The following is a 57,435-nucleotide window of genomic DNA, read 5'->3' as shown; positions in this document are numbered from 1 at the left end:
ATAGCGCACCCATGCCGCGAGATGGGGCCGGCCGCCCCGGGTAGTCAGTCGCACAGTAACCACCGTAGCGCCTACTTCCGGCGCCGCCGACAGCCAGAGTGCGTCCAGCGTCTCAGTGTCGATGTCGGACGGCGTCACCCAGAAACTGGTCACAAAGCCGTTGAAGTGTTTTAGGTGCCGCCATCCCGGCCGGCTCCAGGTGGGTTCCAGGTCGGCCAAGACCGCGCTGTCCACTTCGGCCAGTTCATCGGCGGTCAGCGGGCGCGCTGCGCAACTCTGTCCGTCCAGGTCCTGCACCAGTCGCTCGGTGGCCGCGACCAGGGTTGCCGCCAGGGAATCGCGGCATACCACGGCAGCCACGTTGCGCTGCGGGTTCATCCGCAACACCAGCCAGGTGCGCCGTCGGTCGGCGCCGCGCCGCTCGGTCCCCGCCTCGTTCGAGCCCCACCCGTCCGGGCCCCACTCCTCCAGGGAGGCCGACGCGCGGGCAGCTTCGGCGCCGCCCCGCACCTCCACCGAGACGATGTCGATGCCGTCCAGATGAATATCGAACTGGCGCAAGCCATTTGCGACCGCCGCCACCGGCAGGACGGGCGAGCCCGCAGTCGCGCGGTGATGATGAAGGCCCGGGTGATTGCCGCCGTCGGCATCGATCTCGAGCACACTGACCAACTGGCCCCGGTACTCGCGCACGCCCACCGTGTCACGGCCGAAGCGGCGCTTGAAATCGGTCGCCGGGGTGCAGCCCGCCCCCAGGGCGGCGCCGGGGTCGGCGGACCAGTCCCACAGCCAGTTCGCCACACCCGAGGTCACGGTGATGCCGTGGTAGGTGACGATCGACAGCAGCGTCACGATCACCGCGAGGCCGACGCCCACCCACCACGCCACCCGGCTGTCGCCCTGCCACGACTGCGGCGCGTGACTGGCGAGCACCAAGATGAGCACGACGGCCAGGAACACTGCGGTCAACCGCGGCCAGGTCAACGACAGCCCGAATTTGCGCTGCGCCTTCATCGTTGTTTCCGCGATCGTCGCATCAATGTCGCTGTACCGAACACTGCTCCGCCTATCAGTAGTGCCGCAGCCAAGCCTCCGCTGGCCACCCACACCGGCGCCATGTTGCGCGGCGGGGGGGCTTTCGGCAGCGATAGCGGCGCCGAAAGTTGTTTGGGTGCCTGCGGCGGTCCTTGAGGAACATCCCATGTCAATGCCGCGACCGGGTCGACGACACCGTAGCCGACCTGGTTGTCCACCCCCCGGGCGGGCGGACGGGCCGTGTGGATCAGGCGTTGCATCACCTGGTAAGCCGACAACTCCGGGTATTTGGCGCGCACCAGGGCGGCCACCCCCGACACGATCGCGGTCGCGAAGCTGGTGCCCGCCGGCGTCAGCAAAGTGTTGTCCGGACCGTCGATCGCGTTGATCAGACCGTCGTCGCGGGGTGAAAGCCCCATCACGTCGGTACCCGGCGCGGAGATCGACACCCACGGTCCGGCGATGCTCATCTGCGACAACGGCTGACCACTCGTGTCGACCGCGCCGACGGTGAGGACGAAGTCGCTGAACCAGGACGGCGTCACGACCGTGGTGACGGAGTTCCAGGCACGCGGGTCGTTGGGCGACAACGGGTCGAAGATGGTGTTCTGCTTACAGTCCTTCTTGCTGCTGTCTCCGGCCGCGGCGATGATCAGCGCGTTCTTGTCGACCGCGGCGTAGTGCACCGCGGCCCCCAGCGCCCGCTGGTCGATGACGTTGCGGGCGCTCATGCAGGTCACATCGGAGATGTTGATGATCTGAGCACCCATGTTCGCAGCATGGACGATCGCGCGGGCCATCGTCTGAACGTTGTCGATCTTCGCCGCGGTCTGCGGGTCCTCGTCGCCGGTGTAGGCGTCCTTGAGACCGAATGCCTGGCTGGACTGGCGGATCGAGATGATCTCGACCTCCGGCGCGATTCCGCTGAACGCGTCCGGCGGAGGTCCGGTCGGCGACGGGGGCGGTGGAGCGGCCGTCGGCGTGGGTGACCCCGGCGCGGAGGTCGGCGGTGCCGTCGAGGTGGAAGCGGACGACGACGACGAGGTAGACGAGGTAGTAGTGGGCGACGTCGACGGCGACGACGAGGTCGTCGTCGGTGCCAGCGGCCGCGGGTGATCGACGGGACGGATCTTTGCACCGCCGCCGTACCCCGGGATGGTCACCGTGCCGCCGCCCCGGTTGGCTGACGGCGCCTGGCCCGGTCCCGGCGGTGCCCCCGGTGGCGCCCCTTCGGACGGCGGGGGCGCTGGAGCGGGGATCATGGTGATGGTCGGCGCCGGCAGCGGCGACAAGGTCACGGTCTGCGGTGGCGGCGGTTTTTCCTGGGTGGGAATGGTGATGGGCCGCCGTGGCGAGGCCGGTGGTGGCGAGGCGCCGTTGGCGGGGGCGCCGCCGATCATCGAGGCCACCAGGGTGCCGTGGGCGTCACAGTCGGATAAGCCGTCACCGCCGGCCATTACGTAGTCGCCACCCGGAATCAGCCGCGGCAACCGGGGATGCGGGGTCACGCCGGTGTCGATGACGGCGACCTTGATGCCTTCACCACGCCCGAAACGCCACGCCTCGGTGAGATTCAGCATGTCCATGTACTTCGGCTGCACCTTGAAGTCGGTGCCGGGCAGCACCCCTACCTCGGTGCAGTAGGAATTCTGCTTCGTCGCGGCGATCGGCCCGGGCGGGCTGTCCGGTGGCAGCGCACCCGGGTCGATCTGCGGCGGAGTGATTGCGTACGCGGGCGGCATGCCGGCCAGCGCACCACCGGTGAGCAGCATCGCGGCCAGGGTCGCGCTGCTCGCACGACCCCGCCACGACCACGTGCTACCGGTAGCGGATCGCTGCATAGACGTTCATCAACCACAATGCCAGCGGGAAGATCGGCATCAGGCAGAGGTATTCGATCCATTCCACGAACTTGCGGAACAGCGGACTGTAGACGGTGTTGGGCACCACCGCGGCAGCGGTGAGGCCCGCGGTCGGCAGGGCCACCAGCACCGCGGCCGCGATCGACACCGACAGCGGCGACGAGAGCACCAGGGCGTAGCGCACCGCCACCACGGCGATGATCAGCACACCGGTGGCGGCCAGCGTAATGGCCTGCCAGCGGTCGACGTACGAGCGGCCACGCAGCACCAGGAACCCGGCGGTGAATCCCGCGAGGATCAGCGGCAGCCACCGCTCGTGGGTGTGCGGGTTGCACAGCGCGGAGAGAGTGACGACCACCAGGACGCCCAGCCCGATCAGCAGACCGCTCAGGAACGACCGAGCCCGCTCGGCCTGCAGCAACACATCGCGTACCGAGGCCGGTCCTTCCAGGGTGGGCGGGCCGCCCTCCGAGCGCACCACGGTCGTGGGCAGGTCGGGCCGGGCCTCGAACACCCACCGGCTGGTCGCCGACGGGAACACCGGCAGCCGAATGCCGGCCAGTCGCCGGGACAGTGCCGGGGCGGCGTGGTACAGCAGGACGCTGGCCAGCAGCAGGCAGGCCAGCAGGGTGACCGCGCTGGTGTTGGCGACCATCCGGGACAGGCTGGCCAGGGTGGCGAGCGCGCTGATGGTCACGATCGCGGTGTAGATCGCCAGCCGGCGACCGGTGAACCGCAATGCCAGCGCCGCACCGACGGCGAGGACGCCGAAGCCCAGCACGGCGTGCGGCGAACCGACCGGTCCGGGTGGTGCCGCGGCAGCCGCCACCGTGACCGGGACCAGTCCGCTCATCAGCAGGATGTCCGCGACGCGGCGGTCGGCGTCGGTCTTGGCGCGCATCAGCAGCATGCCGGCCACTACCAGCACCAGGACGCCGACGATTGCGGCGAAGATCGTGGTCAGCCAGCTGTTGTGGTGCCACCGCCACCAGCCCAGCACGCCGGAGGCCAGCACCACGCCGGTGGCCACCATGGACGCGCCGACCTGAAGGGCCATCACCGGGTCGATCGCGGCGAAGCGCTTGCTGAGGTTGGACGAGACCGCGGTGGAGATGTGCTCGATGACCTGCGAGCGGTGTTCGGTGTCCGCGACGAACCGGATCCACAACCGGTCGCCGTCGAAGACGTCCTGCTCGGTCAGCGACTGGGTGGCGCGCAGTGGCGTGCCGTCCACCAGGCACAGCGCCCAGCGGCCGCGTCCGGTCGCCTCCAGCGGGGTCTCCCCGAGTTCACGCAGGCGACTGTTGACCACCTTGAGCAGCGGGTCGGTCATCACCGAGACCGGCGCGTTGGCGTCCAGCAACACCCCGATCTGCACCCCCTCGCCAGCCATGATGCCGACGACGACGGCCCTGGGCGACGAAATACCCTCGATGTCAGTCTGTGGCGCGTCAGCTACTGCGGTCATCGTCCTGCACCTCCCGCCGTGGCGAATGAGTTAACTTCTGGTTTTTGCTGCGTGGTGGGCTTGCTCGGTGTGGTCACCGAGGCGCCGGTGGCTCCGCTGCTCCCGTGGAGCTGCGGCTGGACTGACTCCAAGTTCATGTGCCTCGCCTCGCGCTGATAGTTGTGGTGACGTGCTGCTTTTCCTGGTGCAACCCGTCCAGAGCAGTATGCCGTGTTGACATCCCGCTCGCATTTTATGTTGAAAAATGTTGTCTGACTGCGTGTTTCGTAACGGCGTTGTTAAACCCTGCTGTGCGATTTCCATTCGCCGTACGGCAGCGTGTCCAGCACGGTCTTGACTCCCACCTGCACCAACTGTGGGGTGGCCGGGCAGATAGCCAGCCATGCCTCGCCGGAGCCGGCCGTCCTGGCCTGTTGGTAGAGGGCGATGCGGCCGCCCGAACCGTCCTTCAAAGACAGCACCGACGAGCTCGGTCCTTTGGCGTCGTCCCGGTACTGGCGCGCATACACAGCGACCTCAGCAGCGGGATCGGACAGCGCCTGACCTAGCGCGGCGACGGTGGAGGCGCTGATACCCATGCGCCGCAGATCACCGCCGGAGAACACGTTGAAGCCCGACTCCTGCCACGACTTGGTGGCTTCGAGCATCTCCTCGAGGGGCACGTTGACGGCATTGATCGCCGCCGGGTCGGCGTGGTGGATGGATTCGAGCCCGTCCAGCACCAGCGCGGCAATCGAGGCGCTGTCAGAGACGACGACGTCATCGACGGTGATGTCGTTGCCCACCCGCACCGCGGACACCCAGTGTTGGGCGCGGCGAGCCAGTACCACCCGGAATTCGTTGTCGGGGATCTCACGCGAGCCCGGGGGCTGATTCTCGTCGTCGACGACGCCGTAGAGCAACTTGCCCCGCGACAGCAGCGCAACGACCTCGAGGTCGGGCGCGGCAAGCACCTTCATGCGCGCGGCCACCTGTTCGTTGACGGTGTCGCCCACCACGATGCCCTGCTCGCGCATGACCGCCATGCCCGGATGTTCGTTGAGCCAATCGTTGTTGTCGGTGGAGACATACGGCCGGCACCGCAACTCCGGTGCTACGTGCCGGATGTCCAGCAGTGCCTGCAGCATCCAGAAACCGTCGACATTGACAGTGATGTCCGTGCGGGTGCTCTGTTGATCCATCCCCTACCTCGTTGACTCTGTGTGATGACTACAGGACACGGCAGCACACCGACTTACCTGGTGTGCTGCCGCGTCCGCAGTTTTGGTTATCAGGCCCAGCTGGAGCCGACGGCGCTGTCAGTCTGCGCCATGTTGTTGCCGGCGGACTGAACCTTCTGGCCGTGGGTGTTGGCCTGCTCGTAGATCACCTGGAAGTTGCGGCCCAACTGGGCGATGAACTCCTGGCAAGCCACCGAACCGGCGCCGCCCCAGAAGTCACCGGCAGCCAACACATCGCGAACGATGGCCTGGTGCTCGGCCTCCAGGTTGGCGGCCTGGGCGCGAATGAGCGCGCCGTGGGCGTCGACGTCGCCGAACTGGTAATTGATGGTCATATCTGTGTTCCTTCTGTGTCGGGTCGGTCGGGCTAGCTGCTGAGGATCTGCTGGGAGGCCTGCTCTTGCTGCTCGTAGTTGTTCGCGTCGCGAACCAACCCGTCGCGCACCCCGTGCAGCATGTTCACGATGTTGCGGAAAGCGGTGTTCATCTGACCCATGGTGTCCAGCGAGGTGGCCGAGGCCAGACCGCTCCAGCCCGCACCCGCGATGTTCTGCGAGGACGCGTACATGCGACGGGCCTCGTCCTCGACGGTCTGGGCGTGGGTCTCGAAACGGCCAGCCATGGCCCGCATTGCGTGCGGGTCGGTCATGAAGCGAGTTGCCACTTGATGTCTCCTTGTTAGTGAATGATCTGGATTTACAACGCGATGGCCGATCAGCGCTACAGGCGTAACCGCCGACCGGGAAAAACTACGGAGAACCCCCTCTTCCGTCAGCCGGCGGCCACCGGGCTGCGTCACGGCCGGAAAGGTGTCGAACCCGAACCACGCTGTTCGAGTCGACGGCGAATGCAGGTGATCCGAAGTGACGGCCTCCGACCAAGCCGCTCAACCCCGAAATCACCGCCTGTCTGCCAGTTCGATCAGCCTGCGGCGGCTGCGTTGGCGGCCTCGGTGGCCGCATACGAACCCGAACTGGTGGCCAGAGTGTTCACGAACATCTCGTGAATCGCTGCGGCCTGGGCGCTCACGGCTTGGTACATCTGCGCGTGCGCGGCGAACTGGGCGGCGGTCAACGCCGATACCTCGTCGGCGGCCGCCGGAACCACCCCGGTGGTCGGGGCGGCCGCTGCCGCGTTCTGCGCGCTCATCGCGGTACCGATACCCTGCAGGTTTCCGGCCGCCGAGGTCAGCGCCTCCGGCTGTGTGGTCACGAAAGACATGCTTTTTCCTCTCAAATCTTCTCAGTAACCGCTCTCTGCAAGAGAGTAGATGACTGCGTCGGCCACCGGTCGCCTCAAAAGCTACCCGTTGGCAGTTGTTCACTGGACGGTAAACCTTATTCACCTGGTGTAACGACACAGTAACAGCGGTTAACCCGATTTGGCTTGACCTCGCACCAGTCCATGGCAACCTCCCAGCTTCGGACCGCCGGGTTGTGCCGGGCTGCTCCGCCGCGACGACTACGACACCGGCAACTCGGCCTTGTGCCGAGGGCAGTATGCGTCGATGCTCGCCCCGACGAAGAAGCCGGCATGAAAAGCCGGCATGCTGCTGCTGTTCAGCACGTCGCTGGCCACCTCATTGGGCGACATGCCGCTGTCGAGCCTGTCGCAGACGAAGTGTGCGGCCTCGATCGCATGTGAGTTGGAAATGTGGTCGGTGATGCCTTCGGACCGCAACTCGGCGAGGAATTTGTCGTCGACGGTGTCAGCGTGTGCGGGCGCGCCCGCGCCGAGCAACGCCAGCAGCGCCACCGCGATAAGCCGCCGATACATTCTGATGCTCCTGCAGATCAAGTGGTTGAGCCGGACCGCGAACCATGCCGGCTCCGGCATCCTGGGGTCGATTCTCGCGAGCTCGTCGCGAAGGCTGCGGCTATCCGGCGGGCATCGGGCGCGCCATCACGGTGGGTTTGAACCCGTAACGGGGCCCCGCGCCCGCCCCGCGCGTGCTGCCGCCCCCGCCGACGGGCATGCCGCTGAGCACGTTGCCGCTCTGCGCGCTTTCGCCCGCGATGATCGGCTCGCTGATCATCTGTACGGCCGGACGCACGGTGGGGGCGGCTGATGCGCCGGGCCACGAGGACGGAACCGCCAGGTGCCCGATGTGGGCGCCCTGTCCCAACCCGGCGGCCACCTGGCCGCCGGCCGTTCCCAACGCCCCGCTGATCGGCGGCGCCGCGACAGCTGGTGCGGCCGCGGCCGCGGCGGGGGGGTTCAGCCAACCCGCTGATTTGGCGATCTGGACGCCGAAGTTGCCCATACCCACGCTGAAGTACGGCAGACCCTCGGTGTTGTAGAAGAAGCTCGCGTAATTGGAATAACCCTGCATGAAGGTGCCCAGGTTGTTGGGCAGCGTGGTCTGCCCGGTCAGCAGGAACCAGATTTCGGTGAGGATCGGATAGTCGGTCGCGGCCGCCTGGGCCAGTTGTGACGCTCCACTGGGCGTGGACAGCAACCCCAACCGGCTGGTGATCTGATGGAAGAAGCTCTGCAGCGACTCCTGGATCGAGGCCACCGGTGTTGCCTGTGCGGCGGCGACCGCGGCCACCTGAGAGTTGGTTCCGATCGGGTCGGCGATGGCGGGAGCCGCGTCGAACCGCGACAGGTCGCTGGCCGCCGCCGCGGATCCGGCGTAGGTGTACATGGTCGAAGCGTTCTGGGCCCACATCTGTGCGTAGCCGGCCTCCAACTGTGCGATGACGCCGCTGTTGATGCCGAAGATGTTGGTCTGCAGTGCCTGCGCAAGCTCGGCGCGGTTGGCCGCAACCAGCGGCGGTGGCACGATCGCGGCGAACGCGGCTTCGAAGGCTGCCGCCACCGCCTGCGATTGGACGGCGGCATGCTCGGCTCGGGCGGCGGTAGCCGTCGTCCAATCCACAAAGGGTTGTACGGCTTGCACCATGGTCGCCGAGGCCGGTCCCAGCCACTCTTCGCCGGCAAGCAGGGCCAGCACGGCCTCATAGCCCTGGGCCGTCGACGCCAACTCGGCGGCCAGGGCGTTCCAGGCCGAGGCGGCGGCCAACCAGGAGGCCGCGCCCGGCCCGGAGTACATCATCGCCGAGGTGATCTCGGGCGGCAGGGCAGCCAAATCCGTTGTCATGTACTGACTCCTCACTTGTCCGTGTGGCGTTGACCGGTGTCACCCGGCCGAGGGTGGGCGGGTCAACACGGTGTGCCGCAACCCGTACCGGACACCGAGGTGGCCTGCGCGTTCGCCGTTGCGCGCACCCGGCGGAACACCGCGCAGCGCGGCGTTCATCACGTTGTCGGGGCTTACCTGGGCCGCCGGGGTGGCAAAGTGTGCGCTCGTCAGCTTCGGCACGGTCTGCTGCGCACTCCCGGTCGCGGCGCCCCAGCTCGCCGGCACCGACAGTCCGCCCACGTGCGCGGCGGACGCGGTGCCCGCCGTGACGCCTATGCCGCTGTGAAAATGCCACCCGCCGGCGCCCAGGGCGGCGAATTGCGGTGTCGGATACCAGGCGCCCCCGGCTCCGGCGGTGGTGCCCAGGCCCGGGAACAGTTGTTGCCCGATAGACCAACCGAAGTTCCCCAACCCCACCCCGAAGTACGCCTGCAGTGTTTGCCGCAGCACGTTGTACATGCCGGGATAGAGCCCCGCCCAGTTGTTGTCGGGCGTGGGCAGCCACCCCAGCATCGGTGCCCACCCGATCGGTGTGTCGACGATGTGCACGATGTCCGAGGGAGAGGCGCCCGCCGGTGCCACCGCGAGATCCCGGACTGCGGCGCGGGACAGCAACTGCGGAATCGTGTGCGCCGCCTCGGGGGCGGTGTCGCCGTCGTGCGCATCGGTGGTGTGGGGAGGCGCGGCGAACCGGCTCAATTCGGTGGCAAGCGCTGCGGAGGCCGCATATCCGTACATTGCCGTGGCGTCCTGAGCCCACATTTCCAGATAATCGGCTTCGGCGGCCGCGATGGCGGGGAAATTCTGTCCGAATACATTGGTGGCGACCAGCGTCATCAATAGGACCCGGTTAGCCGCGATTACCGGCGGCGGCACCGTCATCGAGAATGCGGTTTCGTAGGCGGCCGCGGCGGCGCGGGCATGGTTGGCGGCTTCCTCGGCCCGGACGGCTGACGCACTCAGCCAACTCACGTACGGTCCCACTGCCGCAACCATCGACTCCGCGGCCGGTCCGATCCACAGCGAGGTGGTCAGTTCGGCCACCACAGATGTGTAACCCGTTGCAGTCAAACTCAATTCGACGGCCAGACTGTCCCACGCGGAGGCCGCGGCGAGCAGGGGTCCTGACCCTGGACCGGTGTAGATCCGGCCCGAGTTGATCTCAGGCGGCAACGCCGCGAAGTCGAACACCACCCTCCTAGCCAGCACACAATGGGGGTCGTTTCTGCACAGTCGCGGCCACGCTGCGGCAACCCTCTGAAAACATAGAGGCAACCACCGCGGCACCCGGTTCAGTCCACCAGATATTCATTTTCGCGAATTAGTTGTTAAACCGCAGTTCAGGAAAATGGCGAAAGGGGTAGCGAGCGTTTCAGTCCGACTCGAGCACAAGTGCCATTTCCGGGCAGGAGTCGACACCTTCCCTGGCGAGTTGCTCGTCTCGTGCGGCGACCTGGTGCTCCTGCAGGATCGAGTAGCCGGCCTCGTCGATCGGGAACAGCTCGGGGTCCACCGCGTAGCACTGTGCGTGCCCGGCACATTTCGACTGTTCGAGACGAATCCTCATCGGAAGTCAGCCTAGCCATCGGCTCGCCGGACGCCCCCGCACGCGACCACGTTGGTAGGTTTCCCGGCGTGAGCCCCCCGGACGCCTACCACGCCGGTGATTTCCACCTGCCCAGGCTGGAATACTCGTCACTGCCACTGGCCGCGGATCGCGGGGTGGGCTGGCGGGTCCTGCGGGGGGCGGGCCCGGTGGTCTTCATGAACGGCCACTATTACCTGACTCGACGCGAGGATGTGCTGGCCGCGCTACGCAATCCCGAGGTCTTTTCGTCGCGGGTGCTGCAGCCGCCGACCAATCCCCTCCCGGTACTCCCGCTCGCGTTCGACCCGCCGCAACACACCCACTACCGCAAGATCCTGCAGCCCTATTTCAGCCCGCACGCGCTGGGCAAATCCTTACCCGTGCTGGCCCGCCATGCAGCCGACATGATCGGCGCGCTCGCCGACCGCGGTGGCTGCGACGCGATGGCCGAGCTGGCACGTCTCTACCCATTCCAGGTGTTTCTCGACCTCTATGGGCTGCCCCTCGAGGACCGGGACCGGCTGATCAACTGGAAAGACGCCATCACCGGCGACCAGGCCTACCTGTCCCTGGCCGAGATGGAAAAGGGGCAGATCAACCTGTTCGGCTATCTCAGCGACGCGATTCAACAGCGCCGGCAACATCCTGGCTCCGACATGTTGTCCCACATCATGACCGACCCGGCCGGCCTCACCGACCTCGAACTGCTGGGCATGAGTCACCTGCTGATCCTCGCCGGTCTGGACACAGTGACGGCGGCCATTGGTTTCGCTCTGCTCGAACTCGCCCGCAGGCCGCTGTTGCGTGCCCAGATCCGTGACGATCCGCGGCAGACCCGACATTTCGTCGAGGAGATCGTCCGGCTCGAGCCTGCGGCACCGGTGGCGCCCCGGATCACCACCACATTCGTCCACGTCGGTGGCATGACCCTGCCACCAGGTGCGCAGGTCCGGCTGTGTATGGCCGCGGTCAACCGCGACGGCAGCGATGTGACGTCCACCGACGAGCTGGTCATGGACGGCAAGCTGCACCGGCACTGGGGTTTCGGCGGCGGACCACATCGCTGTCTGGGCTCCCACCTCGCGCGGATGGAACTGACGGTCGTCGTCGCAGAGTGGCTCAGGAGGATCCCGGACTTCGGCCTACCGGCTGATTATTCGCCGCAGATCGCATTTCCATCGAAGACGTTCGCGCTCATGTCGCTGCCGTTGCAGTGGGACTGAGCGGGGTGGTTATCCCGGTATCCGGCGCTCCCCCAGCACGCTCCTTTCTATGAGGGTTCATAGAAATGCTGGAGAGAAGCCTGAAACATAGCGAATACATAGATTGCGCACCGATCCTCGGATCATCGGGCGCGCCTTGCCCCTGCTTAGTATTTGCCCAGTTCACAGACCGGCATGGGCAACCGCGGGTTGAACGCACGCTGAACATAACTCGGCACCTAATGAACAGTCGGCGTCTTCGGTTCCTGCAGAGCAGCTGCCAATCTAATGTGGTTCATGTGAGTCAACTGAGATAGCTACCAGATCTTCAGATGACCTGATATGATCCGCGACTTTTGTGAAAGCGGTGGGACGCCGACCGAGGCAGTCGCAGCACATCGGGGTGTTGCGCTCAATCCGAAAATCAAGCCACGCCGGAGGAATCTGATGTCTTTTGTTCGTACCTATCCCGAGCACCTGGTCGCTGCAGCCAGCAATTTGCAGTCGCTGGGAGCGGCGTTCAATGCCGGGACTGCGGCGGCTGCCGGGCCCATCACGACGGTGTTGCCCGCTGCAATCGACGAGGTGTCGGTGCTGACGGCAGCGCAGTTCGCCACGCACGGTCAGCGGTTTGCGGAGTTGAGTGCACAGGCATCGCGGATTCAGGCGCAGTTGGCGGCGACGCTGGCCACCAATGGGGTGTCGTACGCGGACACCGAGGCGGCCAACGTCGCAGCGGGGCTGTAGACGGGTATCAGAGACCAGGAGCAGGGGCATCGTGGTGGATTATGGATTGTTGCCGCCGGAGATCAATTCGGCGCGAATTTTTGCAGGTCCGGGTCCGGCTTCGCTGATTGCCGCGGCGACGGCGTGGCAGGGTTTGGCGGCGGACTTGGCGGCGGCGGCGACGGGTCATCGATCGGTGATCGAGACGTTGACCAGTGGTCCGTGGACCGGTCCAGCCTCAGCACAGGTGGCGGCGGCGGTTTCGCCGTTCATCATGTGGTTGACCAACAGTGCCGAGCAGGCGGGACAGACGGCAGGTCAGGCCGGTGCGGCGGCTAACGCCTACGAGACGGCATTGACGGCGTCGGTGCCGCCACCCATGATCGCGGCGAACCGGGCGTTGGTGCAGGCGTTGACCGCGACGAACATTTTCGGGCAGAACAGCGCCGCTATTGCGCAGTTGGAGGCCCAGTACGGCGAGTTCTGGGCCCAGGACGCCGGGGCGATGTACACCTATGCCGGCAGCACCGCGGCGGCTACCCAGCTCGCCGAACCGGTGGCGCCGGCAGAGGTGACTGATCCGCTGACCGGGCCCGTCGATCAGGCGATCGCCGCGGTCAAGGCCCAGGGTTCGGCCATCCAGACCCAGCTCAACAATGTGGGTGCTTACGTGAATCCCCGGGTCGGCGATGTGCTCAAGACGTTGTCGTCGCCGCTCAACGGCAACGGCCCGGCCATCGATGCCTGGCTGATGGCCAACACGCCGCTGGATGACATTGTGCCGCTGTACCAGAAGTACCTGTCGCCGTACATCAACTCGGTAGCGGCTTCGATTCAGGTGGTCCAATCCGTCGGCCAGAACAGCAGTGGTCTTTCGGGCCTCCTCAGTTTCGGCAACACCCTCAGCAAGGACGCCGCCTCCGCGGCTAGCAAGGCTGCCGAGGCTGCGACCGGCGCGGGGCAGGCTGCGGCAGGTGCTGGACAGGCTGCGGCCGGTGCTGCGGGCAAGCTGGGCGGGGTGGCTGCGGGCCTGGGCAAGGCGGTGCCGCTGGGCGGGTTGTCGGCGCCGGCGAGTTGGACGCCGTGGCATGCCACGCTGAATCCGGGGGTGGCCTCGGCAGTTCCGGCGGGTGCTCAGGGCGCCAACAGCTTCCCGATGGCTCCGCCGTTCGGGCAGTTCGTCAACGGTGGCTACGGGCGCAATCAGCCGACATATGGGTTCAAGCCCTCGGTGATGGCCAAGCCCCCGGCCGCCGGCTAGCGGTCATCGGGCATCAGGGGGAACAGACACCGATGTTCGACTTCGGCTTGTTGCCGCCCGAGATCAATTCCGGGCGGATGTATACCGGGGCCGGTTCGGGGCCCATGCTGGCCGCCGCGGCAGCGTGGAGCGTCCTGGCAGCTGAGATGGCCTCCGTCGCGCACGGCCACCGGTCGGTGATCGTGGAACTGACCGGTGGGCCGTGGGTCGGGCCGGCCGCGGAATCGCTGGTCGCGGCGGTGACACCGTTCATCGCCTGGCTGGACAGCGGCGCGGCGGAAGCCGAGCAGGCCGCCGGTCAGGCATTCACCGCTGCGGCGGCCTACGAAGCGGCGTTCACCGCCACGATCCCGCCGCCGGTCATAGCGGCCAACCGGGCGTTGCTGGGGGCGTTGGTGGCCACCAACTTCCTGGGGATCAATACTCCGGCCATCATGGCCACCGAGGCGGCGTACGCGGAGTTCTGGGCCCAGGACGCCGGGGCGATGTACAGCTATGCGGGGAGTTCCGCGGCCGCCACCGAGTTGACCGAGTTGCCCCAGCCCGCCGAGGTCACCGATCCCACCGGACTGGCCGACCAGGCCGTTGCGGCCCTCAAGAGCGCGGGCCAGGCGGTGGAAAGCCAACTCAACAACCTGGGATCGCACATAGCGCCGCGTCTCGGCGATGTGCTGCAGACACTGTCGTCCCCACTCAACGGCCAGGGCGCCGCGATCGACAGCTGGATCGCCGCCAACACTCCCCTCGACGACATCGTCCCGCTCTACACGAAATACCTGTCGCCCTACATCAATTCGTGGGCATTGTTGAACCAGAGCACGCTGTGGTTCGGAGACGACGCAGCGGGCTTCGCGAAGGTCGCCACTGTTGCGAATACGCTGTCTGCCGACGCCGCCAAGGAAGCCGCAAAAGCTACCCAGGCCGCCGGAGCGGCCGCGCGCAGCGGCGTCGGCGGCGTGGCCGCGAGTCTGGGTAAAGCGGTCCCGATCGGCAAGTTGTCGGCCCCGGCCGGCTGGACCACGGCAACCGCACCGAGCACCGCCGGCGCGACAGCGATCAGCAAGGCCACCGCGATTCCCGCTGCGGCCGAAGGCAGTGCCGGCAACGTGCCCGGGACCGGCCCCGTCGGCCAGTTCGTCAACGCCGGCAACGGCCGTAAGACCCCCGCCTACGGACACCGACTCAAATTCATGACCAGACCACCGGCAGCCGGCTAGTTAACCTGGTTGTCGACGTCACGCCACGTTGTCCCCAACGTGGCGTGACCTTTTCGCGAAGACCTCTGCGGCAGTTCGCCGTTCGCTGCACAGTTTCGCAGTAGCCGTGACCATCCCGGTGCTCGACGAGCTGTGTGCAGCGCGCTCGTCGCTCTTCGCATTCAACAGATGACAGGGCCAGAAAGGACAATGCCGCTGCGTGGCGCCGGCCGTCAACCGGCGCCACCGCAGCGGCAGGGCCCGTGTTACTTGCGCACCTCGGTGGCTGCGACCTGCACGAAGGTGCCGGTGTCCTCGGCCATCAGCAGGCCTCGACCGCGGGGCAACGGACCACCCTTCATCTTGCCCCGGATGAAGCCTTCGTCCGGGTCGGCGTCCATCACCAGCAGCGGCGCATTGGCCTGATGCAGACCTCGGAGCATCGGGTCGCTGCCTGCCGACGACCAACCGCCGAAGGTGCGGGTGACGATCACGTGCAGACCGACGTCGGCGGCCCGGTTCACGAACGGCACCACCTTGTGCAGCGGCGAGTCGAAGCCGGGGGGCAGCTGCTGGATGTCGTCGACGATCAGGAAAATCTCCGGACCGCTCCACCATGACCGCGACAGCAGCTCCTCGGCGGACAGACCCGGCGGTGGTTCCCGCCCCGCCAATGCCGCCGACAGCTCACCCATCATCGCGACCACGCCGTCGAGGTTGTAGGCGAATTTCTCCACGTAGTCCGAGCCCAGCGTGGTCAGCAGTTGCCGGCGCGGGTCGATCAACCACACCTGCGCGGATTTGCGTCCGGGCGGCGGGGGCGGTGCGCTGGTGGCACCGGGCGCGTACAACCGGCCGATTTCGGACATGATGGTGGCCAGCGTCGTGGTCCGCCCACATTCGCGTCGACCGGTCACCATGAGGTGCGAGTTCTCGGCGAAGTTGAGGTAGACCGGCTGCAGGTCCAATTCGGAAATGGCCCAGGCGATTCCGCCGGCACCGACGCCCTGACGGGTGTCCCGCGCCGCAAGCTCGCGGACCTGTTCCACACCGAACCGCGCCGGCAGTCGCCGTACCGGGGGTGCCACCGCCGTGGTGAGCCGGCTGACCGCGGCGACCACACTGTCGCTCTCGAACACATTGTCGGCGGTGCTGGACAACGACGGGCGGGCCACCAGGGTGTGCAGGCCGGCCTGCGGGTCGCTGTCGAGTCGCACGTAGTTGACCGCAACCATGCCGCGCCCCGGCTTGACCGGGACGTCCTTGGCGAACCGGGAACGCACCAGCTTGGCGTCCTCGACGGCGGCCAACCGCAGTTCGACACGCGAGCCGAAACCACTGCGCACCGGGGGCCGCAGCTCCGATTCGCGGTCGGCGGTGACGATCACGTGCACACCGAACGAGGGACCCTGGTTGATGATCACGTTGACCTGGTCGATCAACACCTCGTTTTCCTCGGCCAGGGCACGGTAGTTGTCGATGACCAGGTAGACGTCACCGAACCCGTCGTTGGGCACCGGACCGGCTTCCCCGCCGAACTTGCGGCGCCGGAACATCTCCATCGACGCGATGCCGTACTCCAGGAAGCTGCGCTTGCGTTCGCGCACCAACGCCAACAGCTCAGCGACCGTACGGCGGACACCGTAGGGATCGGTAGGACCGGCGACCTCGCCCACGTGCGGCAGCTGGGCCACCGTGGTCAACGCGGTGCTGCTGTAGGCCAGGCAGTAGAACTGCACCTGCTCGGGTGTGTGGGTCAGCGCCGCCGAGCAGATCAACGTCTGCAACGCGGTGGTCTTGCCGGAACCGCCGGCGCCCAGGATCAGGACGTTGGAGCCCGGCCCGGAGGTGTCGACCGTCCACGGCGGCTGGTCGTGCTTGAACGGCCGGTCGATGATCCCGATCGGGAACACCAAATTCCTGGCCGAGCCGTAGTCCTTGTTCCACGGGTGCCCGAGGAAGCGGTTCACCAGTTCGTCGATGGCGATCGGCTGGGTCAGCGGCGGCTGCCACAACCGGTACGGCTCGAACTTGATCTTGCGCAGCTGATCGATGATCACCGTGCCGACCTTCGGCGTACGGATCGCCTCTTCCTCCTCCTCGACGACCTCACCGTTGGTCAGGGCGGGCAGGTCAGGCTCGACGGTCGGACCGCCGACGCTGACTTCCATCGGCGTGAACGAGTTGGTGAACAGTTGCGGGCGCACGTAGTCGATGCTGTGCACCAGCACCGGAGCTTCCTCGCCGTCGACGCTGGAGATGCGGAAGTAGTCGCGCCACAGGAACTCGGCCTGGAACCGGATGATGTCTTCCAGGCTCTTACGGAAGTAGCCCAGCCCGGCCTGCGCCGGCAGGTTCACCGCGTTGGGCACACCTGCCGCCTGCGCGGCGCCGGCGGTACGGGCTTTCAGCACCAGCCGGTAGCCCATGTTCTCCATCAGCTTCTCGGCGCGGCTCTCGATCGTCTGGGACGCCATCATCAGGTGGATCCAGTAGGCGCGGCCCTGCCGGCCGATCGAGTCGAGCACGTCGACGGCGGTCGGCATGATCCGGAACCACTCGTAGAACTCGTCGATGACGACCACCAGCATCGGCAGCGGCGCCATGTCCTGGCCGCGTGCCCGCATCCTGGTCCGCACGGAGTTGTATTCCTTGGCGTCGTCCACTCCGGCGCTGTCACAGATCGCCTTTCGACGCGCGATCTCGCCCCACAGCGCGTCCAGGAAGCGCTCCATCAGCGCCTGGTCTTCTTCCAGGTCGGTGATGATGCGCGACACGTGCGGCACCCCGGCGAACGGCTTCACGGCCGATCCACCCTTGAGGTCGGCCAGCACGAACTGCAGTTCCTCCGGCGGGTGACCGAGCATCAGCGACTCGATCACCGTGCGCACCAGCGTCGACTTACCCGAACCCGTCGTACCCGACATGACGCCGTGCGGGCCGTCACCGCCTTCGTCCAGCGACTTCATGTCCAGGAACAGCAGCTCGCCGTTGTCGGAGCGGTTGCCGAACGGCGCCCGCAACCTGGAGCGGCCCATCGTGTCCGTGCGGCTGCCCCACAGATCCTCGAAGTCGATCGCGGAAGGATCGTTGATGCCGTAGTAGGACAAGATGTCCCGGGCGCCGATGTGGGCGACCCGCTGGCCGATCTCCTCGTAGGCCTCGGCGAGTCGCCACTGGGCCAGCTTCTGACTGAACTCTTCGGCTTCGGCGGTGCTGATCTGGTCGGTCAGCGCGAAGAACCACGGCTTGTCGTCGATCACCATCCAGGTGTCACGGTCGCGGGGCAGCGCCTCGATCACGCCGATTTCGTCGAACTGCAGCTTGCGCTCAGGAACCCCGGTCCACATCGACGAGCCGGTCAGGTCGAAGAACGTCACGCCGTCGACACCCTCGGCGCTGATCACGTACTCCCACTGCGGGTCGTCGACGTCGGCGATGATCACGTGGTGCGGGGTCGGCGTCTGCGCCGAGGAACTGGCGTGCCGAGGTGTGAAAGACCCACGCCCGGCGAACAATTCGGCCTGCTCGGCGGCGAACTCGCGCACCGAGCTGTACACCATCCGGGCGTTGCCGGCGGCGTCGTGGCGCCGGGAGTCGCCGAAGTGCGGCAGCCACTTGACCCAGTCCCACTCCTCGAGGTCCGAGCTGACCACGATGAACTGCATGTGGTCGGGGCCGTGCGAGAAGGTCAGTTGACAGATGATCGAGCGCATCAGCCCGAGCACCTGCTCGCGGTCCCCGACCAACGCATACCAGGGTTCCACCAGCACCGAGATCATCTTCGGCAGGTTGTAGACCACGCTCTGGTAGCGCCCGAACTCCTGCAGCGCCTTACCGGTCACCGGCTCCAGCTCGATGTCGGTGGGCATGTTCTGCGGCTCACCCCAGGTGACCTCGGGTCGCGTCATACCGACGCCGACGCGGACCACCCCGAAGTTGAGGTCTTTACCGTCCGGCTTGCGCTCCCACATGCGCGACGTCCCCACCGCGGCGGACAACGTGTTGGGTGCCGGGTGGAACCAGCGGTAGTTGGCGTCCATGCTGTCCGCCGACTCCTGCGCGGTCTCCCGCAGCATGTCCAGCATCAGCATGAACTGGGCGCGCATCGCGTCCAGTTTCGGCCGGCTCATCTGCTGCTGGCCGCCGAACCGGCCGCCGAACATCATCATCATCATTCCGCCGACCATGAAGATCGGGAAGATCGAGCCGACACCGCCGAACACGTGTGAGCCGCTGGCGAAAGTCATGGCGACCATGCCGCCGAGCAGACCGATCACCACCACGCCGACCACGATCAGCCACCAGGGCTTGCCCTCGGGCGGCGGAATGCTCAGCGGGGTCGGCAGAACAATGTTCTCCGGCTTGATGACCGGCGGTCTCTCCGGTGTCGGTCGGGCAAAACCACGTTTCACTTCGGTACCACCAACTCTGCAGGGGTCATGTCCATCGGTAGCGTGTCGTGCTCCACCAGAGCATCCGCGCGCGACAATGTCGGGCCTTGCGGCATCAGCCGCAGCGCCACCCACGGCGCCAGGCTCGGCTGCAGGGTCAGACCCAGCGCTTCGCGCGCTTCCTTGGTGTCGTCCACCCCGAAGCGCGCACCCGCGTTGGTCAGCCACCACAACGACTCGGTGGTCTGGGCGCCGGGATTGTTGCCGGTGACCGCAACGAAGTTCGCGTAGTTGGGTCCGAAATAGACCTGGTCGGCCACGCGTCCGGTCATGTCCGCCTTCACCAGGTTGACCACCCGGTTCATCTCGCTGGGCTTGATCGGCAGCGTCGGCCCCGAGACCACCTGGACCCGCGCACGGTTCTCACCGGTGGTCCGTTCCCACCACCAGCAGGTGGACGGGTTCTCCCGGATGTCCTGCACGTTCAGCGGATCGTTCGGGTAGGAGGACAGGTCCAACCGGTTCACCACCGGCATCTTGGCCAGCGCGGACGGTTCGACCGTCACCGGCTTGGTGTTGCCCGGCCGCTCGGCGTTCTGCAGGATCTGGGCCACCAGCGGCGGCAGGGTTTGCACCCCGTCGGTCAGCACCAGCGAATACTGTTGTGGCCCACTGATTTGCGGGGTGACGAGGATCGTTCCGACCGGACCGGGCGCACCGGGGAAGGTCGGCTGGGCGCCCGCGTTGGGCACCTCGGGGACCAGCAGTTCCGGTCCGACCGGCAGCGCGTCGTAGAGCGCGTGGCTCATCGGCCGCGCCTGCGTCACCTGTTCCGGGGTCAGTCCGAGTGGCAGCAGCACCGACCGGTCGGTGGCGTCGATCTTGGACCGGCGGCCTTCCCGGATCACCCAGGTACTGCCGCCATAGCTGAGCACCACCGCGTCCGATCCGCTGAGAATGCGACGGTGGCCGCTCATGTCCGGCGTTCCGTCGATCACCGTCACGGTCACCCCGCCCGGCGAAGCCATCCCACCCGACGTGCCGCCCACGGTGTCGCACACCAACCACGACGACGCGGGAGGGTTCTTCGGCGCGAACTCGGTGGGAGCGCCGGGAATACCGACCAGCGGTCCGTGCGGCATGCTGGCGATCTGGCTGCTGCGGACCAGGTGCGGGTTGTCCGGGCGCCCGGTGATCAGTCGTGCCGACGCCAGGTTCAGCGCCGGGTAGAGCCGGTCCCCCACTTTGACGTACAGCGCCCCGGAGTCCCGGTCGGCGATGATCGGGGCATCGTTGATCTGGCCCGCCGGGCTGATGAAGGAGTACAGCAGGGCGCCCAGGCAGATGACCAGTGCCGCCGAGACCGACGCGACGACGGCCAGGGTCTGACGCCGACCGGGCTCGATCTCCATGCGCACCCGCCACCGGGTCAACGCCATGGCGGTGCGGCGCGCCAGGAATTGGTAGCCCGTTACCTGGGTCCGCGTCGACAATCCGAGACCGTATCCCGATCCCCGCTGTCCGCGGCTATGTTCAGCCACGTTCGATCACCTTCCGGTTGTCAAAATCCCTGGATATGAGCCCTTGCGGTCAAGTACATCGATAACCGTAGGGCACCCGTAGAGACCTCGCCAGGCGGCAGGAGCCGTCGGCGGCCGCGCTGGATCCCCCACGGTTTCATCGTGTCTTCTCTGGGCATGGTAGCCGCGAATGGCCCAGTCGGCGCGCTAAGTCACACACCGCCGGATTCCCCGGTCCGAGCTGCGGGTAGCAAGATTGCCGGCATGACCGAGCTTGCGCCGTCTCTCGTCGAACTCGCCCGGCGGTACGGCATCGCCACGAGTTATCAGGATTGGACCGGCCGGCAGGTGCTGGTCTCCGAGACCACAGTGGTGTCCGTTCTTGCCGCGCTCGGCGTCGCGGCCGGGACCGAGCAGCAGCGCAACCAGTCCCTGATCTCCGAACGTCGGGCGTACTGGCAACGGCCGCTGCCGCCGACGGTGGTGTCCCGCGCCGGGGCGCAGACGCGATTCTGGGCGCATGTGACCCATGGCGCGCCCGCCGACGTGTGGTTGAAGCTCGAGGACGGCACCCGACGCACCGGTGCGGACAGCGGCATCGTGCAGATCGACAACTTCACGCCGCCGTTCGAGCTGGACGGCCGCTGGGTCGGTGAGGCCAGTTTCCTGCTGCCGGGCGACATTCCGCTGGGCTACCACCGGTTGCAGCTGCGTTCCGGCGACGAATCGGCCGACACCGCCCTGATCGTGACACCGGACTGGGTGGGGCTGCCCGACGCCCTCGGCGGCCGGCGGGCCTGGGGGCTGGCCGTTCAGCTGTACAGCGTGCGGTCCGGACGGTCGTGGGGTGTGGGCGACCTCACCGACCTGGCCGACCTGGCGCTCTGGTCGGCTACCGTGCACGGCGCCGACTACGTGCTGGTCAACCCCATGCACGCGGCGGCGCCGCCACGATCCGCCGCCGAACCCATGGAGCCCTCCCCCTACCTGCCCACGTCGCGGCGCTTCGTCAACCCGCTCTATCTGCGCGTCGAAGCCGTCCCGGAGTTCGTCGACCTGCCCAAGCGCCGCCGGGTGCGCCAATTGCGCGACCGCGTGCTGCAGCGCGCCGATCAGCTCGACCGCATCGACCGCGACACGGCGTGGGCCGCCAAGTGTGAGGTGCTGCGACTGCTGCATGCGGTGCCGAGGTCGGCGGGCCGCGAGTTGTCCTACGCGGCGTTTCGCGCCCGGGAAGGCCAGGCCCTGGACGACTTCGCGACCTGGTGTGCGCTGGCGGAGGTGCACGGCGGGGACTGGCGTCGGTGGCCGAAGTCGCTGCAGCATCCCGACGCCGGCGGTGTTGCCAAGTTCGTCAGGAAGAACCAGCGAGCGGTCGACTTCCACCGGTGGCTGCAGTGGCAATTGGACGAGCAACTCGCGGCCGCCCAGTCGCAGGCCGTGCGTGCGGGGATGGCGCTGGGCGTCATGCACGACCTGGCGGTCGGCGTGCACCCCACCGGTGCCGACGCCTGGGCTCTGCAGGATGTGCTGGCGCTGGGCGTCACCGCGGGCGCGCCGCCGGATGAGTTCAATCAACTCGGCCAGGACTGGTCGCAGCCGCCGTGGCGCCCCGACCGGCTCGAGCAGGCTGAGTACCGGCCGTTCCGTGCGCTGATCCGGGCGGTGTTGCGGCACGCCGGTGGCGTCCGGATCGACCACATCATCGGGCTGTTCCGGTTGTGGTGGATCCCCGACGGTGCGCTGCCCACCGGCGGGACCTACGTGCGATACGACCACGAGGCGATGATCGGCATCGTCGCGCTGGAAGCTGTCCGGGCCGGCGCGGTCGTGGTCGGCGAGGATCTGGGCACCGTCGAGCCCTGGGTGCGCGACTACTTATTACTGCGCGGCCTGCTGGGCACCTCGATCCTGTGGTTCGAGCAGGACTTCGAGCAGGGAAATGCTTCCGGCGGCCCGCTGCCCGCCGAACGCTGGCGGGAATACTGTCTGTCCGCGGTCACCACCCATGACCTGCCGCCGACCGCCGGTTACCTGGCCGGTGACCACGTGCGGCTGCGGGAGGACCTGGGATTGCTGACCCGGCCGGTGGCGGCCGAGTTGGAGCACGCGGCGACGGAGCGGGCGGCCTGGCTGGCCGAACTGCGCCGCGTCGGTGTCCTCGCCGACGCTGAGGATCGGCCCGAGCAGTTGATCCTGGCCCTGTACCGCTACCTGTGCCGCACTCCGTCACGGCTGCTCGGGGTGGCCCTGACCGACGCGGTCGGTGACCGGCGTACGCAGAACCAGCCGGGCACCACCGACGAGTACCCGAACTGGCGGATTCCGTTGACCGGCCCGGACGGCCGGCCGATGCTGTTGGAGGACGTCTTCACCGACGAACGCGCCGCGGCACTGCTCGATGCGGTGCGCGCCGAGATCGGGCCGTGAGTGCTGTGTCCACCGACCGCGCGGCCCTCAGCGACCTGGTGCACCGCTATGCAGCCTATGTCGACGATCGTGAATTCGATTCTGTGACAATGCTTTTCACCGAGAATGCCGAACTGACGGTGCCGGACCCGCCGGGCAATCTGCGGCCGGTCCGCTCGCATCGGGGCCACAGCGCGATCGCGGACGCGGTGGCTGCCGTTGCGCACGTGGCCCGCACCGAGCACGCCATCGTCGGTGAGGTCTACGACCCGGGCCCACGCAGCGGAGCCGCGCGTGGCCGGATCGCGTGCGTGGCGCACCACTGGAGCCGGCGGGCTGAGGAGGTGATCGACGCCGTATGGCATCTGCGCTACGACGACGAATACGAACTCACTGACACCGGTTGGCGGATCAGTAGTCGAGCTCTGACGATCAACGCCATCGAGACCCGCCCGGTACGCCGGTTACTGCCCCGACGGTAGGCCGAACCGTTTGTGCCAGCGGCATTCCGGGTAAATTCCCGACGGGCTCCAACTCGGTCGATCGGGACGACCGCTGCAAGTTGCTGCAGAGGAGATGCTCATGGACGACGCCGCACGCTACGCCGTGGGCGGGCAACCGCACGACTCGATGCGGGCGCTGGATGACTTCGAAGACAACGTGGAACGCGCACCCGGACTGGTGGTGATGACCGGCGCGGTTCTGGCGTTCGTGGGGTCGGTGGCGGCGTTCGCGCTGGGCAAGATCGGTATCGGAATCGGCGCCGCCAGCAGCGGAATGCTGATCCTGAGCGCTGGGTTGTCCTGGCTCAGTATGGAACGGCGGCGGGTACGCGCCGCGGAACGCGAGATGCGGTTCGACGAAGCTCCGCGGCGGGCGGGTTAACGCAGGTCGGCGAGGTTCTGCACCGACTTGCGCACATCGGAGCGCAGCACTCGCGCCACGACTTTGCCGACCGGCCCGCTGAGTACGCCGCCGCTGAGGTCGGCGGTGAGGTCGAAGGTCGAACCCGGATCCTGCGGGGTCACCTTCATCGCGACGGTGATGCGGATCCCGCCGCGGCCGCGGCCTTGCAGTTCAATGGATTTCGGCTCGTCATACTCGGTGACTTCCCAGTGGATGACATTGCGGAAGCCCTTGACCTTGACACACGACGAGACACAGGTGCCCTTCTCGATGTTGTCGGGCACCTTGCCGCGCCAGCCGGCGAAAATCGTCATCCACTCGTCGAAGCGCTGCAGATCGGAAGCGAGCTTCCAGGCTGCCTCGGGGTCCACGTCCGAAGTCGTCGAGACATCTACCTTGGCCACCTGGTTGTGCTCCTCCCGCTGTGAACAGTCCCGCGGTTACATACCCGAGCGCGGCAGGGAGAAAACACCGGCGTCTTCGTCGGCATGAACGGGCTTGCCGGACAACGGGATTGGTCAGATACCGGTCCAGGCGGTGGCCACCTGGGTGGCGACATCGATGATCTGGGCGGCCTGGGACTCCGGCTTGTCGATCTCTTCTTTGACGTACTGGGCGATGAAGCGCCGGATCTCGCCGTCCACACCGGCCAGAATGCGCAGCACTTCGCCGCGGAATGAATTCGATGACACGTTGACGGTGATGTCGGAGGGCCGCGGTTTGGACACGTCGACGATGAGCAGCAGCGGTTCGGCCGCGCGCGCCGTGGCCCGCAGCGCGATATCGCCGGTGACCACGAAACGCTGCTTGTCCAGGCGCAAGTCCAGCAGCAGGTCGATGGTCAGCGGGATGTGGATGACGAACGTGATCAGGTCGCCGAGCTTGCGGGTGACCCGTGGCTCCTGGATCTTGACGTTCGCACTGACCTTGGCAATACCGCCGGGGCCCTGGGCGATCGGGTCCATGGCGAACTCACTGCCTGCAATTTCGGCGAAGGCGGCGGCCACCCGGTCGGGCGTGACCGCGACCTCGAAGAATCTGCGGCCGAACTCTTCGTAACTGAGGAAGTCGTGGTTTTGCATAGATTCCTACCGTCTCATGTCAGCTGCCCGGACAGACGTTGATCCGGTCGCGTCGCCCAATTTGTGTGATCTGGGCCACTTCTAGCGAATTTGTGAACAACGCCACAAGCGGGCTGTTCGATTCGGTGTGTCGACTGCGGGCCTGCCACCCTGGAGTGATTGGAGGTGTTGAGTCCCATGCGCGCGCACGAATCATCTGAGCAGCGCCCCGCCGTCACCCGGATCGAAGGACTGCTGACCTGGCTCGGCGGCGGCCACTGGCGAGAACTCGCCGAACGCCACGAACGATCAACCCACGCCGTAGCGGGCGCGGTGGTGGCACTGGGGGCGATCCTGGCCTGGCTGGTTGCGGCCCTGGCCATGCGGTCGTCGATCCAGGCCGCCCCTTGGTGGGCGATCGCCGCCGGCACACTCGCTTTCGGCCTGCTGGTGGGCGCCGTGAGCCGCGGTGTGGCCGGCGGCCCGTCCCGCGGCCGTAGTGGTGTTGCCGGTCGCGCGGCGGTCGCCGTGGCCCTCGGCGTGCTGGTCGGCGAATTGGCCGCGCTGGTGATTTTCTCGGCAGCGATCGACCGCCGGCTGGACGAACGTGCCCTGCGCACCGCGGACTCGACGCCGGCCGTCGCGCAAGCGACCGCGGCCTGGCAGCAGAGCCGGGCGGCACGGTCGGCGCTGGACGCGCCGGTGGAACAGGCGCGCGGCGATCTGGACCGGGCTCTGGTGGTGGCTCGTTGCGAATACCATCCCAGCCCGGGTTGCCCGCAGACCCGCATCACCGGCGACCCCGGCCAGGGACCGGAGACGCGGACCGCCAACGAACTGCTCGCGGATGCACAACGTGCGCTGGACACCGCGACGGCAACTCGGGATCGACGAGCACCCGACCTCGACGCTCGGCTGGCACGCGATGAGCAGGCGGTCTTGGCCGCGCGGCACGGTGTGGTGGCCGACGCGGGCCGCGGGCTGAGTGCGCGATGGGTGGCCATGAACGAGGTGACATTCGGACCGGAGGCCGGCGTCGGTGCGCCGGTGCTGCGGTTACTGGCGGTCGCGTTCTTCGTCCTGCTGTATCTGCTGCCGCTGATTCTGCGGCTGTGGCGCGGCGAGACAACCCACGACCGCCACACGACTGCGCGCGCGGAGCGTGAACGCGCCGAGCTGGACGCGGACACCGCAATCGCGATCAAGCGTGCCGAGGTGCGCCGTGCCGCCGAAATCATGTGGGCCGAGCACCAACTCACCCAGACGCGGCTGGCCATCGAAGCCCAGGCCGAGATCGACCGGGAGCACCAACGCCGTCGAGTCATCGAAGCGATCGAGGCCCCGGTGCACGCGTCGTCGGAACGTACCTTCGAGCCAGTGGAGGATGACATGTACTTGCCGATCGCCGCCGAAGCGGAGGCGGCCAGTCGGGCGGTGGCGCAGCTGCCAGCCGGCGATGCTGCGCCAACAGATGCCCACGTCGACGCGCCGCAGCAGCTGCCGGCCGTGCCCGAACCCGTCCAGCACGTCGTCGAGCACTACGAAGAGCCGCAACCGACCGAACAGGAACGGGGAGCCCCGATGATTCCGTCCCTTCCGGACGCCACCCGAGCTGCTGCCCGTTGGATTCGCCCGCTGGTGCCGCCGTTCGTCGCCCGGGTCATCGACAACACCACCCAGCCGTTACGCAGCGCGCGTCAGGTGTTCGAAGAAGTCGAGGAGATCGCGTTCTCGCTGAAGCGCACCCGGAAGGTCACGGTCGATTCGCAGAGTTCCGACGGCGGCAGCCACCGCCCGGCGCACCAGGATCCCGGCCCCGGAGGTTCTCATGAGGACCCGGCCGGGTCCCACCGGATCGAATCCTCGCGGGGCAGCGCGGCCGGGCAGCATCGGGCCGCGGACTACCGCCAGGTCGGCGCGGACCCGCAGTACGCGTCCCTGACGCACCCACCCCGGCCCGACCTAGCGGGCCTGTCGGTCGGCGCCCGGGCCGGCGAGGACAGCCAGTACGAACTGGCCCAACGGCAAGGGCCGCGCGAGCTGCGCGCGCCCGAGGGTCCACGTCAGCTGCCGCCGGGCAAATAGCGGGCCGTAGTGCCTTCGGGTCGGATGGGTGCCGCAGCGGCGGCGTATCATCGGCCCGGACTCTGGTCGAGGGGGCGCGCCCGGACGCCATGGCAGGGCAGTCGCGAGACGGATTGGGAACATGACGTGGATCAGGCAGTGATCGCGGTGGCAACCGCAGGGTCGTACGGAATGTCGGCCACCGCATGAAGGTCAGTCTTTTCCTCGCCGATGCGGCCCAGGCCGACATCCAGTCCGGGAAGGTGCACACCCTCGGGCTGGGCTGGCGACAGTGTCAAACACCCACGCCGCCTTTCGCTTTAGTCATCTTCCTGGACATCGACTGGGACGAGACCAACAAACAGCACAGGCTGACCTGTCAGCTGCTGAATACCGACGGCCAACCGGTGGTGGTGCCGGGTCCACAAGGCCCGCAACGGATCCTGTTCGAGGCCGCCGCAGAAGCGGGTCGGCTGCCCGGGGCCATTCACGGCACCGCGGTCCGCATGCCGCTCACCCTGAACATCCCGGGCGGAATCCCGTTGGATCCGGGTATCTACGAGTGGCGGGTAGAGGTGGAAGGCTTCGAACGCGCTACGGCGATCGAAGCGCTGATCGTGTCTGCAGGGGCACTGCCCCCGCAGGGTTAGTGTCGCCCGGGTCACGAACGGCATTGTCGCACCGCTTCATTCACGGCCAGTTCCACGCCCCGAGAAGGACGTGCTGGTTCGCCCACGAAGACAGCAGTTGAGGGCCGCGGCACTTCCCCGTTGCCGCGGAGCGCTCAACCCGTCCCGGCAACGTCCGCCAGCGACCGCAGATGGTCGGCGGCGAACAACTCTCCCCACTCGTCCCGCGCGGCCGACTGCGCTTCGACGAAGCTGGGCGTCCGTTCGCCATCGCCGGCCAGATGCACCAGTGCCCACGCCATCGCGAACACCGGAACCCGGTGACGCTGTGCGGCGCTGTGCAATTCGTCGAATGCGCTGTCCGAACGGCACCGGCGCAAACCGATCAGGATGCCTTGCGCGGTGTCGAGAATGCGTCCCGAACTCGGGCTGTGCGAGCTCTGGGTGGGGGCACAGCTGGCCGTCATAGCTTGGTTCCTTCACGATTCACAACTGGCATACCGTGCAATGATTTGCGGGCCGTCGCTCATTGCGCCAGACGCACGTCGACATCGAGACCCTCCCGTGAGCGCGTTGATATCCGCTCGAAGCCGCCGGACTCAGGGGCCGAGCACGCGGCGGGTGTAGTCGTTGAGGAATACGCGGTCGGGGTCGAGGCGGTCGCGAACCGCGATGAACCGATCCCATTCGGGATAACGCCCGCGCAGCGCTGCAGCGGTTTGATAGTGCCGCTTGCCCCAGTGCGGTCGCCCCGCGTACTCGTCCATGATCTCTTCGACTGCGCGGAAATAGCTTTCGAACTCCATGCCGGTGAACTGGTGCACCGCTATGTAACAGGTGGCGCGGCCGTGCGCAGTCGACAGGAACGCATCGTCGGGCGCGCTGAAACGCACCTCGAGCGGGAACATGATCGGCAGCCGGCGCCGGCGCACGACGTCGATCACCCGCTCCACCGCCTCCTGTGCATGCATGCGCGGTATGGCGTACTCCATTTCGGTGAATTTGACGTTGCGTGCGCTGGCGTAGACCTTCCAACCGTGATCCTGGACTGTTGCCGGCGACATCAGGCCGGTCAGCAGCCGGTTCAGTTGCGGCGCCGCGCCTGGAAACCGACGTCCGGCGCGGCAGACCAGATTCAATCCGACGTTCTCGAACTCCTCCCCGAACCTCTTCTTCCACAACGGTTCTGGTCTCGGCTGTTGGTAGCTGCGCCGTGAGGTGCGTGTCAGAGCTGTGTCGGCGTGCGGAAAGACGAAGAATTCGAAATGGTCGTTGTCGTCCACGTACTCGTCGAGGTGCTCGAGTGTCGTGGCCAGGGGCCGCAACTCGTCCTCGCGATGCACGGTAAACAACGGCACCACCTTGAAGGTGACCTGCGAGATGACGCCCAGGGCTCCGAGCGACACGCGGGCGGCCAGATAGTCGTCTCCTTCGGACACCTGCAACACTTCCCCGCCGGCAGTGACCAGTCGCGCCGAGACGATCTGGGCCGATACGTTCTGGAACCGGGCTCCGGTGCCGTGCGTTGCGGTAGCCGTAGCGCCGGTGATCGACTGCTTGTCGATGTCGCCCTGGTTTTCGATGCCGAATCCGCGCGCGGCCAACTGCGCGAACAGCGAATGCAGTTGGGCGCCACCCTCGACGGTGGCCAGCCCGCGGGCCGCGTCGACGTCGAGAACGCGTTGCAGGCCCGTCATGTCGATCATCACGCCGTCGGTGCACGCGCAGTCGGTGAACGAATGCCCGGTGCCGACGGCCCGTACCCGCTGACTTTGTCGCGCTGCGCGGGTGACGATGTCGACCAGTTCACCTTCGGAGGTGGGTCGCCTGATCGCCACCGGCGCGCACACCTGGTCGCCGGCCCAGTTGGTCCACGTCGTCGTCATCAAAGCTCCTGCGCACGTTGTGTTGTCGTGGTCGAGCTCAGAGACCCGCTCGTCCCCGAGCTCAGAGAAATGTGCATCCCTCACCCCGATAGGTCGGGACGGTGTCGACGATCGCCGCACCGCGGACCAGATGCAGATGATCGAACCGCTCACACAGTTCGCCGGCCTTGGCATGCCGGAAATACACTCGGTCGCCGATCTTCAGCCGGCGCGCCGCGGCGCCGGTCAGTGGCGTCTGCACTTCGCCGGTACCTTCGGTCGAACTCAACTTCAGGCCAGTCGGCAGATAGGGAGTGGGCATGCGGTCCTTGGCGCCCACCCCGCTGGCCAGGTAACCGCCACCCAGTGCGGTCGCGGTGGTGTCGTCGGGCCGGCGCGACACCGGCAGTGCGAACATGGCCGCGGGTTGCAACGTAAACGCCGAATAGGAGTCGAACAGTGCCGGTGCGTAAAAGCCCGAGCCGGCGGTCGCTTCGGTCATCGCCGGCTCCCGGGCGACCAGTTGCAGGTCTCCGGTACCACCGGCATTGACGATCTCGAGGTCGGCGACCGCACGCACCAAATCAACTGCGCGGGCGCGGCGATCCCGCAACTCCGCGATGGAATGACGCTGTATCCAACCGACAATCGCGTTCTGCACCGGCTTGCCCGGTGCGCGGTCGCCGAGGCCGGCGATGTGCCCTTCGTACGACATCAGCGCGACGAGCCGCAGCTTCGGACGCCGGGCGATCTCCTCGGCCAGCGCGCGGGCTTGCTCGGGAGTGTGCAGCGGTGAGCGTTTGGGGCCGATCTTGACCCGCCCGCCCGCGCGCCAGAAGCCGGCGTCCAGGTCCAGGCACAACCGCACGGGACGATCGGTCACGCTCTCGATCAGGTCCAGATGTTCGACGCAATCGACCATCAGGATCGGCGCGCCCGCCGGATTCTCGGCGGAGAGTTCGCCGTACTCACGCAAGGCTGCCCGGTCGGTGGTCGGGTAGGCCAGCAACAGATTCTCGAAACCGTGTCCGGCCAGCCACAGCGTTTCGCGCAGCGTGAACGTCATCAGGCCGTCGAACCGGGCATGTGAATCGAGGATCTCGCGTTGTAACTGCCTGCACCGCAATGACTTCGAGGCGACTCGAATCGGCTTGTCGCCTGCCCGCCTCAGCAGCTGTCCGGCGTTGTCCCACATCGCGTCGAGGTCCACGAAGGCGAAGGGTGCGTCCAGACCGGCGAACGCCTGCTCGTAGCGCTGCAGGCGGCCGGCCGCGTCCAGTCTCGTCTGACCCACGCCGACACATTAGATGAAGCTGCAGCGAGCATTGGTCCAAATGCTTGACACGAACATCGTCATACTGAGTCTGTTGCGATCATCCGGGTCGTCGCGGTCCGACACCCACTCGGTGGCCGCATGTGACAACGCTTACAGAATTGCTTTGACGTCCTTCGCGCGGGCGATGTCGTCCCAGTCCAGCTCCAGCTCCAGCAGGATCTCTTCGGTGTGCTGGCCGTGTTCGGGCGCCCGCGAGGGATTCGGCGGGGTCTCGTTGAATTGCACTGGTGCGGCGACGGTTCGGTAAGGCTCGCCCCGGTCGTCGACATTGGTGATGACATATCCATTGGGTTCGACCTGCGGATCGTTGAGCGTTTCACGCGGGGTGGCCAGCGCTCCCCACACTCCCGGTTCGTCTTCGAGCACCCGCCGCCAGTGCGCAAGATCCTGGCGGGCAAACGCATTCGCGAAGATCTCGGTGGCTTCGGCTGCGTTGGCGATCAGGTTGCTCGACGGCACGAACCGCGGATCGTGGGCCAGTTCCGCCAATCCCATCCGCGTGCAGAAGCCGGCCCAGAACTTGTCCGGTTGCAGAAAGACCAGCTGAATCCACCTGTCGTCCTTGGTCTTGTACCGCGCCACCAGCGGATTGATCGCCAATCCCGGTGGTGCGCCGGGGATCCCGTCGATGTCGAACAGGTCGGCCACCGAAATCGACGGCGCGATGGCCCACATCGCCTGCGCGAGCAGCGAGGAGTCCACGATACTGGGCTCGCCTGTGCGTTCGCGGTGGAACAGCGCGGCACACACCCCGCCGGCCAACGTCGCGCCGCCCTGCAGGTCGCCGAACGCCGGACCCTGCACTGCCGGATTCTCGGTGCCGAACGGAGTGAGCGTATAGGCCACCCCGCCGCGCGCCAGATAGGTGGCGGCGTCGAACCCGCCCCGGTCGCGGTCCGGACCGCGCACCCCCAGCCCGGTGCCCCGGGCAATGATGATGTTCGGATTGAACGAGCGGATGTCTGCGACCGTGAGTCGGGCCCGCTCCAGGGCGCCGGGCAACCAGTTGGTGAGGAACACATCGGCCGTCGCCAGCAGGCGACCGAACAGATCTCTGCCCATGTCGGACTTGAGGTCGATTGCGATGCTGCGCTTGCCGCGATTGCTCAACTCCAGGATGAAGTCGGCGTCGGCGCCGGCTGCCTCGCGGGTGAAGCCGCCGACGACCAGCGCGCGGCCGGGGTCGCCGGACGCGACGCCCTCCACTTTGATCACGTCCGCGCCCCAGTCCGCCAATGCGACGCCGGCCGACGGCACGTACGTCCACGATGCCAACTCCACGACTCGAACGCCGCTGAGCACAGCCGCCATTGTCCACCCCCTGAGTGACGCACGTCATTTCTTGCTATTTTAGATATTCTAGCTACTGTAAGGCATATTGATAGCCCAACCGGCGACCGAGCGCATCGGTGCGTGGCCGTCGGCGGACCAGATGCGACGGAGCTGGACATGCACTGCGCCGAGATCGACTGGCGGGGGTCGAATGGCGTTGTGCCGCAGGCTATCTAGCTGGCTCGGACACACCGGGGTGAGGGGCGGATCATGGGCCAATTGACCGGCAGGGTGGCGCTGATCAGCGGCGCGGCGCGGGGCCAGGGCCGATCCCACGCCCGGGCGCTGGCGGCTGAGGGTGCCGACATCATCGCCGTGGACCTGTGTGAAGACATCGAGACCAACGAGTACCCGCTGGCCCGCCCCGAGGATCTCGAAGAAACCGTGCGACTGGTGGAAAAGGAAGGTCAGCGCGTGTTCTCGGCCATCGCCGATGTCCGCGACCGCGCGGCCCTGTTCGCCGCAATCGACGACGGCGTCACCGAACTGGGACGGCTGGACATCGTCGTCGCCAACGCCGGGATCTGCCCGCTGACCGCGGGTCTGCCGCCGCAGGCCTTCGCCGATGCGGTGGACGTCGATCTGGGTGGAGTGCTCAACCTGGTGCACGGCAGCCTGAAGTATCTGCAAGCCGGGGCGTCGGTCATCGTGATCGGATCCAACGCCGCCTTCATGTCGTCGATGAACACCACCGGCATCGACGGTGGACCTGGCGGGGCCGGCTACGCATTCGCGAAAATCGCTGCGGCGCATTACGTCAACGATTTCGCACGGGCGTTGGCGCCGTTCTCCATCCGGATGAACGCGGTCCACCCGACCAACGTCAACACCGAGATGCTGCACAGCGCGCCGATGTACCGCGCGTTTCGCCCCGACCTGCCCAACCCCACCCGAGCCGACGCCGAACCGATCTTCCCGCTGGTTCAGGCGATGCCGATCCCCTACGTGGAACCCGAGGACATCAGCGCCGCTGTGCTGTTCCTGGCCTCCGACGCTGCCCGCTACATCACCGGTCAGCAACTGCGGGTCGACGGTGGCGGCTTCCTCAAAGTCAAGCCCTGGTCGGGATCCTGACTCCGCGGATGCAATTGTCCTGCAATGAAGATGGAGAAGCCCGGTGAATGACCGCGACCCGGGGCCGGCGCCCGTGGCACGTCGCCTCTATGAGCTGATGGCGTTGATGAAGGCGGCCGACGACCGTCTATCGAAGGGCATCGCCACCGGCGAGTTCATGTGCGTGTACTGGCCGTCGCGCGGTCAGGAGGCCATCGCCGCCGCCATGGCGGTCGCCCTGCGGTCCGACGATCAGTTGGTGACCACCTACCGGGGACTGCACGACCTCATCGGCAAAGGTGTGCCTCTCGAGGAGATCTACGGCGAGATGATGGGGCGGGTCGTCGGCGCCGGCCGCGGTAAGGGCGGGACCATGCACATCGCCAATCCTGCTGCGGGAGTGATGTTTTCGACCGGTATCGTCGGTGCCGGTCTCCCGGTGGCGGTCGGGCTGGCGATAGCCGGCAAACGCAAGGGGCTGGACCGCGTCACGGTGGTCAGCTTCGGCGACGGGGCCACCAACACCGGCTCGTTCCACGAGGCGGCCAACATGGCCGCACTGTGGGACCTGCCGCTGGTGCTGGTCTGCCAGAACAACCTGTACGCCGAGATGACTCCGACGTCGGACACGATGAAACTCGAACAGGTCGCCGACCGCGCGGCCGGTTACGGCATGCCGGGAGTCCGGGTCGACGGCAACGACCCGCTGGCGGTGAAAGCGGCGCTGGACCAAGCGCTGGACCGGGCGCGCGGCGGCGGCGGGCCCACGTTCATCGAATGCGTGACCTTTCGCTTCCGCGGCCACTATTTCGGCGATCGAATGCCCTACATCCCCAAGGACCAGCTCGCCGCGGCAATGGCTGCCGACCCGGTGCCGCGGTTTCGCGAACACCTGGCCCACACCCGGATCTGTAGTGCCGACGCCCTCGACCGCATCGATGCCGACGCCACGGCACGCGTGGAGGACGCGCTACGCACTGTGCTGGGCGCCGATCCACCGGCCATCGACGAACTCGAACGTGACGTGTACGCGACTCCGATCAAGTTTCCGGTGTGAGGTTCCAGACAGCATGCAAGAGAAAGAGATGACGATGCGCGAGGCGCTCAACCTCGCGCTGGACCAGGCGCTGGAAGCCGATGACCGGGTGTTCCTGCTCGGCGAGGACATCGCCGACCCGGGGGCGTCCGGACCCACTGCCGGATTGTCGACCAAGTACGGTCACGACCGGGTGCTGGACACGCCGATCTCCGAGGCTGCGATCGTCGGGGCCGCGATCGGCGCGGCGATCGACGGCCTGCGCCCGGTCGCCGAGATCATGATCATGGACTTCATCGGCATCGCGGCAGACCAGCTGATCAACAGCGCCGCCAAATTGCGGTTCATGACGGCGGGGCGCACCACCGCACCGATCACCATCCGCACCCAGGTCTACGCCGGCCTGGCCACCGGCGCGACGCACTCGCAGTCGCTGGAAGCATGGTTCATGCACATCCCGGGAATGAAAGTCATCGTCCCGTCCACCCCTCGCGACGGCAAAGGTCTGCTGACCTCGGCGATCTTCGACGAGGACCCGTGCCTGTTCGTGGAGACGATCCGGTTGCAGGGCCGCAAGGGTCCCGTTCCGCTGGACGCCGACTTCGCAATCCCGTTGGGCCAGGCGGATATCAAGCGTTCCGGCTCCGACGTGACCCTGATCGCCTACGGCCGCGCCGTGCACGACGCTCTCGCGGCCGCGGCCACCCTGGCCGAACAGGGGGTCAGCGCCGAAGTCGTCGACCTGCGCACCCTGGTCCCACTTGATGTCGAGACGATCGTCGAATCCGGGCGTCGCACCAAGCGGGTCGTGGTCGTGCACGATGCCGTCCAATTCGCCGGCCCGGGTGCCGAAGTGGTGGCGATCCTGCAGGCCGAGTTGTTCGGCGAACTGGCCGCGCCCATCGAGCGCGTGGCCGCGCGTTTCGTGCCCAACCCGGCCGCCCCCGCGCTGGAGGCGCAGGTGTATCCGTCGCCGGCGCGAATCGTGGCCGCGGCGCAGCGGACCTTAGCCAGGGCCATCGCGCATGGCTGACTTCATCATTCGGATTCCCCGGGTATCGGTGGCTGTGTCGGAGGCCGAACTCACCGACCTGCTCGTCGACGCCGGCGAGCACGTGGACGAAGGCACCCCGATCTACGTGATCGCCACCGAGAAGGTGGAGCAGGAGATCCAAGCCGGGGCATCGGGCACCGTGCAGTGGACCGGCGAAGTCGGCACCACCTACGACATCGGCGCCCAAATCGGCGTCATCACTTCATAATCCGATCCGACGAAAGGTATGGCAGCCGTATGGACCTCAACGAGACTCGCGAACGCATCATCTACGAAAAGGAAGGTCCGATCGCAAGGGTGATCCTGAACTGGCCTGAGAAAGCCAACGCGCAGGACCAGAAGCTCGCCGAAGAGGTGGACGCCGCCCTGCTGGACGCCGACCGCGACTACGACATCAAAGTGCTGATTCTCAAAGCCAACGGCAAGGGTTTCTGCTCGGGGCATGCGATCGGCAACAACGCCGTCGACTACCCGTCTTTCGTCGAGGCCGCCGGGGTGATGGGCACGCCGTGGAAGCCGCAGACCGACCTGTTCGTCAAGCCGATCCTGAACCTGTGGGAGTTCTCCAAGCCGACCATCGCGCAGGTGCATGGCTACTGCGTGGGCGGCGGCACCCATTACGGGCTGACCACCGACATCGTGATCGCCGCCGAAGACGCCTACTTCTCCTACCCGCCGCTGCAGGGCTTCGGCATGCCCTCCGGTGAATGCTCAATCGAGCCTTGGGTTTTCATGAACTGGCGGCGGGCCGCGTACTACCTGTATCTGGCCGAGGTCATCGATGCCAAAAAGGCACTCGAGGTCGGTCTGGTCAATGAGGTCGTGCCGCGCGAGGAGTTGGATGCGCGTGTGGAGGCGATTGCGCGCCATATCGCGCAGGCACCGATGACGACGCTGCTGGCGACCAAGGCCAATCTCAAGCGCGCCTGGGAGCTGATGGGCATGCGGGTGCACTGGCAGAGCTCCAACGACCTGGTCGCTCTCGCTTCCATCAGCAAGGACGTGCAGCAGCTGATCCAGACCGTGTTCAAGGACAAGGTGCTGCCCTCCGAACAGGCCCGCCGTCAGGCTGCCGCCGCCGCGTCTACCGACGGTGCGCCCACCAGCTGAGTGCGCCGGTGAACATCGCCGACCACGCGATCACAGCGCCGGACTCGCCGGCGCTGATCGTCGACGGTTGCGCGATCTCGTTCGGCGAGCTGTATGCCCGTAGCCAACGGGTCGCCGCGGCGCTGCACGACGCGGGCCTGCGTCGCGGCGACGGGGTGGCACTGATCCTGCCGAACCGGCCGGAGTTCTTCGAAATCACTTGGGGCTGTCAGCTTTCCGGGCTGTACTACACCGCGGTCAACACCCACTTCACCCCGGATGAGGTGGCCTACGTCGTCGACGATTCCGACGCCCGGGCGGTGTTCGTGGATGCGTCGTACGCCGGTCTCGCCGCCGGATTCGGTGCGGTCAATTCCGCCGTGCGCATGCACGTGGCCGTGGGGGGTGAACTCACCGGCTGGCAGTCGTACGAGGACGTGCTCGCGGGCGCCGGCCCGGCGCCTGCGTTGTCGGACGGTTCGGAAATGCTGTATTCATCGGGCACCACGGGCCGTCCCAAAGCGGTGCGCCGCCCACTGCCCGTCGACGGCAACGGGTCGTGGGCGCAAGCCGTCCTGCAGCTCGCGCTGACCCACAAGTACGGGATGGATCCGTCGTGCGTGTACCTGTCCCCCGCTCCGGCGTATCACGCCGCCGGGGTGAACTACACCATGGCCGTCAACCGGGTGGGCGCCGCGTCGGTCATCGTGCCCAAGTTCGATGCCGAGACGGTGCTGCGGCTGATCCAGACGCATCGGGTCACCCACGCTCAGTTCGTGCCGACCATGTTCGTGCGGATGCTCAAGCTGCCCGAGTCCGTGCGTAACGAGTACGACGTGTCCAGCCTGCGGTGCGTGATCCATGCAGCCGCACCCTGCCCGGTCGACGTCAAGCATCGGATGATGGACTGGTTCGGCCCGATCATCCACGAATATTACGGCGGCACTGAAGGATTCGCGGGCACCACGATCGGGCCCGAGGAGTGGCTGGCCCACCCGGGGTCGGTGGGCATCCCGATGACCACGGTCCACGTGGTGGGCGAGGACGGCCGGGAACTGCCCGTCGGTGAATCCGGTGAGCTGTACTTCGAAGGCGGCCCCGACTTCGAGTACTTCAAGGATCCTGCCAAGACCGCCTCGGTCTCCAACGATCGCGGCTGGCGCACCCTGGGAGACGTGGGCCGGGTCGACGAAGACGGTTATCTCTACCTCACCGACCGTGCCACGTTCATGATCGTCTCCGGCGGGGTCAACATTTATCCGCAGGAGGTGGAGAACGTGTTGGTGATGCACCCCAAGCTCGTCGACGCGGCGGTGTTCGGCGTGCCGAACGACGAGTACGGCGAGGAAGTCAAAGCCGTCGTGCAACCAGCTGACGGCATCCGACCCGGCCCCGACTTGGCGGCCGAGCTGATCGACTACTGCCGGGCGCACCTGGCTGCCTACAAGTGCCCCCGCACCATCGAATTCGACCCGCAGCTACCCCGCGACCCGAACGGCAAGCTCTACAAGCGACGTATCCGGGAACGCTACTGGCACGGACGAAGGTCCCGGATCCTATGACTGAAGGAACGTTATGAACGTGAACTGGACGCCGCTTCCGGTGCCGTGGGCGGTGCAGTCCGCCGACCGGATTCCCAAACAGCGGTACTACGACCCGGACTTCTATGCGCTGGAGAACGAGATGTTCTGGCCGCGGGTATGGCAGATGGCCTGCCGGCTCGAGGAGATCCCCAAGACGGGCGATTTCGTAGAGTACGAAATCCTGGATCAGTCGATCATCGTCGTGCGGGTGGACACCGAGAACGTGCGGGCCTACCACAATGCGTGCCGTCACCGCGGAGTGAAACTGGTGGAGGGGAACGGATCCCGGCGCACTTTCGTGTGCCCGTTCCACGGCTGGTGTTGGGGTATCGACGGGCGCAACACCTTCGTGCTGCGGTCCGAGACGTTCGACGAAGAAAATCTGGACCCGCAGGATCTGGCCCTGGTACCGGTGCGATGTGAGCTCTGGGGTGGCTGCGCGTGGATCAACCTCGACGATGACGCACCTGGATTGCGGGACTGCTTCGAACCGTTCGCTACCATCTACGACGCCTGGAAGGTCGAATCGCTGCGCACCGAGTGGTGGCAGTCGTGCCGGCTTCCGGTGAACTGGAAGCTCGCGACGGCCGCGTTCATGGAGGGCTATCACGTCCCGCAGACCCATCCGCAGTTGCTGCCGTCGTCGCAGCCGGCGACCGGCAAACCACCCGGACTCGTACAGACCAGCCTGTATTTCATGCGCACGCTGGGCGAAGGTATGGCCGGGATGACGCACGAGAACGACGTCCGAATCGCCGAGGGCTTGCAGGATATCGAGTTGCCCGCCGACCCCGCCGAGGCGATGGCGGTGTGGAAGCGCACCCTCAATGACGCTGTGGTGCATTGGCATCGGGCCCGCGGCTGCGATATTCCAGACCTCAACGACCTGCAGCGCCGCGGCATCGTGGATGCCATCGGGTTCTGCTTCCCGCATTATTTTCTGCTGCCCCAGTACAGCAGTGCGTCGTCGTACCGCATCCGCCCGCTGGGTCCAGAGGAGACGCTGTTCGAAATCTGGTCGCTCACCCGGATTCCGCCGGACCAGCTCACCGGCAGACCGGCCCCACCGGAGCCCATGGCACCCGATGACCCGCGGTGGCCGCCGATCCCGGCCCAGGATTTCGCCAACCTGCCCAGACAACAAAAAGGTCTGCACTCCAAGGGGTTTGAGTTCATGCGGCTGTCCAGTCAGATCGAAGGGCTGATCTCCAACTTCGAACGCGTGGTCGACGGATTCCTCGCTGGTCTGCCGTATCAGGCGTTGGTGCCGGCGATTCAGAAGACCAACACCACCATCGACGTGCCGATCGCAGATTTGGGTTTCACGGCCGGTGTCGGCCGATGAGCACCCAGTGGGACCGCACGGTCGACTTGGTGATCGCGGGCAGTGGCGGTGGCGGGATGGTCGCCGGACTCGCCGCCCTCGATGCCGGGCTGCAACCCCTGATCGTCGAAAAGCAGGCCCTGGTGGGCGGTTCGACCGGCCTGTCCGGCGGCATCGTCTGGCTGCCCAACAATCCGCTGATGCGCGCCGACGGCATCCCCGATTCGCACCAGGACGGGCTGGCCTACCTGGCCGACGTGGTCGGTGACATCGGGCCGGCCTCCTCCCCCGCGCGTCGGGAGATGTTTCTCACCGCCGGCTACGAAATGATCAATTTCCTGGTGCGCAAAGGTGTTCGGCTGATCCGCTGCGCCGGCTGGAGCGACTACTACCCGAACCACAAGGGTGGCAACGAGTCCGGCCGGGCGGTGGAGGGAATACCTTTCGACGCCGCCGAATTGGGTCGCTGGCACGACAAAGTGCAGCCGTCGCTGGCCAAGAACTACGGCTACACCGTACTCACCAACGAACTGCGCTCAGTGCAGTACTTCAACCGGTCGCCTCGCGCATTCGTGGTGGCCACCAAGGTTTTCGCGCGCACCCGGGCCGCGAAGATCGCCCGCCGGCAACTCCTCACCAACGGGGCGTCATTGATCGGTCAGATGCTCAAGGTGCTGATCGACCTGAGCGATGGCGATCCCCCGCTGTGGGTCAACGCGGCAATGGACGATCTGATCGTCGAGGACGGCCGCGTCGCCGGCGCACGTATCATCCACGACGGCACCCCGGTCAATGTCGAAGCGCGCAAAGGCGTTCTGCTGGCCGCCGGAGGCTTCGGCCACAACGCCGACATGCGCCGGCGGTACAGCGGCGATCAGCCCAACGACGGCAAGTGGTCGATCGCCAACGCCGGGGACACCGGCGAAGTGCTGCAAACCGCGATGCGACTGGGCGCCAAGACCGATCTGCTCGACGAAGCATGGTGGCTGCCTTCGGTTTTCATCGCCAACGGCGGCGCGGCCGCGGCGTCGCTGGGCTCCGGGCGTCAGCGCCCCGGCGCCATCTACGTCGACTCCACCGGCCGCCGGTTCTGCAACGAGTCGAATTCGTATGTCGAAGTGGGCAAAGCAATGTACGCCAACAAAGCGGTGCCCTGTTGGATGATCTTCGACGACGGCTACGTGCGCCGCTACGTCGCAGGTACCAACCCGGTCAAGCGTCAGCACCTGCCGCCCGAACTGATCGCCAACGGTGCGGTCAAACGGGCCGATGCCCTCGGTGACCTCGCTCGCCACATCGACCTGCCCGCTGACGAACTCGTCCGAACTGTGCAGCGGTTCAACAAGTTCGCCCGCAAGGGGCTAGACCCCGACTTCGGCAGGGGGCAATCGGCCTACAACGACTGCCTGGGCGATCCCGGCTACCGACCCAACGCCGCCCTCGGCCCGCTGGACCGGGCGCCCTATTACGCCACCCGGGTGTTGCCGGCCGACGTCGGCACCTGCGGCGGGGTGATCACCAATGAGCACGCCCAGGTACTCGACGAGCAGGACCGGGTGATCGAAGGGCTCTACGCCACCGGGAACACCACTGCGACGGTGATGGGCCGGACGTACCCGGGTGCCGGGGCCAGCATCGCCAGCTCGATGGTGTTCGGCTACGTGGCCGCCCGACACGCGGCGGGCCGCCGGGTGGCCGGCGAGATGACCCGCTGACCCGCGCGAGCAGACGCAAAAGCCCCTTTTTCCCGTTGAAATTAGGGGCTTTTGCGTCTGCTCGCGCTACTCGTCGCGGCCGATGAAGTCGCGGGGCTTCATGCCCGACTGCATCAGCTCGGCCCGCCGGGCCTGCACGTCGGTGGCGGCACCCACCATGTTGGTCAGAATGTGACTGACCTGCAGGTGCACCCGCATGCCCATCAACTCCCAGGCCCGCTTCACGTTGTTCTTCACCGCCATCAGCGTGGTCAGCGGGATCTGGGCGATCCTGGCCGCCATTTCTTCGACGGTGTCCTCCAGGGCATCCCGGGGCACCACCCTGTTGAGCAGACCCCACTCCAGGGCCTGCTCAGCGGACAGCGTCGGGGCCAGCAGCAGCCAGTCCATGGTGCGGTGCCAGTTCATCAGCAGCCACGGTTCGATCATGGTGTGCCCGCCCGGCTCACCGAGGCTTTGGGCAAGGGGCATCTGGAAATAGGCGTCGTCGGAGGCGACACAGAAATCCGTCAGCAACCCGAGATAGATCCCACCCCCCATGCAGTAGCCGTGGATCTGCGAGATCGTCGGTTTCGGGAACTCCCACAGGTACAGCGTCGGCCATAAGAACAGGTCGGCGGTGCCTTTGTAGAGGTCCTCGAAGGTGTTTCCGAAATCGGGATACGGGTTTTCATCCGGACCCCAGCGGGCCACATGGCCGCCGCAGAAGCCCTTGCCGTTCGCCTTGATGATGACGACCTTGATCTCACCGTCGCGGTCTGCCTCGTGTAGGCAGGTGTCGACCTCGGTGACCAGCACCGCGTCCTTGGTGTTGGCTTTGTCGACCCGGTTGAGGATGATCCGCGCGATCGGTGGCTCACGTTCATAGATGACCGCTTCAAGGACGCGCCGCTCCATGGTTGTGACCCTACCCGACGCGGTTTCCCCGCACCGCTCACCAGCGGTGTTACTCAATGATTTCGCTTGTGCCGCTGCGAAACCCATCCTGGCGGGGGGCTTCGCGGCGATTGCCCGTCACGCCTGCGCCACCAGCCATGCCCGGCCCTCGCCCTCACCGGCCGCCAGCACCGTCAGTTCAGCGAATGCTGAGGGCAGTTCGCCTGGTGCTGCGCGAAACGGCCCAGGCTCGGCGCCCACCTCGCTCAGCGCGGCGATTGCCAGCAGGCCGCGCGGCGCCAGGCGATCGATCAGCGCCCGGTCCAGGCGGCGGTCGTGGAACCTGTGGCAGAGGATGAGGTCGACGGGATCGCCGTCGGGCAGTCCGTCGTCGAGGTCGACGGCATCAAACCGGCACCGCTCACCGACTCCGTTCTGCCGCGCCAGTTTACGTGCATCCGCGATGGCTACCGCGGACACGTCCCATCCCCACACCTGCAGACCCCGCCGGGCGAGCCAAACCGCGTGTTGGCCTTGGCCGCAGGCAATATCGAGAGCTTGTCCCCCGGTAGGTATCAGATCATCATGCGGCGCAAGGAATTCGGGAGCCACCACCGCCGGTGCCGTTCCCGACTGCAGATAACGCGCGTCCCACTGACGTCGATCTTCCCGGCTCACAGCGCCTACGTTACGGCCGGTCCGTCAGCCCTGCCGGCAGTCCGGCTTTCTACACTGGACGGGTGTCAGGAGATGCAAGGGCGCCGCTGGCAGGTGACGTCGCCACCGGCACCGGGCGCCGGTCCGATCGGCGTCCGGGTCAGACCATTCGCAAGGTGATGGACGCCGGTCTGGAGGAGCTGCGTGAATCCTCCTACGCCAACCTGACCATGCGTGCGGTCGCGCAGCGTGCGGGAGTGTCACCGGCCAGTGCCTACACCTACTTCTCGTCCAAGAGTGCGTTGGTTGCCGCGGTTTATCTGCGGTTCCTGCGCGAACTACCGCTACACACCGACGTTAACGACACCACCAGGACCAGGGTGAGCGCGACGATGCGAGACATGGCCCTTGTCGTTGCCGAAGAACCTGAGCTGACCGCGGGCTGCGGCGCGGCATTGATCGCCGACGATGCCGCCGTGGCGCCGCTGCGGGACGAGATCGCCGAGGAGGTGGCGCGGCGCATCGGTGCCGCACTCGGCCCGGGCTGGCCGCGCGCGGTGAAGTCGACATTGCAGATGACCTTTATCGGAGCGCTGATGAGCGCGCGCTTCGCCACCTACCAGGAGATCGCCGGACAGCTGGACGAAGCGGTCCAGCTCATCCTCGGGGCATCCGTCGAGAGCTCTACACCGGGGTGAGCGGCAATGACTTGCGCGGCTGGAACACAAATGTCGAGCCGCCACTGAACTTTGTCACCGCAACCTCATCGAATTCCTTTGCCGCAGTCTCTGTTTGGATGACGATGGCGGTCCAGTCCGTCGGCGTTCCGCTCACCTCGACACTCAGGTGCGGATCGACAGCAGCGACGATCGCCTGTAACGGTTCGACCGATGCCGCCGACACGAGTGCCGGCCACGCCGCGTCCTCATGGGCCGGCGACGGATGCAGATGCACGCGGTCGTGCTCGAAGTCGGCGTACACGTAGGCGGCGGGGTTGAACAGCGGGTGCAGTTCCAGCACCCGCACCGCGCCCTCGACACCACCGGGTAGCTCAAGTGACCGATGGATCCGCTCGGCTGCCAGACCCGCCAGGCCGATCAGCTGCTTGGTGGCTATCAAGCGAACTTTCTCCGCATCGCCCTCGGCGCGTTCGCTCACCGCAAGGGCAAACGAGAGGTAGAGCAGGTGCATTTGCAGGCACACTTCGTCGGCCAGGCGAACCAGCGCCGAGTGGGAGAACGCTTCGAAGTCGAAGTCGGAGACCAGCGGACCCGAGTAATCCGCCTGGCCCGGCTCGGTCCCGTCGATGGGATCGAGTTCGGTGGTGGCCGCACGGGTCCGGCCGACGATGTCCAGTGCCGGTATGAATCCGACCTCGGGGTGGGACTCGTCGATGATGACCGTCCAGGCGCAGTGCGGCTGGCGGTCCGCCGGTGTCCGGGGCGGCCGGTGAATAGGCCGAACCTGGGCCCTGCGGTTGGTGGCCAGCGCCGTGGCGTCGAACGTCGGGTCCTCGATGTCGTGGCACATGCCGCGCACGTACTCCTCGCCCATCGGTTCGACATCGAGCAGCGCGCCGCAGTGATCGAGGTGGAACTCGCCGTGCCAGCGATCGTGCACCGTGTACCGGAAGTCCATGAACTGCGGCGGCGCACCGATGTCGAGTTGCAGGCCTTTGAAGATGGTGATCACGTCGTCACCCTCGAAGCGCAGCGCGCGCTGCATGCGCTTGGTGTACAGCGGGCTCGCACCCGCCCATTCGTCGATCGCGATCTGCAGCATTGCCTCACGACCGAATTGCTGGATGCACCAGGCCATTCCAGACCGGTCGATCATCTGACCGATCAGCAGCAACTCCGGCACCAGGGTGGCGAGCTGCGCACGGGTGAGGGCGGCGTACCTGCTGGTCATGGACGGTCCTTCGAGTGGCGACAACGTCGGACTACGCGGCTGACATGGGCTGCATATGCCGCACTTATGGACACTTGTCTGGTTTCGATTCGAACTTTAGTCGACCGGTCCCACCGGAGCAAGGACGCCATAGTCCGAGCAAGATGAGTTTCAGCGAATCAGGATCCGTCACTGCAACCGTTCCTGAGGCGGGTGTGAGGCCAGCACCTTTACTACATGCTGGACAAGTGTCCAGCATGTCGTGGACCGATGCCTCTCGGGCGCTCGCCTGGGGCGCGCATCTGGCGCGGGTTGAGTTGGCCGCAGCCCTGCTCGTCATGGCGCGGGACGTGTCCGAGGTGCGACGTACCGGGCCTGCGCCGTGACGCTTCCCGCCCGAATTATCCGGTCCCACAACACTTTCTATCGAAATACGCATATCGTGACTGACCCGCGGCAGCCAACCGCGCGATTCGGCCGGTCCGGAAGCGTTGCCGCACGGCAAGTAACCGGCGGTTGATCCGCTGCCCTGCTTCGGTAATCCTCGTCGAAGTACGACGATCCGAAGGAGGGCCGGGCATGGCCGGGATAGGACAACTCGCGCTGAACAGTGCGCCGGTCCTGGGTGGGGTGATGCTGGCGATCGCCGCCGGACAGTTCCGGGGGCCTGACTTTCGCAGCATGATCAAGCAGGATATGGACCTGCTCGACCGGCTGCCGCCGGAAGCCGCCGAACGCCGCGCCGAGTTGCAGCGCACCATTAACGCCCGCATCGACGATCTGGTGGAAGCCTCGGATCGGGGTCGCGCGGTGCGCAAGGCGGCGGTGTCCTACCAAGGCAACTGGCGTGACATCGTGCTGTTGCTGTGCGTCTTGCTGTTCACTGTCATCTGGTGGGACGTCAACCACAGCCGCAGCAATTGGATGGTGACGTTCATCCTGCTGATCCTGCTGTCGCTCGTCACGGCTGCCTACGCGCTGCGCGGAGTGCTGCGGGCCGTCACGCACCGGCACGCCAGACCGAAATAACCCATCCGAAGAGGGCATTGCCCACCGCTGGCCGCGGTGCCAGGCTGACACCATGACAGAAGCCCAGGGATTCGTCGACCAGGCTGTGACGGGTCTCGCTGAGCCCCAGCCGATGTATAAGGCACTGCGCGAATCGGCGCCGGTGTTCCGCTCCCCGCAAGCGGTGGTGCTCAGCCGGCTCTCCGATATCGAGATCGCACTCAAACGGACCGATCTGTTCTCGTCGAACATGGACGCGGTCGATCTCGGCAATCTGCGGCCACTGATCCCACTGCAGATCGACCCGCCTGATCATGCCAAGTACCGTCGCATTCTCGATCCGCTGTTCACGCCCCGCGAAATGGCTCGGCGTGAGCCGCAGGTCTCCGCTTTGGTGAACGAGATGATCGACCGTTTCGCCGGCCGGGGCGAGTGTGATTTCCACGCCGAGTTCGCGGTGCCGTTGCCCTGTACCGTGTTTCTGCAATTGCTCGGCTTGCCGTTGGACGATCTCGACACGTTCCTGGAGTGGAAGGACGGCGTGATCCGCCCGGCGGGTGCCACCGATTGGGACGACCGGCACGCGAGCTCGGCGCCGGTGGCGCAGCAGATCTACGACTATTTCGAGCGCGCCATCGACGACCACATCGCAAACCCCCGCGACGACGTGCTTACGGCGATGATCGCGCTGCACCACAAGGGGGATGGTGGCAGCGCGCTCACCCGCGAGGAGTTGCTCGACATCTGCTTCCTGTTCTTGATCGCCGGGCTGGACACCGTGACCGACTCGCTGGACTGTTTCTTCGTGTACCTGGCCCGCAATCCCGAGCACCGCCACCAACTGGTCGAGCAGCCGGACATCCTGCCGCACGCCGTCGAAGAATTGTTGCGTTGGGAGACACCGGTTCCCGGCGTGGTGCGGGTCGCCATGCAGGATGTGGAGATCGGGGGTTGCCCGATCAGCAAGGGTGAGCGGGTCAGCCCATTGCTGGGCGCCGCCAACACCGACCCGGCCGAGTTCGCCGATCCCGAGCTGGTGGACTTCAACCGCAACCCGAACCGGCACCGCGCGTTCGGCGGCGGTCCGCACCGCTGCCTCGGCTCTCATCTGGCCCGCATGGAGTTGCGGGTCGCGTTGCGCGAATTTCACCGTCGCATACCCGATTACGAGATCGCGCCGGGCACCGAGTTGAAGTACACCGCGGCGCTCCGCTCGGTCGAAGCCTTACCGCTGACCTTCCCGGTGCCGGTGCGATGACGCACATCGAGCTCGACGCCGACCGGTGCGTGGGGCACGGCCGGTGCTACTCGTTGGCGCCCGACGTGTACGACGCCGATGACGTCGGGCACTCGATACTGCTGCTGGCGGATGTCTCGGGTCCGTTGGAGGTGCAGGCGGCCACCGGTGCCCAGAACTGCCCCGAAGAGGCAATCACCCTCACACCGTGAGCCGACGCTGCCGCCCACCAGGAGAAGGGACGCCCGACCATGGAGCCGATGTCGCTCGATCCGGTCGCCAGCGAGCGACTGTCGCACGCCGGAAAATCCTTCACGTCCGATCTGTCGATCAACGAATTCGCCCTGCTGCACGGCGCCGGTTTCGAGCCGATCGAACTCGTCATGGGGGTGTCGGTCTACCACGTCGGGTTCCAGTTCACCGGCATGCGGCAACAACAGGAGCTAGGTGTGCTCACCGAAGCGACCTACCGGGCGCGCTGGAACGCGATGGCCCGCATGCAAGCCGAGGCCGACGCGCTCCAGGCGGACGGGATCGTCGGGGTACGCCTTAACTGGCGCCACCACGGTGAGGGTGGTGAGCACCTGGAATTCATGGCTGTGGGCACCGCAGTGCGTTACAGCGCGAAGCCCGGCGCCTTCCGGCGTCCCAACGGCCAGGCGTTTTCCAGTCATCTGTCCGGTCAGGACATGGTGACGCTGCTGCGTTCCGGGTTCGCCCCGGTGGCATTCGTGATGGGCAACTGCGTGTTTCACATTGCGGTGCAAGGGTTCATGCAGACATTGCGCCAGATCGGCCGCAATATGGAGATGCCGCAGTGGACACAGGGCAACTATCAGGCGCGTGAGCTGGCGATGACGCGCATGCAGACCGAAGCCGAGCGCGACGGTGCCACCGGTGTGGTGGGGGTGCACTTCGCGGTGTCCAACTACGCCTGGGGACACCACACCGTGGAGTTCTACACCGCGGGAACCGCGGTGCGACGCACCGGAAGTGCAGAGACCATCGAGCCCACCTTCGTGCTGGCGATGGACAACTGATGAGCGACTTCGATCCCGAATGGATCAGTCGCACCATCGCAGGCGCGCTCGCCGGACCGGGCGGTATCGCGTTGGTGGTCAAGGTCTTCGCCGGACTGCCGGGCGTGCGGCACACGCCGGCCCGACGCGGGTTGTTCTCGTCCAACCCGGAACGAGTCCAGATCGGTGACTGGCGTTACGAAGTCGCGCGGGACGGCCGACTGCAGGCCGCACACCTCGTCAACGGTGTCGTGATTGCCGAAGACATCCTGCCGGCCGACGCCGTGGGTCCACACCTCGCGCGCTCGCTCGGTCAGATCGTGACACGCTACGGCACTTCGATCGTCCCGAATATCAACGCGGCCGTCGAGGCGCTCGGCGCCGGATACCGGTTTTGAACTCCAAAACCCTTGTGTCCCAGACTCATGTGCTGCACTCCCGTGACATCACGGTAATGTTCAATCGAACCCGGCGCACCCGACTCCCCATCGAGCCCCCACCTCGGGGCCTGCACCGCGTACCCACGTGCGCGCATCGCCAAATCGACCGTGCGGCGCAAATTGCCGGCGGCGATGGTAGACAACTGGCATGACAGTCGCCGCTACCGGGATCACGATCTTTCATCCCCCCGCCGACCCCGAACTGTTCGACCGGTGGCTGGACACTTACCTGGATTCGGCGCGTCGGGCGGCCGGGTTTGTCAGCGCGCGCCGATCCGTCCAGCGCGGCGAACAGCTGGATCACGGTGTCGCGACCTCGTTCGACAGCGCCGCAACGCTGGACGGTTGGCTCGACGGCGCCGACCGCCGGGCCGTACTCGCCGACGGCCACGCGCAGGGCTTTCAGCGGTCCACCGCCGATCTCATGCTCGTGGACGGGGAGCCGGCACCGGCCAACGCCACCATATTCCTGCACCGCGTGGCTGCCGGCAACGACGTCGAATTCGTTGCCGCCCAGGGTGATCTGACGGTGGCTTGCGCCGCGTTCCCCGGCTATGAAGGGACGGCACTGTTCCCCGCTGACGAATCCGGGCAGTGGATGTCGTTGCTGCGCTTCCGCACCGCGGGCCAGCTGTCCGGCTGGATACGCTCGGCGGAGCGCCGGCATGCGTTGCCGCGCCTACGCGACGAATTGACCGACGACTTCGCCGAACTGCCCAGCAGCGCGCCGTTCGGTTCCACCGTCCGCATTGCCGACGGTCAGACGAAGATCACGCCGGCCTGGAAGACCGCCATGCTGGTGGTGCTGTGCCTGTACCCGACCGTGATGCTGCTGACCAAGTGGTTGTCCCCGGCGCTCGCCGGGCTGGGGATCGCGACAGCTCCGGCCATCTTCGTGGGCAACGTCATCAGTGTTGTTCTGCTGCAATGGGTTCTGGTTCCGGCGGCATCGCGACCGTTCCGGCGCTGGCTCGATCCGATCGATGGCGCGTCAGTCCGCACCGGTTTGACGGGGTCGGCGCTGGTGGTCGTCGGCTGCGGCGCGCTGGTGCTGCTGTTCGGTTTGCTCGGGTAGCCGGCCACCGATCATCGTGTGCAACTCCTCGACCGTCCACGGCGGGTTGCCGCTGTGGTCGCGATAGCCCAGCACCTGCGGCGCCGGCCGGCCGTAGCGGCCGACGAAACCCCCTGCGGCAACAAAAATTTGGCCGGTGACGTCGTGGGCCACGTCGCTGGCGAGGTAGCCGTAGAGCGGTGCCACGTACTGCGCGGGGGCTGCGTGCAGCGAAGCGTGCATCGTCATCTCGTCGAGCAGCCCGCGCCGGTGCAGGTCCCTGATATGAGCCTCGTACGCCGGCCCGGTCGATAGGCGGGTCTTCGCACCCGGACAGACCACATTGGCGCGCACCCCGTCAGCCTTCAGCTCCGCCGCGATCGCCATCGTCAGCGCGTTGACGGCACCCTTGCCGGCGGGGTAGCCGGTACCACCGTAGTCGCCGAGAAACGCGGCCGAGCCGGTGTTGACGATGGCGCCGTGGCCTTGGGCCGCCATGATCGGCGCCGCGAGCCGGCAGGTGTGGAACACGGTGCCCAGATGCGAGCCGACCAGCTGATCGAACTCCGCCGGGGTGATCCGCAGAATCGAGGAGTTCGCCGGTTCGGCGATGCCGGCACAGTTGACCAGGACGTCCAATCGCCCGAACGTCGTCGCGCATTCGTCGATCAGTGCGGCAGCGACGTGTTCGTCGTCCGCGGCCCCGGTCACTGCGACGGCGCGGCCTCCCGCAGCCCTGAGCGCATCGACAGTCTGCTGGACGGCGACCGGGTCGCGACCGTTGACTACGACGGAAGCTCCTGCGCTGCAGAGGAATTCGCTCACCGCACGGCCAATGCCGCGGCTGCCGCCGACCACCACCGCGCCCGCCCCCGCCAGCAGATCCGTTGACAGTGCGGGCAATTCAGACCGGGACAGGTTCGAGTTCCTCCTCGTCACTGGCCTGCTGCCGTGGCCACCACAACCAGCGGTCCAGCACCACCATCATGGCCGGCAGGACGAAGGCACGCATCACCAGGGCGTTCAACAACAGACCGAGACCCACCGTGACACCGATCTGCGCCACGCTCACCACCCTGCTCAACGCGAGGGCGATCGTGGTGATCCCGACGACGATGCCACCGGCGGTGACGGTGCCGCCGGTCGCCGCGAACGCCCGGATGATGCTGGTGCGCAGCCCGGCGGCCAGGCCGTCGCGAATACGCAGGGCGAAGAGCAGATTTCCGCCCGAGGCCACGCTGACCATGGACACAAACGCGATGGGCGGCACCGACCAGTGCAACTCGTGGTGCAGCAGACGGTGCCAGATCAGCACGCTGGCGCCCAGCGCGCAGACATACGACGTCGCGATGGTGCCCAGCACCACCAACCCGGCGACCGGACTTCGCAACAGCGCAGCCGAGATGAGCAGGATCACCCCGAGGGTGAGCACCGCCATCAGCACCAGGTCACCGCCGATGATGTCCTGCAGGTCGCGGGTGGCCGGTCCGACGCCGGTGAGTTGCACGCCGGTCGATTTCAGCGCGCCGTCCGTGGTCGCATCCGCCACGGCGACCGAGATGGCCCGCGCGCGTACCGCGCCTTCGTCACCCCACTCGTGACCATTGCCATAGACGTACAGTCGCGTCGAGTGTCCATTCGGGGAGAAGAATTCGTTCAGTGCGGGACGCATATTCGGGTCGGTGAGGATCTTTCGGGACGCGTAGAGATCGACCCCGGGGCTGCCCTGCGAGATGGAGACCAGACTGCGCAGGTAGGTCGGAAGTTCTTGGGTGGGCACCGGACGAGGGTTCTTCAGCACCTCGCGCAAGCCCGCAGTCATCGCCCGCGTCTGCTCGAGTGGGGCGCTGTGGCTGATCAGGATGTTCGGCAAACCCGACAGCCCGGTTGCCGCGGCGGCGTCGGCGATCTCCTTACTGAGTTGATCGGCGGCATCGGCCAACGTGTTGGAGCTGTCGACGACAGCGGTCGCCCACTGCACCGCCTCCTGGGCGGCCGCACACACCGGCGTCGCCCGGCAGTCCGTCAACGCGCCGACGAACTTACGCAGCGGCTCGAAGATCTCCGAAACCTCCGCGGACCGGGCCCGCACCTTCACGATGGCTTCCTGGGTCAGATGAATGGCCAAACTCACGCCACCGATCGCGTAGTTGCCCGCAAACGAGCCCGACTGAATCAGATCGAGCCCGGTGACCAGCTCACCCGCGGCGGTGTCGAGTTTGGCGAACGTGTCCTCCCGAGCGGTGATCTGGTCGGCGAATTCCTCCAGCCGGTCGCCGACGTTGCCGCCGGTCGCGGTCAGCGCGGCCTGTTTGGAGACCATCCCGCCCGGGTGGCTGGCGGACTGCACCATCCGGACCCCGGAAATCGTCATGATGTTGCTGGTCACCTGCTCGATGGCGGTCAGTGCCGCCGGGTTGCGCAGATCGTGGTCGGTCTCGATCGTGACCACGTCGGGAAGCAACTGGTTCGGCGGGAAGTGCTGATCGACGATCTGGTAACCGCGGCGGGACTCCGAGTTCGCAGAGGTCGTCTGCGTTTCGTCCCACCCGATCGGTACTCCGGGCAGCCCGATGATCAGGATCAGCACCAGGATTCCGCTGGCTACCAGAATCGGCGCCGGCCAGCGTGCCACCTGGGTGCCGATGCGCCGCCACCGGCGCCGCCAATAGTTTCGCTTCGGCGGCTTGACCAGGTCCGCCCGGCTGGCCAGCGCGACGAGGGCGGGTGTCAACGTCAGCGCGGCCAGTCCGGCCGCGAAAACACCAATGCCACAGAGAATTCCGGTGGTCGCGAACATACTGATCTTGGCCAGACTCAGCCAGGCCAAGGCACCCAACGGTGCCACGACGATGAGTATCGAGCCTAAGATCGCCGGCGCCACACCCTGATAGGCGCCGGCAACTGCCGTCGGGGGATCGAAGTTTTGTCGTCGTAGCTCGTGATATCGCCCGATCACGAAGATCGAGAAGCCGGTACCGGCCCCCACTGCCACGGCCACGCTGACCGACAGAGAGAACAGCGACACACTGATGATTTCGCGCGCGGCCAGCGCCGACACCACCGGCTTGGCTACCGCCAGCGCCAAGGTCACCGATACCAGGGGCACCATCGCGGTGATCAGGGATCCGTAGACGACCAACAGCAGCACGAATAACACCACGAACGTCGTCGCCGTGATGACCTGGGTCTGCCGGTCGATCGCATCGAACTCGTCCATCACGGTGGCCCCGGGACCGGTGATGTAGACGTGCAGATTGTCCGGCGGATGCAGTTGGGCGACGATGCCGCGCGCCGCGTTGATCGAATCAACGGCTTCCGTCGAACCCACCACCCCCCCGAGTCGCAACGGGGCGGTCATGACATGGCGATCGGCGCTCATCGCGACCTGCGCGGTCGCCGGCACCAGCCACCAATCGGTCACCTGAAGGACGTGCGTGCTGTCCGCGCGCAGCGCCGTGACCAGTTGGTTGTAGTAGTCCCGATCGTGTTCGTCGAGGGCCCCGATCCGTTCCAGGATCAGGTAACCGACATTGTCGGTGGGCGCCTGCGAGAACGCCGCCGCCGACCTTTGCACCGCCACCGCGGCCCTGGTCCCGGGCGGCAGGAACGGCTGGTCTTCATCGGCGACCACCTGCTCGAGTGGCGGAGTGAGGCTGTTGCCCGCGACCGTCAACATGGCCCACACCCCGACGATCAGCAGCGCGAAGCGGTAGATGTATCGGCCCGTCACCACGTGAACCTCAGCCGCGCCGCGCGAATGTCACGCGGCGGCTCATAGGAGTTCAACGGGCGCATCACCTTCTCATTCGATACCGAACCCGGGCCCGGACGGAATCGGCTAATTCAACCACCACTGTCCTCAGTTCGACAGCGATTTGCCGCGGCCGCGGTCGCACGGATGGCGCGTCAAGCGAGTGTTTCGCCGTTTCTTGCACGCCGGTGTCGTAACGTTTCCACAGGTCCGGGCAGACCTCGAGAACGTTACGACACCGGCACCGCGCCACGAAGGGGGCACGCGACATGCGGAGGCCAGTCATCGTCGTCGCCGCCTGCGCGGCCCTACTGGTGGCCGGATGCAGCGAGGCGAAGAATCATCACCCGTCCGGGAGCAGCCGGCCGTCGCCAGAAGCGGCGGCGACCTCGCAACCCGGTAACCCGACCGAGCCGCCGGTGGTGGCGAAGATGACGTTGCGCTATGAGGAGGCCACCACCCCCGAGGCGCAACGCGGCCGCCAGCTGATGGTGGACGCAAAGGTGTTGGAGAGCGTCGCGGGCCACGTCAACGACACCTTGAACCTGCCGCATGACGTCGGCGCCGTGGCCAAGCAGTGCGGTGAGGCCAACGACTACTGGGATCCCAACCTCAACGAGATTCAACTGTGCTACGAAGACATTCAGCAAAGCGAAGAGAGATTCGCCCGCGCTGAGAACCCGGATCCGGCGCTGGCCGCGGTCAACGCGACGATCTCCGGCTTCTACCACGAACTCGGCCACGCCACGCTGTCCATCTACGAGCTCGCTTTCACCGGCCGCGAAGAGGATGTCGCCGACCAACTGTCTGCTTTCGAGCTGCTGGACCCCGGCGCCGATGGCAAGCCTTATCCCAATGGGGTACGCATCGCGACCGACACTGCGCAGGATTGGCGGCTGAGCGCCAAAGAGGCGGGCGACGCCAACGAACTGCCGTTCTGGGACGGCCACTCGATGGACATCACCCGGATGTACAACTGGGAATGCTGGATCTACGGGTCGGACACGACGGCCAACGCCGGCATCGTGTCCTCGGGTGACTTACCGGAAGACCGCGCCGGCAACTGCGAAGAGGAATTCCAGAACATGTCCAGGGCGTGGCGCCAGATGTTGGGCCCGCACCTGAAGAAACCCAGCTGAGCCGCCGCAGCGCCCGACGGGATTTCACGCGGTATTCAGGCAGCAGTCGGTCCGCGCTCGTCGACCGCACATGAGCACCGGATTCCCTCAGGCGTATGCGGGTGGTACAGGTCGCCAACTTCTACGGACCCAGATCCGGCGGGCTACGCACGGCGGTCGACCGCCTGGGCGCGGAATACTGCGCCAGGGATCACGAGGTTTTCCTGATCGTCCCCGGTCAACGCGCAGACCGCCGCACTCTGGACAGCGGGGTCGTCCGGATCACGTTGCCCGCCAGACTGCTTCCGCGCACCGGCGGCTACCGGGCGATCATGCCCGGGCCGGTGTGCGCCCTGCTGGAGTCGCTGCGACCGGACGCCCTGGAGGTTTCCGATCGGCTGACGCTGCGCTCGCTGGGCCGGTGGGGCCGCGAGCACGGTGCCACCACCGTGATGATCTCCCACGAACGCCTGGATCGCCTTGCCGGGCAAGTGCTTCCGCGTCGCGCCGCGCAGCGGGTGGCTGATTTCGCCAACCGGCGCACCGCCGCCGACTACGACACCGTGGTGTGCACCACCGCGTTCGCCCGCGCCGAATTCGACCGGATCGGCGCGACCAACACCGTCACCGTCCCGCTGGGCGTCGACCTGCACACCTTCCACCCGCGGCAGCGTTGCGCCGAGCTGAGACGCAACTTCGCGGCGCCCGAACAGCTGCTGCTGGTCCACTGCGGCCGGTTGTCGGTGGAGAAACGCGCGGACCGCAGCATCGATGCGCTGGCTTCACTGTGCGACGCCGGCGTCGATGCCCGCCTTGTCGTCGTGGGAACCGGCCCACTGCAGGCCCGGCTGCAGCGTCAGGCCGCCGGGCTACCGGTCGACTTCACCGGGTTCGTCGCCGACCGGCACACCGTCGCCGCCCTGCTGGCCTCCGCCGACGTCGCTCTCGCACCGGGACCGCACGAGACGTTCGGGCTGGCCGCCCTGGAATCGCTGGCATGTGGCACGCCGGCCGTGGTGTCGCGCACCTCGGCCCTGGCCGAGATTGTCACCGCCGACAGCGGCGCGCTCGCCGACAACGATCCGGTGGCCATCGCACACGCGGCCCGCGACATCGTCGGCCGGCCCGAGTCGCAGCGGCGGATGGGCGCGCGGCACCGCGCCGAGATGTTCACCTGGCAGCGGTCGGCCGCCGGCATGCTGACATCGCTGGACACCAGGCAGGCGTCCTAGCCCCCGCGCAGGTCAGTCGGCGAGGTCGCACGAATCGATCAACCCCGGCCCGTAGGTGTTGGCGCCGCATTCGCATTCCCACCGGATATGCGGGCCACACGAACACGACACCGTGACTACCGTCATGTGTCCCGGCAACAACCAGTGACCGCGCGGGCAGCGCCGCGGCGGCCGGTCCGCCCAGTTTGCAAGCGAAACGTGCGACCGCTCGCCGACATCAAGACTCACGCGGATCACGGTCGCATCTGAATCGCCGCGAAATCCAGTGCGCTACATCGATTGTGACCCTTCGTTGCCGCTCCTTGACCGTGTCGTTGCACAAATGGCGGAGCCGGCTGCCGAGGTGGACGCCTCATCTACAGTGGATCGGGTGTTCGGGTGCGGTGTCGCGGTGCCGGGGTCGGCGTGACCGCACGACTCGCCGCGCGCGGTTCGGTGATCGATATCCCCGACGAGCCGGACCGGGTGCGGATGCACGCCGAGACGGGTGCCCGGTTGCGCTCGGCGATGACTCAGCACGGAGTCGACGCGCTGATCCTGCTGCTGAACGGCCATGTCGGATACGCCACCGGGGTCAGTTGGCCGTTGCTGGACGCCGGCCTGTCGCACGTCGAGCGACCCGTCGCCGTGGTGTTGGCTGACGACGAGCATCCGCACCTGTTCATGCCGTTCCGCAGCGGCGTCGCCATCCAGAGCCAGGTCCCCGCCGATCACCTGCACGCCCCGGTGTATCTCGAATTCGACCGTGGGGTAGCGCATTTCGCTCAGATTCTGAGCGGATTGATCTCGCCGGGCGCCGCCGTCGCCGTGGACGAGCTGACCGGCGCCATGCGGCGAGCCGGTGCTGCGCTGTTTCCCGCCGGACCACCGTCAGACGCGGCAGTGGTGCTGGCGGCGGCCCAGCTGGTCAAGACCCGTGACGAACTTTCCTGCATCCGTCGCGCCAGTCGGATCACCGAGCAGGCGGTGAGCGACGTGCAGCAGGCCCTGGCCCCGGGGGTGCGCCAGATCGATCTGTCGGCGGCGTTCGTCCGGCGCGCGTTCGAACTGGGTGCCACCGCAAACATGCTGGAAGCAATCTGGCAGGTGATGCCGGCTTCGCGCGCTACGGGGGTCTGGACCACCCACGGCGATCTGGCCCTGCCGCTGTTGACCACCGACCGCGAACTGGCAGCTGGTGACGTGTTGTGGACCGATATCAGCATCAGCTACGCCGGGTACTGCTCGGACTTCGGGCGCACCTGGCTGGTGGGCGAAGAACCCACGCCGCGTCAGCAACAGCAGTTCGCGCAGTGGCGGGCCATCCTGGATGCCGTCCTGGCAGTCACCAGAGCCGGCGCCACGTCGGGCGACCTGGCCCGGGCCGCGATCGCGGCCAACGGCGGGCGCAAGCCGTGGCTACCGCATTTCTACCTGGGGCACGGGATCGGCACCTACCCCGCCGAAAGCCCCATGATCGGAACCGATCTCGGTGCGGAGTTCGACGACAATTTCATGTTCCCGGCCGGCATGGTGCTGGTGTTGGAGCCGGTGGTGTGGGAAGACGGTACCGGCGGATATCGCAGTGAGGAGATCGTGGTGGTCACCGAGAACGGCTACACCCCGATCACCGACTACCCCTACTCTCCGTATGGCGACTGAAGTCTCGCCCGATTCACCGGCGCTGCGGATGGCCCGCCGCGAGCGCGCGCTGGCCCAGATGGCAGCACACGATCTCGACGTCCTGGTCCTCGGGCGGCAGGCCAATATCCGCTACGTCACCGGGGCGCCGCAACTGTGGATCGCCGGGACCCGTCCGTTCGGGCCGATGTGTGTGGTGGTGCGCGCGGACGGACGGATCTATCTGAACAGCACCGATGACGAGGGCGTCCCGGAGGAGATCAGCCACGACCAGCTCTACGGGCTGGCTTGGAACCCCATGACTCTCATCGAGGTGATCAAAGGAATCGAGGGAGCTGCCACCGCCCGCCGGGTCGGCACCGACGCGATCACCCCCACCTTCGCGGCGTTACTGCCGCTGGCGTTTCCGCATGCCGACATCGTCGACGGTGAACCCGCGTTGACTGCCGCGCGACGC

At 66.7% G+C, this 57,435-nt stretch carries 51 protein-coding genes and 1 pseudogene (1 of these 52 only partly in view); 28 read left to right on the top strand and 24 right to left on the bottom strand.

Features of this window, described 5'->3' with window-relative positions:
- The 11 genes from eccE to AC5Y6Y_RS19145 form a co-directional block, all read right to left on the bottom strand.
- On the bottom strand, positions 1-1,014 hold the 5' portion of the coding sequence (gene eccE, locus AC5Y6Y_RS19195) for a type VII secretion protein EccE (RefSeq protein ID WP_499918905.1). 207 nt of this gene lie to the left of the window's left edge; only the first 1,014 of its 1,221 coding nucleotides appear in the window; the start codon lies at positions 1,012-1,014; its stop codon lies off the left edge, out of view.
- Positions 1,011-2,876: a type VII secretion-associated serine protease mycosin gene (mycP, locus tag AC5Y6Y_RS19190; protein WP_499918903.1), complete on the bottom strand. Its 1,866-nt coding sequence runs from the start codon at positions 2,874-2,876 to the stop codon at positions 1,011-1,013. Before mycP ends, eccE begins: the two co-directional genes overlap by 4 nt.
- Positions 2,854-4,365, bottom strand: coding sequence for a type VII secretion integral membrane protein EccD (eccD, locus tag AC5Y6Y_RS19185; RefSeq protein WP_463825409.1), 1,512 nt, complete (start codon positions 4,363-4,365; stop codon positions 2,854-2,856). The genes mycP and eccD overlap by 23 nt, the downstream gene beginning before the upstream one ends.
- A 278-nt stretch (positions 4,366-4,643) precedes the next feature.
- Entirely contained in the window at positions 4,644-5,546 is a 903-nt protein-coding gene (locus tag AC5Y6Y_RS19180) for an ESX secretion-associated protein EspG (protein ID WP_463825408.1), read from the bottom strand.
- Positions 5,547-5,635: 89 nt separating this feature from the next.
- On the bottom strand, positions 5,636-5,920 hold the full coding sequence (locus AC5Y6Y_RS19175) for a WXG100 family type VII secretion target (protein ID WP_463824768.1): 285 nt from the start codon (positions 5,918-5,920) through the stop codon (positions 5,636-5,638).
- A gap of 32 nt (positions 5,921-5,952) precedes the next feature.
- Positions 5,953-6,249, bottom strand: a complete 297-nt coding sequence (locus AC5Y6Y_RS19170) for a WXG100 family type VII secretion target (RefSeq protein ID WP_463824769.1) — start codon at positions 6,247-6,249, stop codon at positions 5,953-5,955.
- A gap of 257 nt (positions 6,250-6,506) precedes the next feature.
- Entirely contained in the window at positions 6,507-6,806 is a 300-nt protein-coding gene (locus tag AC5Y6Y_RS19165) for a PE family protein (protein ID WP_463825407.1), read from the bottom strand.
- Positions 6,807-7,046: 240 nt separating this feature from the next.
- Complete coding sequence (locus AC5Y6Y_RS19160; protein ID WP_463825406.1) at positions 7,047-7,361, bottom strand: DUF732 domain-containing protein; 315 nt, start codon at positions 7,359-7,361, stop codon at positions 7,047-7,049.
- Between the two features lie 100 nt (positions 7,362-7,461).
- On the bottom strand, positions 7,462-8,688 hold the full coding sequence (locus tag AC5Y6Y_RS19155) for a PPE family protein, SVP subgroup (protein WP_499918900.1): 1,227 nt from the start codon (positions 8,686-8,688) through the stop codon (positions 7,462-7,464).
- Positions 8,689-8,727: 39 nt separating this feature from the next.
- Complete coding sequence (locus tag AC5Y6Y_RS19150) at positions 8,728-9,921, bottom strand: PPE family protein (RefSeq protein WP_463825403.1); 1,194 nt, start codon at positions 9,919-9,921, stop codon at positions 8,728-8,730.
- A 181-nt stretch (positions 9,922-10,102) separates the two neighbouring features.
- A complete protein-coding gene (locus AC5Y6Y_RS19145; protein ID WP_499918898.1) occupies positions 10,103-10,297 on the bottom strand; it encodes a ferredoxin in 195 nt (64 codons plus the stop codon).
- A 68-nt stretch (positions 10,298-10,365) separates the two neighbouring features.
- Here AC5Y6Y_RS19145 and AC5Y6Y_RS19140 point away from each other — a divergent pair, with 68 nt between their 5' ends.
- The 4 genes from AC5Y6Y_RS19140 (at position 10,366) to AC5Y6Y_RS19125 (ending at position 14,724) form a co-directional block, all read left to right on the top strand.
- Complete coding sequence (locus tag AC5Y6Y_RS19140) at positions 10,366-11,541, top strand: cytochrome P450 (RefSeq protein WP_463825401.1); 1,176 nt, start codon at positions 10,366-10,368, stop codon at positions 11,539-11,541.
- 426 nt (positions 11,542-11,967) lie between these two features.
- Entirely contained in the window at positions 11,968-12,267 is a 300-nt protein-coding gene (locus tag AC5Y6Y_RS19135; protein WP_463825400.1) for a PE family protein, read from the top strand.
- 31 nt (positions 12,268-12,298) lie between these two features.
- Positions 12,299-13,507 carry a PPE family protein gene (locus AC5Y6Y_RS19130; protein ID WP_499930149.1) on the top strand — a complete coding sequence of 403 codons (1,209 nt, stop codon included), beginning with the start codon at positions 12,299-12,301 and terminating at the stop codon, positions 13,505-13,507.
- Positions 13,508-13,539: 32 nt separating this feature from the next.
- Positions 13,540-14,724, top strand: coding sequence for a PPE family protein (locus AC5Y6Y_RS19125; protein ID WP_463825398.1), 1,185 nt, complete (start codon positions 13,540-13,542; stop codon positions 14,722-14,724).
- Positions 14,725-14,969: 245 nt separating this feature from the next.
- Here the strand turns inward: AC5Y6Y_RS19125 and eccCa are convergent, their stop codons facing one another.
- Positions 14,970-19,118 (bottom strand): type VII secretion protein EccCa, encoded by a 4,149-nt coding sequence (eccCa, locus tag AC5Y6Y_RS19120; RefSeq protein ID WP_463825397.1) that lies wholly within the window; start codon positions 19,116-19,118, stop codon positions 14,970-14,972.
- Positions 19,115-20,638 carry a type VII secretion protein EccB gene (gene eccB / locus AC5Y6Y_RS19115; RefSeq protein ID WP_463825396.1) on the bottom strand — a complete coding sequence of 508 codons (1,524 nt, stop codon included), beginning with the start codon at positions 20,636-20,638 and terminating at the stop codon, positions 19,115-19,117. The genes eccCa and eccB overlap by 4 nt, the downstream gene beginning before the upstream one ends.
- 243 nt (positions 20,639-20,881) lie before the next feature.
- Here eccB and malQ point away from each other — a divergent pair, with 243 nt between their 5' ends.
- From malQ to AC5Y6Y_RS19100, 3 genes are all read left to right on the top strand, one after another.
- Positions 20,882-23,047 (top strand): 4-alpha-glucanotransferase, encoded by a 2,166-nt coding sequence (gene malQ, locus AC5Y6Y_RS19110; RefSeq protein ID WP_499918896.1) that lies wholly within the window; start codon positions 20,882-20,884, stop codon positions 23,045-23,047.
- Positions 23,044-23,508 (top strand): nuclear transport factor 2 family protein, encoded by a 465-nt coding sequence (locus AC5Y6Y_RS19105; RefSeq protein WP_463825394.1) that lies wholly within the window; start codon positions 23,044-23,046, stop codon positions 23,506-23,508. The genes malQ and AC5Y6Y_RS19105 overlap by 4 nt, the downstream gene beginning before the upstream one ends.
- A gap of 100 nt (positions 23,509-23,608) precedes the next feature.
- Positions 23,609-23,911 (top strand): hypothetical protein, encoded by a 303-nt coding sequence (locus tag AC5Y6Y_RS19100; RefSeq protein WP_463825393.1) that lies wholly within the window; start codon positions 23,609-23,611, stop codon positions 23,909-23,911.
- On the opposite strand, the gene AC5Y6Y_RS19095 is transcribed toward AC5Y6Y_RS19100, so the two are convergent.
- Together AC5Y6Y_RS19095 and AC5Y6Y_RS19090 are read right to left on the bottom strand one after the other, a co-directional pair.
- Positions 23,908-24,336 carry a type II toxin-antitoxin system Rv0910 family toxin gene (locus AC5Y6Y_RS19095; RefSeq protein ID WP_463825392.1) on the bottom strand — a complete coding sequence of 143 codons (429 nt, stop codon included), beginning with the start codon at positions 24,334-24,336 and terminating at the stop codon, positions 23,908-23,910. The genes AC5Y6Y_RS19100 and AC5Y6Y_RS19095 overlap by 4 nt on opposite strands.
- 114 nt (positions 24,337-24,450) lie before the next feature.
- On the bottom strand, positions 24,451-25,014 hold the full coding sequence (locus tag AC5Y6Y_RS19090) for a hypothetical protein (protein WP_463825391.1): 564 nt from the start codon (positions 25,012-25,014) through the stop codon (positions 24,451-24,453).
- Between the two features lie 177 nt (positions 25,015-25,191).
- Here AC5Y6Y_RS19090 and AC5Y6Y_RS19085 point away from each other — a divergent pair, with 177 nt between their 5' ends.
- Both AC5Y6Y_RS19085 and AC5Y6Y_RS19080 read left to right on the top strand, forming a co-directional pair.
- Positions 25,192-27,078, top strand: a complete 1,887-nt coding sequence (locus AC5Y6Y_RS19085; protein ID WP_463825390.1) for a DUF4407 domain-containing protein — start codon at positions 25,192-25,194, stop codon at positions 27,076-27,078.
- Between the two features lie 185 nt (positions 27,079-27,263).
- On the top strand, positions 27,264-27,707 hold the full coding sequence (locus tag AC5Y6Y_RS19080; RefSeq protein ID WP_463825389.1) for a DUF6941 family protein: 444 nt from the start codon (positions 27,264-27,266) through the stop codon (positions 27,705-27,707).
- A gap of 134 nt (positions 27,708-27,841) precedes the next feature.
- On the opposite strand, the gene AC5Y6Y_RS19075 is transcribed toward AC5Y6Y_RS19080, so the two are convergent.
- From AC5Y6Y_RS19075 to AC5Y6Y_RS19060, 4 genes are all read right to left on the bottom strand, one after another.
- Positions 27,842-28,153 (bottom strand): ANTAR domain-containing protein, encoded by a 312-nt coding sequence (locus AC5Y6Y_RS19075; protein ID WP_463825388.1) that lies wholly within the window; start codon positions 28,151-28,153, stop codon positions 27,842-27,844.
- A gap of 132 nt (positions 28,154-28,285) precedes the next feature.
- Positions 28,286-29,572 carry a D-arabinono-1,4-lactone oxidase gene (locus AC5Y6Y_RS19070; RefSeq protein WP_499918889.1) on the bottom strand — a complete coding sequence of 429 codons (1,287 nt, stop codon included), beginning with the start codon at positions 29,570-29,572 and terminating at the stop codon, positions 28,286-28,288.
- Positions 29,573-29,633: 61 nt separating this feature from the next.
- Positions 29,634-30,845, bottom strand: a complete 1,212-nt coding sequence (locus AC5Y6Y_RS19065) for an amino acid deaminase/aldolase (protein ID WP_499918887.1) — start codon at positions 30,843-30,845, stop codon at positions 29,634-29,636.
- A gap of 132 nt (positions 30,846-30,977) precedes the next feature.
- Positions 30,978-32,198, bottom strand: a complete 1,221-nt coding sequence (locus tag AC5Y6Y_RS19060; RefSeq protein ID WP_499918885.1) for a CaiB/BaiF CoA transferase family protein — start codon at positions 32,196-32,198, stop codon at positions 30,978-30,980.
- A 231-nt stretch (positions 32,199-32,429) separates the two neighbouring features.
- On the opposite strand from AC5Y6Y_RS19060, the gene AC5Y6Y_RS19055 reads away from it, so the two are divergent.
- The 8 genes from AC5Y6Y_RS19055 (at position 32,430) to AC5Y6Y_RS19020 (ending at position 41,073) form a co-directional block, all read left to right on the top strand.
- Entirely contained in the window at positions 32,430-33,293 is an 864-nt protein-coding gene (locus AC5Y6Y_RS19055) for a mycofactocin-coupled SDR family oxidoreductase (protein ID WP_499918884.1), read from the top strand.
- A 97-nt stretch (positions 33,294-33,390) separates the two neighbouring features.
- A complete protein-coding gene (locus AC5Y6Y_RS19050; protein WP_499918994.1) occupies positions 33,391-34,329 on the top strand; it encodes a thiamine pyrophosphate-dependent dehydrogenase E1 component subunit alpha in 939 nt (312 codons plus the stop codon).
- Between the two features lie 13 nt (positions 34,330-34,342).
- A complete protein-coding gene (locus AC5Y6Y_RS19045; protein WP_499918883.1) occupies positions 34,343-35,341 on the top strand; it encodes an alpha-ketoacid dehydrogenase subunit beta in 999 nt (332 codons plus the stop codon).
- A complete protein-coding gene (locus tag AC5Y6Y_RS19040; protein ID WP_499918881.1) occupies positions 35,334-35,570 on the top strand; it encodes a lipoyl domain-containing protein in 237 nt (78 codons plus the stop codon). The genes AC5Y6Y_RS19045 and AC5Y6Y_RS19040 overlap by 8 nt, the downstream gene beginning before the upstream one ends.
- Before the next feature lie 29 nt (positions 35,571-35,599).
- Complete coding sequence (locus tag AC5Y6Y_RS19035; protein ID WP_499918880.1) at positions 35,600-36,472, top strand: enoyl-CoA hydratase-related protein; 873 nt, start codon at positions 35,600-35,602, stop codon at positions 36,470-36,472.
- 8 nt (positions 36,473-36,480) lie between these two features.
- Positions 36,481-38,013 (top strand): acyl-CoA synthetase, encoded by a 1,533-nt coding sequence (locus AC5Y6Y_RS19030; RefSeq protein WP_499918879.1) that lies wholly within the window; start codon positions 36,481-36,483, stop codon positions 38,011-38,013.
- Positions 38,014-38,026: 13 nt separating this feature from the next.
- The gene (locus AC5Y6Y_RS19025; RefSeq protein WP_499918877.1) at positions 38,027-39,379 is read left to right on the top strand and encodes an aromatic ring-hydroxylating oxygenase subunit alpha; all 1,353 of its coding nucleotides are present in this window, start codon (positions 38,027-38,029) and stop codon (positions 39,377-39,379) included.
- Positions 39,376-41,073 (top strand): FAD-binding protein, encoded by a 1,698-nt coding sequence (locus AC5Y6Y_RS19020; protein WP_499918875.1) that lies wholly within the window; start codon positions 39,376-39,378, stop codon positions 41,071-41,073. The genes AC5Y6Y_RS19025 and AC5Y6Y_RS19020 overlap by 4 nt, the downstream gene beginning before the upstream one ends.
- A gap of 66 nt (positions 41,074-41,139) precedes the next feature.
- Here the strand turns inward: AC5Y6Y_RS19020 and AC5Y6Y_RS19015 are convergent, their stop codons facing one another.
- Positions 41,140-41,970, bottom strand: a complete 831-nt coding sequence (locus AC5Y6Y_RS19015; protein ID WP_499918874.1) for an enoyl-CoA hydratase-related protein — start codon at positions 41,968-41,970, stop codon at positions 41,140-41,142.
- Between the two features lie 117 nt (positions 41,971-42,087).
- A complete protein-coding gene (locus AC5Y6Y_RS19010) occupies positions 42,088-42,627 on the bottom strand; it encodes a class I SAM-dependent methyltransferase (RefSeq protein WP_499918872.1) in 540 nt (179 codons plus the stop codon).
- Between the two features lie 158 nt (positions 42,628-42,785).
- Here AC5Y6Y_RS19010 and AC5Y6Y_RS19005 point away from each other — a divergent pair, with 158 nt between their 5' ends.
- Entirely contained in the window at positions 42,786-43,304 is a 519-nt protein-coding gene (locus AC5Y6Y_RS19005) for a TetR/AcrR family transcriptional regulator (protein WP_499918992.1), read from the top strand.
- Here the strand turns inward: AC5Y6Y_RS19005 and AC5Y6Y_RS19000 are convergent.
- Positions 43,291-44,517: a hypothetical protein gene (locus AC5Y6Y_RS19000; RefSeq protein ID WP_499918871.1), complete on the bottom strand. Its 1,227-nt coding sequence runs from the start codon at positions 44,515-44,517 to the stop codon at positions 43,291-43,293. The genes AC5Y6Y_RS19005 and AC5Y6Y_RS19000 overlap by 14 nt on opposite strands.
- A gap of 558 nt (positions 44,518-45,075) precedes the next feature.
- Here AC5Y6Y_RS19000 and AC5Y6Y_RS18995 point away from each other — a divergent pair.
- The 6 genes from AC5Y6Y_RS18995 (at position 45,076) to AC5Y6Y_RS18970 (ending at position 49,275) form a co-directional block, all read left to right on the top strand.
- Entirely contained in the window at positions 45,076-45,525 is a 450-nt protein-coding gene (locus AC5Y6Y_RS18995) for a hypothetical protein (protein WP_463825374.1), read from the top strand.
- A 52-nt stretch (positions 45,526-45,577) separates the two neighbouring features.
- On the top strand, positions 45,578-46,762 hold the full coding sequence (locus tag AC5Y6Y_RS18990; protein ID WP_499918870.1) for a cytochrome P450: 1,185 nt from the start codon (positions 45,578-45,580) through the stop codon (positions 46,760-46,762).
- Positions 46,759-46,953 carry a ferredoxin gene (locus AC5Y6Y_RS18985; RefSeq protein WP_463825372.1) on the top strand — a complete coding sequence of 65 codons (195 nt, stop codon included), beginning with the start codon at positions 46,759-46,761 and terminating at the stop codon, positions 46,951-46,953. Before AC5Y6Y_RS18990 ends, AC5Y6Y_RS18985 begins: the two co-directional genes overlap by 4 nt.
- A 39-nt stretch (positions 46,954-46,992) precedes the next feature.
- Positions 46,993-47,781: a heavy metal-binding domain-containing protein gene (locus tag AC5Y6Y_RS18980; RefSeq protein WP_463825371.1), complete on the top strand. Its 789-nt coding sequence runs from the start codon at positions 46,993-46,995 to the stop codon at positions 47,779-47,781.
- Entirely contained in the window at positions 47,781-48,158 is a 378-nt protein-coding gene (locus AC5Y6Y_RS18975) for a DUF5073 family protein (protein ID WP_499918866.1), read from the top strand. The genes AC5Y6Y_RS18980 and AC5Y6Y_RS18975 overlap by 1 nt, the downstream gene beginning before the upstream one ends.
- A 190-nt stretch (positions 48,159-48,348) precedes the next feature.
- Entirely contained in the window at positions 48,349-49,275 is a 927-nt protein-coding gene (locus AC5Y6Y_RS18970) for a putative antibiotic biosynthesis monooxygenase (protein ID WP_463825369.1), read from the top strand.
- A gap of 6 nt (positions 49,276-49,281) precedes the next feature.
- On the opposite strand, the pseudogene AC5Y6Y_RS18965 reads toward AC5Y6Y_RS18970, so the two are convergent.
- Positions 49,282-50,157: pseudogene (locus AC5Y6Y_RS18965) on the bottom strand (SDR family NAD(P)-dependent oxidoreductase); the annotation flags it as partial.
- Between the two features lies 1 nt (position 50,158).
- On the bottom strand, positions 50,159-52,987 hold the full coding sequence (locus tag AC5Y6Y_RS18960; protein WP_463825368.1) for an MMPL/RND family transporter: 2,829 nt from the start codon (positions 52,985-52,987) through the stop codon (positions 50,159-50,161).
- Between the two features lie 290 nt (positions 52,988-53,277).
- Between AC5Y6Y_RS18960 and AC5Y6Y_RS18955 the strand changes: the two genes are divergently transcribed.
- From AC5Y6Y_RS18955 to AC5Y6Y_RS18940, 4 genes are all read left to right on the top strand, one after another.
- Positions 53,278-54,147, top strand: coding sequence for a DUF4344 domain-containing metallopeptidase (locus AC5Y6Y_RS18955; RefSeq protein WP_463825367.1), 870 nt, complete (start codon positions 53,278-53,280; stop codon positions 54,145-54,147).
- A 95-nt stretch (positions 54,148-54,242) separates the two neighbouring features.
- Complete coding sequence (locus AC5Y6Y_RS18950) at positions 54,243-55,358, top strand: glycosyltransferase (RefSeq protein WP_463825366.1); 1,116 nt, start codon at positions 54,243-54,245, stop codon at positions 55,356-55,358.
- Positions 55,359-55,829: 471 nt separating this feature from the next.
- Entirely contained in the window at positions 55,830-56,999 is a 1,170-nt protein-coding gene (locus AC5Y6Y_RS18945; RefSeq protein WP_499918990.1) for a M24 family metallopeptidase, read from the top strand.
- Positions 56,989-57,435, top strand: a 447-nt coding sequence (locus tag AC5Y6Y_RS18940; protein ID WP_499930148.1) for an aminopeptidase P family N-terminal domain-containing protein, incomplete at its 3' end; no start/stop codon positions are given. The genes AC5Y6Y_RS18945 and AC5Y6Y_RS18940, both read left to right, overlap by 11 nt.

Source organism: Mycobacterium sp. NGS24, from assembly GCF_059813065.1.
Note: the sequence above shows the minus strand (reverse complement) of the source record. Positions and strands in the feature narration are given on the sequence as shown.

Excerpts from the sequence above, each read along its gene's own strand:
- AC5Y6Y_RS19175 (WP_463824768.1), bottom strand. The coding sequence starts at position 5,920 with ATGACCATCAATTACCAGTTCGGCGACGTCGACGCCCACGGCGCGCTC.
- AC5Y6Y_RS19005 (WP_499918992.1), top strand. The coding sequence starts at position 42,786 with ATGGACGCCGGTCTGGAGGAGCTGCGTGAATCCTCCTACGCCAACCTG.
- AC5Y6Y_RS19145 (WP_499918898.1), bottom strand. The coding sequence starts at position 10,297 with ATGAGGATTCGTCTCGAACAGTCGAAATGTGCCGGGCACGCACAGTGC.
- AC5Y6Y_RS19100 (WP_463825393.1), top strand. The coding sequence starts at position 23,609 with ATGGACGACGCCGCACGCTACGCCGTGGGCGGGCAACCGCACGACTCG.
- AC5Y6Y_RS19025 (WP_499918877.1), top strand. The coding sequence starts at position 38,027 with ATGAACGTGAACTGGACGCCGCTTCCGGTGCCGTGGGCGGTGCAGTCC.
- eccD (WP_463825409.1), bottom strand. The coding sequence starts at position 4,365 with ATGACCGCAGTAGCTGACGCGCCACAGACTGACATCGAGGGTATTTCG.
- AC5Y6Y_RS19090 (WP_463825391.1), bottom strand. The coding sequence starts at position 25,014 with ATGCAAAACCACGACTTCCTCAGTTACGAAGAGTTCGGCCGCAGATTC.
- AC5Y6Y_RS18985 (WP_463825372.1), top strand. The coding sequence starts at position 46,759 with ATGACGCACATCGAGCTCGACGCCGACCGGTGCGTGGGGCACGGCCGG.
- malQ (WP_499918896.1), top strand. The coding sequence starts at position 20,882 with ATGACCGAGCTTGCGCCGTCTCTCGTCGAACTCGCCCGGCGGTACGGC.
- AC5Y6Y_RS19080 (WP_463825389.1), top strand. The coding sequence starts at position 27,264 with ATGAAGGTCAGTCTTTTCCTCGCCGATGCGGCCCAGGCCGACATCCAG.
- AC5Y6Y_RS19040 (WP_499918881.1), top strand. The coding sequence starts at position 35,334 with ATGGCTGACTTCATCATTCGGATTCCCCGGGTATCGGTGGCTGTGTCG.
- AC5Y6Y_RS18995 (WP_463825374.1), top strand. The coding sequence starts at position 45,076 with ATGGCCGGGATAGGACAACTCGCGCTGAACAGTGCGCCGGTCCTGGGT.
- AC5Y6Y_RS18975 (WP_499918866.1), top strand. The coding sequence starts at position 47,781 with ATGAGCGACTTCGATCCCGAATGGATCAGTCGCACCATCGCAGGCGCG.
- AC5Y6Y_RS19060 (WP_499918885.1), bottom strand. The coding sequence starts at position 32,198 with ATGGCGGCTGTGCTCAGCGGCGTTCGAGTCGTGGAGTTGGCATCGTGG.
- AC5Y6Y_RS19085 (WP_463825390.1), top strand. The coding sequence starts at position 25,192 with ATGCGCGCGCACGAATCATCTGAGCAGCGCCCCGCCGTCACCCGGATC.
- AC5Y6Y_RS19160 (WP_463825406.1), bottom strand. The coding sequence starts at position 7,361 with ATGTATCGGCGGCTTATCGCGGTGGCGCTGCTGGCGTTGCTCGGCGCG.
- AC5Y6Y_RS18990 (WP_499918870.1), top strand. The coding sequence starts at position 45,578 with ATGACAGAAGCCCAGGGATTCGTCGACCAGGCTGTGACGGGTCTCGCT.
- AC5Y6Y_RS19155 (WP_499918900.1), bottom strand. The coding sequence starts at position 8,688 with ATGACAACGGATTTGGCTGCCCTGCCGCCCGAGATCACCTCGGCGATG.
- AC5Y6Y_RS19075 (WP_463825388.1), bottom strand. The coding sequence starts at position 28,153 with ATGACGGCCAGCTGTGCCCCCACCCAGAGCTCGCACAGCCCGAGTTCG.
- AC5Y6Y_RS19015 (WP_499918874.1), bottom strand. The coding sequence starts at position 41,970 with ATGGAGCGGCGCGTCCTTGAAGCGGTCATCTATGAACGTGAGCCACCG.
- AC5Y6Y_RS19055 (WP_499918884.1), top strand. The coding sequence starts at position 32,430 with ATGGGCCAATTGACCGGCAGGGTGGCGCTGATCAGCGGCGCGGCGCGG.
- AC5Y6Y_RS19135 (WP_463825400.1), top strand. The coding sequence starts at position 11,968 with ATGTCTTTTGTTCGTACCTATCCCGAGCACCTGGTCGCTGCAGCCAGC.
- AC5Y6Y_RS19165 (WP_463825407.1), bottom strand. The coding sequence starts at position 6,806 with ATGTCTTTCGTGACCACACAGCCGGAGGCGCTGACCTCGGCGGCCGGA.
- AC5Y6Y_RS18950 (WP_463825366.1), top strand. The coding sequence starts at position 54,243 with ATGCGGGTGGTACAGGTCGCCAACTTCTACGGACCCAGATCCGGCGGG.
- AC5Y6Y_RS18955 (WP_463825367.1), top strand. The coding sequence starts at position 53,278 with ATGCGGAGGCCAGTCATCGTCGTCGCCGCCTGCGCGGCCCTACTGGTG.
- AC5Y6Y_RS19180 (WP_463825408.1), bottom strand. The coding sequence starts at position 5,546 with ATGGATCAACAGAGCACCCGCACGGACATCACTGTCAATGTCGACGGT.
- AC5Y6Y_RS19020 (WP_499918875.1), top strand. The coding sequence starts at position 39,376 with ATGAGCACCCAGTGGGACCGCACGGTCGACTTGGTGATCGCGGGCAGT.
- AC5Y6Y_RS18970 (WP_463825369.1), top strand. The coding sequence starts at position 48,349 with ATGACAGTCGCCGCTACCGGGATCACGATCTTTCATCCCCCCGCCGAC.
- AC5Y6Y_RS19070 (WP_499918889.1), bottom strand. The coding sequence starts at position 29,572 with ATGACGACGACGTGGACCAACTGGGCCGGCGACCAGGTGTGCGCGCCG.
- AC5Y6Y_RS19125 (WP_463825398.1), top strand. The coding sequence starts at position 13,540 with ATGTTCGACTTCGGCTTGTTGCCGCCCGAGATCAATTCCGGGCGGATG.
- AC5Y6Y_RS19000 (WP_499918871.1), bottom strand. The coding sequence starts at position 44,517 with ATGACCAGCAGGTACGCCGCCCTCACCCGTGCGCAGCTCGCCACCCTG.
- AC5Y6Y_RS19050 (WP_499918994.1), top strand. The coding sequence starts at position 33,391 with ATGGCGTTGATGAAGGCGGCCGACGACCGTCTATCGAAGGGCATCGCC.
- mycP (WP_499918903.1), bottom strand. The coding sequence starts at position 2,876 with ATGCAGCGATCCGCTACCGGTAGCACGTGGTCGTGGCGGGGTCGTGCG.
- AC5Y6Y_RS18980 (WP_463825371.1), top strand. The coding sequence starts at position 46,993 with ATGGAGCCGATGTCGCTCGATCCGGTCGCCAGCGAGCGACTGTCGCAC.
- AC5Y6Y_RS19035 (WP_499918880.1), top strand. The coding sequence starts at position 35,600 with ATGGACCTCAACGAGACTCGCGAACGCATCATCTACGAAAAGGAAGGT.
- AC5Y6Y_RS19045 (WP_499918883.1), top strand. The coding sequence starts at position 34,343 with ATGCAAGAGAAAGAGATGACGATGCGCGAGGCGCTCAACCTCGCGCTG.
- AC5Y6Y_RS18945 (WP_499918990.1), top strand. The coding sequence starts at position 55,830 with ATGCACGCCGAGACGGGTGCCCGGTTGCGCTCGGCGATGACTCAGCAC.